Source organism: Streptomyces sp. NPDC058000 (genome assembly GCF_042886435.1).
Lineage (GTDB): Bacteria > Actinomycetota > Actinomycetes > Streptomycetales > Streptomycetaceae > Streptomyces.
Genome location: NZ_JBHVQS010000020.1, coordinates 1 through 57,671, shown reverse-complemented (window position 1 = coordinate 57,671; position 57,671 = coordinate 1). Strand labels below are relative to the sequence as shown.

Sequence of the window (57,671 nt, the reverse complement as noted above, 5' to 3'; positions counted from 1 at the left end):
AGCGGGACGCCATGCGTTCCCCGTACGACGCTCCGCAGCGCGCGCTGGCCCTGGCGTACGTCACCGGCATGGCAGCGCTGCCCGACCGCCCCGGCGTCAGCTTCAACGTCATCCCCGGCGTGGGTGAGTACTTCACCATGCCCAGCCTCACCACCAGCGGCCCCTGCGACATCATGTTCTTCGAGGGCATCCCGGGCGGCCCGCTCGACTGCTTCGACGGGCTCGCCCCCGACCAGCAACTGGCGAAGTTCCAGGAGCTGCTGCGGACGTACGTTCCGTGGGAGGCCGAGCGCTGCACCGATGTCACGCTCACCGACTGGAACGGCACCCTCGCGGGCCGCTTCGCGCCGACCGTCCGCAAGCCCGTCGCCACACTGCCCTCCGGCGCGCAGGTGCTCGGCCTCGCCGACGTCGTCGTCCTCAACGACCCGATCACCGGCCAGGGGTCCAACAACGCCTCGAAGTGCGCGGCCTCCTACCTCGCCACCATCCTGGACCACGGCGAGCGCCGGTACGACGCCGCGTTCATGGAGCTGGCCTTCGGCCGCTTCTGGGACAACGCGCAGTCCGCCACGGCCTGGACCAACGCGATGCTGGGCGCCCCGCCGCAGCACGTCCTGGAGATCTTCGGTGCGGCGAGCGCCAACTCCCGTATCGCCGCCCGCTTCGTCAACGCCTTCGACGACCCGCGCGACTTGCTCCACTGGTTCATGGACCCGGTCGCCGCGAAGAACTACCTGACCGAGCTAGGTGCCTGATTGGCCGTCAGGTGAGCGGCAAGGCAAACTGACGTCACGTCAGTAATAGAGGGCAACGAGAGCGGGACAGCAGGGCATGAGAAGGATCGCGGTGGTCGGAGCCGGGCAGGCGGGTGCCCAACTCGCCCTGGGACTCCAGGCGCACGGCTATGACGTCACCTTGGTCACCGACCGCGGCCCCGACGAGATACGTCGCGGCCCGGTCATGTCCAGCCAGTGCATGTTCGACACCGCGCTGCAGAGCGAGCGCGAACTCGACCTGCACCACTGGGAGGACCAGGCCCCGGACATCTCCGGCATCGCGTTCTCTCTCGTCGGTCCGCACGGTACTCCGAACGTCTCCTGGCGCGCGCCACTGGAGGGCCCCGCCCACTCCGTCGACCAGCGGGTCAAGTGTGCCGCCTGGATCGAGCAGTTCGCGGACGGTGGTCGCGGCGAGATCGTGCTGCACGAGGCGGGCGTCGACGATCTCGAATGGTATGCCCGTACGCACGATCTCGTCGTGGTCTCCACAGGCAAGGGCGAGCTGAGCCACCTCTTCCCGCGCAACTCCGAACTCTCCCCGTACGACCGGCCGCGCCGTGCGCTGGCCCTGACGTACGTCACGGGAACGGCACCGCGGGAGGGGGAGGGCGCCGTCCACTACCGCCTGGTCCCCGGCGTCGGCGAATGCTTCTCCTTCCCGGCCCTCACCACCACCGGACCCTGCGACATCATGGTCTTCGAAGGCGTCCCCGGCGGCCCGATGGACTGCTGGGACGACATCCGCACGCCCGAAGGCCACCTCGCCCGCTCACTGGAAATCCTCCACCGGTTCTTCCCCGACGAATACGAGCGCTACCGGCACGCCCAACTCACCGACAACGGCGGCGTGTTGCGCGGCAGGCTCACTCCGACCGTCCGGCACCCCGTCGCCCGCCTGGCCTCCGGCCGGCACGTCCTCGGCATGGCCGACGCCGTCGTCCTCAACGATCCGATCACCGGCCAGGGTTCGAACAACGCGGCCCAGGCCGCGACCCACTACCTCGACAGCATCCTCCGCCACGGCACCGCCGAATTCACCCCGCAGTGGATGCAGCGCACCTTCGACAACTTCTGGCGCGGCTGGGCTCAATGGGCCGTCGGCTGGACCAACTCCCTCCTGACCGAGCTGAGTCCCCACCACCGCGACCTCTTGACAGCGGCGGCCGACATCCCCTCGGTCGCCGGCGCCCTCGCCGCCGGATTCGACGACCCGCGCACCCTCTACCGCTGGTGGTTCGAGGAGGCCGAGGCACACCGCTTCCTCGCCGAGAAGCGTGCCCAGCACGCCGCCCGCTTCGACGGCCGCGAACTGCGCCGCGCGCTGGGCCAGTACGCCACCGGCGTGACCGTGGTGACGGCCCGCGCCCCCGACGGCCGCAACGTCGGCATGACCGCGAACTCCTTCACTTCCGTCTCGTTGAACCCGCCCCTTGTCCTGTGGTGCCCCGGCAAAAACAGCCCGAGCCTCCCGGACTTCACCGACGCCTCACACTTCGCCGTCCACATACTGGCCGCCGACCAGCACCACCTCTCCCGCCAGTTCGCCACCCCGGCCGACGACAAATTCCGCGGTACCCCCACCACTCCCGGCATCGCCGGCACCCCCCTCCTGGACGGCACGGTCGCCCGCTTCCAATGCCGCACCGTCCAACGCCTCGACGCCGGCGACCACATCGTCTTCCTCGGCGAGGTCGAACAGTACGAGGCCGACGGCGGCACCCCTCTGGTGTTCCACTCGGGGTACTACCACGTGGCGACGAAGCATCCAGATCTGTGAACGAGCATGCGGACCCGCGCCGTTGTTCTGCGCGAGGGAGAGGATTTCCCGAGGGTGTTGTCCTACGACACCGGACTTCCCCCATAGACGCCCCGGGTGCGACGGTCTCCGTCTGAGCCCGGGGCGTGGCCATGCGATTCGTCGCGAGCAAGGTGAGCTCGCAACCGTTCGAGAGCCCGGCAGACGCTGAGACATTGTTCTTCTCCTTGCGAGTCTTCGTCGGCTTGGTGAGGTTCGTGGAGCTTGCTGAGTCGTGTGGGGCCTGATCAGGCCGCGCGGACGCGGCTGATCGAGGGGCGCAGTTTGTCGGGATCGCAGTTGTGGGATCTGAGCGGCAGCTGCATTCCCGGATGTCGGGATTTCGGCGGCCGGCTGCCGCCTGGGGAGTGGGGATTGTGCGCCACCGGCGCGGCGTCGGCTCGCGGGGTCAGTAGTCCGAAGCCCTGTCGGGCTCACCTCGACGGGGCGAAAGCCGTCGATGAAACGGGGCGAATCGGTGCATGTCGGGGCGGCTTTGGTATCAGGTGAGGGCGGCGACCAGCAGGGTGAAGGCGGCGGTGATGACGGCGACGCGGGCCTGAACCGGGCCAAGGGACGGGTGGATGCCCAGACCGAAGCCCTGTTCCGCGTCGTGCACGCCCACACCCTGGCCAAGAGCGGCAAGCACCGCGCGGCCCTCGCCGAGGCCGAACACGCCCGCACCCTCCTGACCGGTGCGCCCGGAGACAAGGTGCCGTTCTGGGCGCTGGCCTGGGGCCCACCGGCCGCGTCGGTGTACTCCCGCACCGCCAAGGTCCACGAGACCATAGGAGACCACCGAGCCGCCGCTGAGCAGTACACGCTGGCCGCCACGGCCCGCCCGGCAGACACCTACGCGCGGATCGTCGCCCCGGCACCGGCGAATGCTCGCGGGCGGAACACCTCACTCACGTGGCGACGACCTCCAGTCCTGGAACCGCCAGTCGAAGGGCATCAGGTCCCTCTCCCAGCCGAGCGATCCGGCCAGTGCGTCGGCGGCCTCGGGCGTGCGCAGGAGACAGCGGTGGCGCAACAGCTCGCGCCGGCCGCCGGGCGTCAGGAGCCTCTCCTCGGGCTGAGATTCTCCGGGTGGTCGGGGTGCAAGTCGGTGCTGCCGTCGATCGGGCGGTTCCCCGCCACGTTGAGCCGATCGCCGGCCGGAGTCCGGTAGTCGAGGCGGAAGTCGGTGCGCCACTGGGAATTGCTGCCCCAGCCCTGGGACAGATCGACCGTCGGCCGGTGGCGACGCCGGAAGGTCCAGTACAGCGGCGAACGGTCCGCGACGCCGCGCTGCGCGTGCTCGACGCCGGCGCGGATCCGCACGCCGGCCCGGTTGAACAGCAGCTGGCCCAGCATCAGGCCGGGCCAGAGGACCCCGGTGATCTCGATCGGCGCGTGCGGGTCCTCGGCCTGTTCGACCTCGACGATCTCGTGGAGGAACGGGTCGAATGCGTCGCCACCTTCGAACGGCGTCATGCCGAGCGAGGTGAACACGTCGGCGTACTCGCGTTCCGAGAGCAAGGGCTGCGGGTCCTGGGAGCTGGGATCGTCGGAGGGAGGCTGGAAGGTGAGCAGCAGCTGGTCGCTGACCCGGTGCAGGGCGTAGAGCTCCCACACGAGTTCCTGCCCGTCGGGCTCCCTTCCCTTCTCGGCCCGCCATGAGCCGTCTTCGGCCGCCGTGGCCAGCCAGGCGCGGTAGCCGCGCTGGGCCCGATCGAGCCACGGCACGACGATCGTCTCGTACGGCTCCACCCCCTCATACCACGCCAGAGCCTCGTACAGTTCCCGCGCGTCCACCCCGTAAGGCATGCCAGGAGCCTACGGGAGGCGCCGGGGCGACCGGAGGCCTCACCCACCCACCCGCGACGACGGCCCAAACGCTCCGGTAGACACCGCCGCGGAGTGGACCACCCTGGTGGTCACCGCCCGGGACCACCACCAGGTCACGGCGTACCGCAAGCGCGCGTACGCGCTGCTGCTCCTCTATACCTGCTGCCTGCGCATCGACTCCCTACTACTCCACGCCCGGGTCGAGGACCTCGGATACGACAAGGCGCACCGTGTGCTGCACCTGGAGAAGACGAAGGGCGGCGGCCGGAACAAGAAGCCGATCCCGCCGGTGACCTGGGACGCGCTGCAGGAGTACCTCGACGGCCGGGAGACGGGGTGGCTGTTCTGCACGGCCAGCGGCGGCCAGCTCGACGAACCGGCTGTGTGGCGACTGTGTGCCTCGCTGGCCAAGCGCGCCGGCCTGCCCATGCGCGGCCCGCACGGCACCAAGGGCGACGCCGTCACACACGCCTTGGCGAAGAAGGACGCGCGCCCGGACAAGGTGCAGCGCTGGGCTGACCACACGGACCAGCGCACTTGCGGGGCTAACCCCTCGCCGATCCAAGGTCGGAGCACCTATCCTTCCGATGTGCCATCGCACGTGAAACGAAGGTTCTCGATGTCCGTCAACGCCCATGACAATCCGGTCGCCCCGCAGTCCCAGCAGCCGCCCCGGACTTCGGCGGCGCCGCCTGCCCGCGGCCAGCGCGCCTGGCTCTGGGCCCGGCGTCTGCTGTGGCCGGCCTGCATCCTCGGCGGTCTGGTGGTCGGCATGACCGGTCACGACACCCTGGGCGTGGCCCTGATCGCTGCCGCCCCGGCGGGCAGCAGTCTCCTGGCCTGGAGGTCCTACAACCGCCGCTAAGAAGCTGTGAGGTCTGCATGGCAAGCCAGTCGCACGGTTGTGGTTCCGTCGTGCTGTGGTGAGTCGTGTCAGGCCGCGGAGCGGGGAAGGTCGATGGACCGGCTTTCCTCTATGACTTGGTAGCCAGCGCTCGTGTACAGGTTCATCGCCACCTCGTTGCCGCCCCACACGGTGAACATCAGCGTGGAGTCGCCGGCTGCGAGCGTTGCCTGTTCGCCGGCCGCCATCGCGGCCCGCCCGTACCCCTTGCCGCGGTGCTGGTCCTGGACGTAAAGCGAGTAGCCGTAGGTGACCTCCGGGAGGTGACCGTGCTTCAGCCAGCCGGTGCCGATCTGCTCGCCTGCCGCTTCGAGGACCAGGAACGTGTTGCCGGGCGTCGCCAGGCCCTCGGGAATCAGCTTCGCGAAGTCCTGGTCGGACTTGCGTACGGCCTCCTCGGGGCTCAGGGCTCCCGCCCGGACGATGTCGCCGACGTAGGCGGCCTTCTCGGAGGTGAGCCAGTCGGGATATTCGGCGGGTGTCATCGGCCGTGCGGTAACGCCGTCGAGGGGTTCCGGCGGGGAACTCACGTGCCGTGCCCTGAGCTGGCCCCGGACGCCGTACCCGTTGAACAGTTCACCGGCGGGCTCGGTGAGCCGTATGTCCAGTCGGCGTGCGCCGCGCTGCGCGCACCATGCCTCGGCCCAGTCCCGGGTGGCCTGTTCGTGTCCCTGGCCTGCGTGGAGCGCGTCGATGCGGAGGTCGCCGATGCGGCCCGCGAGTGCGCCGTTGTTGTCGGTCACGATCACGGCGACGTATCCCACCCGGGTCCCGGCGTCTGTGATCTCGGCGACGGTCCAGTCGCCGATGCCGGCGCGTGCATCCTCAAGCATGCGCTCCACGGTGGCCTCACCGAGCCCGGCCACCGTGTACGAGGTGCGTAGCCGCCGCTCGAAGTCCTTCTGCCATTCCATGCTGTCATCAAGGATGCTGAATTCTGTCACCTGATCACACTAGTGGCGTTGTCGTGGACCCGGCCCGGAAATTTCGGTGTCCTACGCCAGCGCTCGGCTACTTCCTGCGGGGCTACCGGCAACTGGCCGTTCTCGACAGGGCGGCATGCTCCTGGCGGTGCCCCGTATCACTGCCATCACAGGTCGAAGATTCGTGCAGTGGCCGTGGGGAGTCCCTGCCGGCTGCTTCTGCTTCGTACGGTGGAGGATGAGCATCCGTACCGTCCTGGGCGACATCCAGGCGCGGGAGCTGGGACGCACTGACCACCACGAGCACCTCTTCCAGGTCACGCCGCTGCTCCCCGTGGACGAGCTGGACGACGAGAACCTCAGCGGCCAGGAGGCGGCTTCCCTGCGGAAGGCCGGTATCGACGCCATGGTCGAGGCCACCCCGATCGGCCTGGGGCGCAACCCGTCCGCAGTGGCCCGGATCGCCGCCCGCACCGGTCTGCACATCGTGCTCACCACCGGCGCCCACCGCGAAGCGCACTACCCCGAAGGCCATGTGCTGCTCGACGCAACCGAACAGCGCATGGCAGACCGCTTCGTCACCGACCTCACGGCCGGCGCGGACGACACCTTCGCCGCACCGGACGGCAGCAACGCCGCGCCTGGCTCGGGCATCCGTGCCGGGCTCCTCAAGGCCGGCATCGGATACTGGTCCATCTCCGCCTTCGAACAACGCGTACTCGCCGCCGTCGCCACCGCCCACCGCAGCACGGGCGCATCGGTGATGGTCCACCTTGAGCACGGCAGCGCCGCTTTCGAGGTACTTGATGCGCTGACCGGTGCCGGAGTCCGCGCCGACCGGATCGCCCTGGCCCACATCGACCGCAATCCGGACCCCGTCCTGCACGCCGAACTCGCCGACGCAGGATGCTATTTGGGATACGACGACATGGCCCGACACCGCGAATGGCCCGACTCCGCACTGCTGGAATGCCTAGCCCGGGTGGCCGGCTCCGGCGGAGCGGAACGCATCCTCCTCGGCGGCGATGTCACCCGCCGCACCCGCTACCGCGCCTATGGTGGCATTCCGGGCCTGACCTATCTCCCCACGCGCTTCGTCCCCCGACTCCAGCGCGAACTCGGCGCCGAGCACAGCCACCGGATCCTCGTCGACAACCCGGCGCGGTGGCTGGACCGGGCGCCGTGAGGCGAAGCCGGGAGCTCCGTTCTCCGATGCGGTCGCAGCGATGAGGATGCGGCTCGGGTTGAGGCCGATCTCGAGCAGTTCGAGCCCTGGTCCGTCCGGGACGTTGTTGGCTGGTTCCTGGCAGCGGTCGAAGGCGACCTGGTAGGTGGCTGCGGAGCGCAGTCCGATGATGTTCCAGCGCTTGAGGACGCTGACACCAGGGTGGTGCGCGGAATCACGACGGCCAGCTGTGCCAGCGGCCTGTTCCTGTCGCGGGCGATGACGAGGAGGTGGTCGGCGATCCGGCGTTGGTGGAGAACATCTTCTCGCCGGACAGTTCCGGGTAGTCGCCGCAAGGGGTGGCGGTGGTGGTCACGCTGACGGGTTCGTTGCCGGCGACGCGCTCACTGCCGAGGGGGCCAGGGAGCAGCCGGAGGCGCTGACGCGTTCCTGTACTGTCCACAGAGCCGCGACGGCCTGTTCCCCATCGTGGGTGATCGTGTCGGGTGCGGCTCTCCTCAGGGAGCTTCCAAGCACTGCGCCGGCCTCGCTACACTCCGGCGGCATGGCCGATCGCTCTTCGACGCCGTCGAGCGAGCACAGCTCAGTGACCTGTTCGGCGAACTCGGTTCCCAGGCACCGACTCTCCTCGCAGCGTGGACGACCCGCGATCTTGCCGCACACCTGGTCCTCCGCGAGCGCGACTACCTCGCCGGCCCCGGGCTGGTCCTGCCCGGTACGTGGGGACGCTTCGCTGAACGACGACGAAGAGCGCTCGCGCTGACGGACTTTGCAGAGCTCATCGCGACGATCCGATCGGGGCCGCCACCAGGCTTCTTCCGCCTCCCTCACCCCGCAGCGCGACCGGTCGTGGAAATCGGCAGGTTTTGCGAATTCGATGATTGTCCAGCATCGCGATTTGTCAGCAGTGATGGCTACCCTCTCGAGGCATGATGCACAGAACTGAATCCCCACCGGAACCAGCGGTGACTCTCAACAGTCCAATGCAGCTTCTGACGGAGTATCTCGACTTCTATCGAGACGCTGTGCTTCGCAAGTTGGCGGGCCTGTCCGAGGAAGAACTGCGGCACAGCCCACTCCCTTCGGGCTGGATGCCTCTGGCTCTCCTGAAACATCTGGCCTACGTGGAGCTGAGGTGGCTTCAGTGGGGATTCGCCGGCGAACACGTCGAAACGCCATGGGGTGATCAGGAATCTCGTGGCGAGCCCTGGCACCTCGAAGCAAACGAGACGCTGGCGGACGTCACGGCGTTCTTCGAGCAGCAGTGCGCGCGTTCCCGCGAGATCGTGGCAGGGGCACGTCCGGAGGACCGCGCCGCCACGCTAGGGGGCCGTATCCCCGCAGACGAACATCGCCCGACCCTCATCTGGATCTTGTTCCACCTGCTGCAGGAGTACGCGCGCCATGTCGGGCACCTCGACATCGTGCGTGAGCTGCTCGACAACACCGTTGGCGAGTAGGCCGGGGTGACATGCCGCGCGCGAAGCGGCCGCCCGCGGCTTTTAGTGCAGTCGAAGGACCCAGAGTGCCAAGCGGCCGCAGCGCCACCGCCCGGCGGTTCCGCCTTTTAGCGCCACTCTCAGAAGAGGACAGGGTCCCTCCACTCGCCCTCCGCCGTAGACCGAAAAACGGAACACGAACGGCGCGATGTTTTCGTGCGCGCAGCCAAGACCGAAGCGCTCTCCTGAGCGAGGCCGAAGCGGCCCGCGCCCTGCCGCGACATGACTGCTGCGGCGCGGGCAGAACTGCGGTCCGAACCGGATGAGCGGGTGAAACGTCACGTCGGCAGAGCGAAGTGGCTTGAGGCAGCTGGTCTGGTTTGTGCCCCTGCCTCCCGTGTGTTGTACGAGGAGAGGAGTTGGAATTCTGAGCAGAATGCGCCGCCGGCACCATCGCGTACCGCCCCGGCTGTGGTTGTGGCGGGTCGTCCTGCCTGGCGTGTTGACGGCCTGTGCGGGTGGCGCTGGCCCACACGGCGCGTCAGCGCCATCGGACTCCTCGATGAGACCGTCAGGAACACCGGCTGTCTCAGCCGGCACCGGGCAGCCGTCCGCTGGTCCGAGCAGCTCTTCCGTACCGTCTCTGACTGTGACGCATCGGCCGCAGGACTCCGCCGTTCGGCGGGTGCGCCTACGGGCCGGCGGGGCCGTGACCGTAGTGCTTCTGCCTTCTCCGGATCGGCCGTGGTCGAAGCCGCGCAGCAGCAGTCCGATGGTGGCCACCATCACGTCGGCCGTCACCGAGTCGGACGGGACCGCGCGGATCACCATTCGGGGTGCGCGGACGGGTGTTGCCACCGTGAGCTGGGGTGATGCCTTCACCTTGCGGCTGGACGTCGCGGCCTATCAGGTGCAGTGATGCAGAAGCCGGACCAAACGTAAGGCGGCCGGTGTGCCTCCTCGGAGGAGAGGCACACCGGCCGCCACTGGTGGTCCGGGCCGACGCTTCAGTCCTTGCGGGCCTTGAGGCTGCGTGGGTTGAAGGACCAGATGCCGCGGCCGTGTGTGGCGGCGTAAAGGTTGCCGTCCGGGCCGGGGCGGAGCTGGAGCGCGGCCGTGGTGGGCAGGCCGTCGCCGAGGACCTGCCACTGGTGGACGCCGGGGGCGCGGTAGAAGACCGCGAGGTCGGTGCCCAGGGCCAGGCCCCCGTTCGGCAGCAGCTTCACCGTGTCGGCGGGGACGTCGGGGAGGTTCGCCGAGATGTCCTTCCAGTCGACTCCGCCGTTGGTGGACTCGAAGACGTGGCCGGTGCCGGCGCCGGGGCCCTCGGTCCACTTGCGGGAGAAGCCGTTGACGGCGACGAAGACGTGGTCAGGGTGGTTCGGGTCGATCTCGAAGGCGGAGATGTAGCGGTTGGGGACGGTGCCGTCGACGGGAAGGTCGAGCTGGTGCCAGCCGGTGCCTCCCCCAGACTCCGTCCGGGAGGTGCCCCCAGCCTTGCCGACGGCGATGCCGCGGGTGAAGCCCTGACTGTCGCAGGGGCCGCACCATCCGGCGTAGACGGTGCCGCCGGAGGAGGCGACGGCGGTGGCCACGTGCCCTTCTCCGAGGTCGAAGGCGCTGGTCCACTCCTTGCCGCTGCGGATGCCGAAGCCCTTGGTCTGCACCCACACATGGCGGCCACCGGCGATCCAGGTGGCGGCGTTCTTGGCGTCCGCGGCGATGGGGGCGATGAAGCGGGCGCCCTTGCCGCCCTGGTCCTTGTCGGGCGGTGCGACCTCGTACTCGGTGGCCTTGGTGGGATCGGTGGTCCAAGCGCCGTTGTTCACGCCGCAGTTCTGGGTGACCCACATGTCGAGGTAGACGTATTCCTGGGCGATGTTGCAGCCATCGGCGGGATCAACGATGGTGTCGGCGCCGTCGCCGCCGAAGTTCGATCCCATGACTGTGTCCCGGCCGCGCAGGATCGACTGTCCGTTGTCCTGCAGACCGCCGCTCACCGAGACCCCGCCGTACTGGCGGTCCCTGCCCACGCCCACGGAGTAGTACTGGAGGGTGTCGATGGTGCCGTCGTTGAGCGACTGCCAGTCCTTGGCATGGCCAGCGGAGTCAACCGCTCCGGCCAGTGGGCGGCGGTAGATGCCGCCGTCGTTGCCGGCGTACATCCAGGGCTTGCCGTGGTACGAGCCGATGGCCACGGCGTGTTGGTCGGAGTGGGTGGTCGGGAAGCAGTCGCCGGTCTGCTTGGCCGGGTCGATGTTCCAGCAGGGGAAGGGGAAGTTCCAGTACGGGCCGGGGGTGACCCAGCTGGTGCCCCCGTTCTTGGTCTCGAAGACCTCCTCCAGACCCAGGTAGACGTGGTCGGCGTTGGCGGGGTCGACCTGGAGGAACTGGTTGTACCAGGACTGGATGCCCGGCTGGTAGCCCGCACTCTGGAGCGCGGAACCGGACGCCTTGAGCTTGCTGTAGTCCGCGATCTGCGTCCACGGTCCGAACGGCGAGCCGTTCTTGGAGACGTAGACGCCCTTCAGCCCGCTGTCCGGGTTGCTGCTCAGCTGCTTCGGGGACTGGTCGATGGCGTAGAGGCGGGAGCCGTCGGCCGCGGCGGCGAAGGTCACATTGCCGACGTCGTCGCTGCTGGTGGGCAGGTCGCCCAGTGCGCCGGCCCGTTGCCAGCGGCCGTCCTGCTCGGCGTACAGGCCGTTGTACTCGTCGCCGCCGCGCCAGCCCACCGCGAGCAGGACCCGGCTGGGGTCCTTCGGGTCCACCGCGATGTCGTTGGCGATGTTCTTGTACGGCGCGCTCGGGTCGTCGGCCTTGGAACCGCCTGGTAGATAGTCCGGGTTCGGGGCGAACTCCAGCTTCCACGGCCCGGAGAGTTTGGTGATGGAGTGGGACCACACACCGCGGCTGGTGGCGGCCCATACGCGGTCGCCCGTGAAGCGCAGCGCGTGGATGACGGTGCTTTCCAGCTCCGCACCGCCGACCCGGTCGCCGGGCCGGAACGTGCCGCGGTGCGGGTCGCTCAGTACGTAGACGCCTGTGCCGACGAAGGCGGTGGCGCCGGTGTTGGACTCACCGGTGGCGTACCAGAGTCGCTTGGAACCGTCCAGTGCGAGCGTGCCCGTGGAGAGCGAGGGCAGCTTGTCGGCGATCGGCTGCCAGTGTCCGCCGCCGGTACGGGACCGGAACACACCGCCGTTGGCGCCGCCGGCGTAGACGTAGCCCTGGTCGTCGGCGGCGATACCCGTGATCCGCCCGGTGATCTTTCCCGCACCGCCACTCGAATTGGAGTTGATGTCGCGGTATCGCGGGTCGTCCGCGTTGTAAGGCCGCTTGGTGACGTGGCTCCACCCACCGGGCGTGTGGCGCATGGACTGCAACTGCTGCCAGGCGGCTCCGTATGCACCGGGCGCGATCACACCAGGCGCCGTACGGGCCTCGGTGAACTGGGCGGTGGCCTCGGCCGAGTTCTCGGCCTCGTCGCCCTCGTCTGCCCCGCCCCCTGCGGTGAGACCGGGCCCGAGCAGGCCGTTGAACTGCCCTGAGTGCACGAGTTTCGCGTGCCGATGGCCTATCTCGGCTTGATGGCGCACGTTCCAGGGCTTGGGCTTGCTGTTTCCTGCTGTGGTTCCTGTTGCCGCGAAGGACTGGGTTCCGGCCAGTCCGAGTGCGGCGGCTACGACGATGCAGGTTACGAACCGTCTGCGATACCGATGCCGATGGGGCATCATGCGCTCTCCTCCCCGTCACGGGCGCCGGTGTGCCCGATAACTGGGGGAGATCTTGGCGTGCTCGCGTCAGCGTCGGATATGGGGCGTTAGCAAATATGGTCTGAAGTTTGCGATTGGCTTGGTTTTGGGGTGCGCTGGACCATGGGTCGGTCAGGCTGACATGCCCGCTGGTCGGTGCCGGCCCGACTGGGATCGAGGCCGTGCCGGCACCGCTTCGGCTCGCACATCAGCGCGCGGTGCGCAGGGGAACACGTCCCGCGCCGACGCCCGGGTTGGGCGCCGAGTCGTGCGCGGCCTGCTGCGCCCTTACCGGGCCGCCGTTGACGGCGAGGCCGCCCGCGGTGTGCATGGCCTCGTCGAATGCCTGGCCGCCTGTCGGAGCCTTGCCAACGGCGAAGACGGAAACCGCCTTGCCGCCGATGACGGAGGTGGAGAGGTAGTCGCCGACCATGCTGCCCTGGGTGGTGCCGGCTATCTGGTTCAGGGACATCGGTGCGGCGATGGTCTGGGCCGTGTTCCAGGTGGAGCCGCCGTTGGCGGGGGAGAGGTGGCCGACCTCCAACTGGCAGGTGGAGGCTGAGCAGTTGGCCTTCGGGTAGAAGTAGTAGTAGAGGCCGATCTTGGCCGTGTTGCCGGATGAGGTGACGTCGACCTCGATGTAGCAGCTGCCGTAGTGGGGGCTGCCGGTCGAGTTGTCGCAGACGATCCATTCCTTGTCGTAGCCCTGGCCGTCATTGCCCACCGCCATGACCGGTTTATGCCAGTTCGTGCCGTTCGGAGAGCGGCTGACGGTGACGCCCGCGCCGTTGACGTTGGTGTCGATGACCAGGCCGGTCACCATCCAGGTGCCGTGCCTGGCGTCGTAGGCGACCGAGAGGTCGGAGGCCCGGGCCCAACTGCCGCCGCCTTCATAGGTGGTGATGCCTGGGAGCATGCCGTGCTGCCACGTCGCGCCGCCGTCGGTCGAGGCGTTCCAGCCGATGTCGGACGCGCCCCCATCCGTGAACCGGCCGACCTGCGACGAGCTCACGATCGTGTTGCCGTGGGCGAACGTGTCGGGCTCCAGCTCGGTGGCGTGCTGGCTGGAGGAGTTGGTGAAGGGGTCGCTGCTGACCTGTGCCAACGCCGCCTGGGGAGAGGGCCTGTGAGAGATCGCGGTGGCGGAGGTGATCCCGGCGGCTGGTTGGGCGGCGATCAGGGTTCCGGTGAGCGCGAAGGTCGCGGCCGCCGTGGCGAGGGCGGCGAGCCGTCGCCTGCCGATTGCGCGTGATCTGAGGGGTATGCGTGAGCTGTTTGGCATGGAGGTTCCCCTGTCGTCGGCGGGAGGTCACGTGGGGCGTACGTGCGGCGTGCGGGGAAGTGCAGGGGGATTGCATGAGCGTGGGCGTCGGGGCGTGCCGGGGAGCGGGTCGTCGGCGCGGTCGCGTGCGCTGCCGACGGCGCACGGAACGCACCCGTTCCCCTCCGTTCACTGCCCGCCCGCTACTGGCGGGTGGTCGCCGCCCTGACCCTTTTCGCCCTGGTCAACTTCCCCGACGCACTCCTGCTCCTGCGCGCCCATCAACTCGGCCTCTCCACCGCCGCCGTCATCGCCGCCTACGCCCTCTACAACCTCACCTACGCCGCTGCCTCCTACCCCGCCGGAGCCCTCTCCGACCGGCTGCCCCGCCGCACCGTCTACGCTCTCGGCCTGCTCTTCTTCGCCGCCGGCTACCTCGGACTGGCCTATGCCCACCAGAACTGGCAGGTCTTCACCGTCCTGGCCCTGTACGGCGGCTTCAACGCCTGCACCGACGGAGTCGGCAAAGCCTGGATCTCCACCCTCGTCCCCGACCACGCCCAAGGCACCGCCCAGGGCCTGTCCCAGGCACTCACCGGCATCGGCGTCCTGGCCGCCGGCATCTGGGCCGGCCTGGCCTGGAACGACAACGGCCGCACTCCGCTTGCGACGTTCGGTGACCAGGCCCGCAGCCCGCCACCTCATCCGGCGATTCAGCTCGCTACGGATCGTCGAACACCATCCCGTCAGCACCAACGCGGCCTTCGCGACCATCCAGGTGCTGCTGGGACTCGGCATCGCCTGGCGCCCTACCGTCAAGCCCGCGCTCGCCGCCTCGATCGCCTGGTCGCTCGGGGTCTGGTGGTTCGGTGAAGGCGTCGGCGGGGTGCTGACCGGCACCGCCAGCCCAGTCTCCGGCGCCCCTGGAGCCGTCATCCTCTACGCGCTTCTGGCCGTCCTACTGTGGCCCACCCGCAGCGAAGCCGAACCTCGGGAGCGGTCATGGTTCGTGGCCGAGCGCCCCGTCGGCATGACCACGGCGCGGCTGCTGTGGCTGGTGCTGTGGGGCAGCCTGGCGTACTTCGCCGTTCAGGCAGGCAACCGCAGTGGCGAGCGGCTCCACGACACGATCTCCCAGACGGCCTCTGGCCAGCCCGGCTGGCTCGTGTTCTGCGAGAGTTCGCCGAATTTCAGATTGAGTTGGTCTCTGGGTTGGCTGGTGCTGCCTTGGCGAGTTGAACAGCTCGGGTTCGGACTCGGTGAGGATGCCGCGGGTCGCCAGGCGTTTCAGCCTGGCGCGGGAGTTTTCGGTGTGCTGGGCCTCGGTGCCGCGGCCGAGTGCCCGGCAGACCTCCTTGGCGCGGAGTCCTTCTCCGGTCTCCCCTGGCACTTGGCAGCGCTTCGCCGCACCGACGGCGGCTGGACCCTCATGCCCCGGGCGAAGGCCGCTGAGCTGGGCCGCCTGATCGAGTGCGACGGACGGCCCAGCCACCAGGGCTGGCAGGACTGACAGCGGCCAGGCGGAATGGTTCTGATCCACTTCTTGTGGGCCGGTGACGCGGCATCACGATCCCCTGGTGTTCGCCGTCATTCAATCGGGCGTTTGACAGCGGACCCAGTCGTTCAGGCTTCCTTGTCAGCGAACCTGGTCGCTCTTCGGCCCGATGCCTTTGATCCTGGTCGGAGTTCCCTCCGGGGCGAACGAGTGGTGGAAGGCGAAGGCGTGCGGCGCGGAGCCGTGGTCGTGGAGGTGTTCCAGCCTGGAAACCCCGTCCCGCCAGGTGGGTATCACGCCGTCGGAGACCCACCAGCACACGTAACTCGGGTGTCCTGTCCTCTCGAACCAGTCGTAACGCCTGTTCAGCGCCTCACGGTGCAGACCGGTGTAGATGGCGTCGAAGGCGGGGCGCAGGTCGGTCCAGAGTGAGAGGGCCGCGTCCAGGGCGGTGGTTTCCACCGTACGGCCCTTGCCGTACCAGGTCGGTACGGCGAACTCTCCCCAGGCACCCCAGTCCAAGTCGAAGTGTGAGCCCCGGTTGCCGTCTGCCGCTACAGCACGCGCGAGGTATCCGGGGTGCTGGCTGATCTTCCGGTAGATGGCCGCGCCGCTGTCGTGGAGCTCGCGCGTGAGAGGTGCGGGATCGGCGAGAGATGACTTCAGGACGCCGAATGTGTACAGAGCAAGATGGGGCATGCGTCTCTCCCTGGTTGGGGGTGCCTGGTGTGGACCCGGTTCGGTGGCTTGGGCATGAGGGCGAGGATTCGTGGGCGTGACCAGCTCATCCCGTCGCGGGTGGCTCAGCCTGAAGGAACTCCTGTGCGACCGTGGGCGATCGCCGAAGACCAGGTGAAGGTAGCTGCCTCTGCGGGCCATGTCGAAGTTGCGTTTTCCCTGTCCAAGTGGCCTCTTGCACCGGTCATTGTGGGAGCTGGGGCGGTGTCGCTGCCTGCCGTCGTGGAAGTCCTCATCGGCCCGGCAACTGCGGAGATGCAGCATCGACAGCTCCGCTCAAGCTGGTGTGCCGGGGCGATGCCAGCGGCGTCGACTGGGTTGGATGACGCAGCGACTGGGTTCGCTGTCAAAGGACACCTGGAAGGATCGCCGTCCGTGTGATTGCAGCGTGCTCTTGACGGGCTTCTCCCAGCTGGTGCCCGTGGTGGTCGAGCAGGTCATGGTGGACGATGACGTGGTGTCCTTCGCGGCGCGGACGGTGACCCGGGAGGCGGCCTGCCTGGGTGCGGTGCGGTGTCTGGCCGCGTCCACGGCGGATACCGGCGGCGCTTGGCTGACCTCGCGGTTGCTGGGAGGAAGATCGTGATTGACCTGGCAGTGCGGCGGTTCCTGTGCCCGGTGGCGGAGTGCGGTCGCCGTACGTTTGTCGAGCAGGTGGACGGTCTCACTGAGCGGTTCGCGCGACGCACTTCGTCCCTACGCCGCGCGCCGGAGAAGATCGCGCTGGCCTTGGCTGGGCGCCCGGCGGCCCGTTTGGCTGCGCACCTGTCCGTCCCGACCGGCGCGAACTCCCTGCTCAGACTGGTGCGCAGGCTTCCTGACAAGCACGTCGGCGCTGCACCGCGGGTCCTGGTTGTGGACGATTTCGCTCTGAAGAAGGGCCACGCCTACGGGACGATCATCTTGGACGTGGAGACCGGGGAGCGAGCGGACGTCCTCCCCGACCGCACTGCGGACACCCTCGCCGCCTGGCTACGGGCGCACCCCGCAGCGGAGATCGTCTGCAGGGACCGGGCCAGCGCCTACGCCGAGGCCGTGCGCACCGCCTGCCCCGACGCGATACAAGTGGCGGACCGCTTCCATCTGTGGAAGAACCTGATCGAAGCGGTCGAGAAATGCGTTGCCGCACACCGCAGTTGCCTGGCCGAGCCTACCGGCGAGCCGGCACCACCGAGCGCCGTGGCAGCGAGTTCGAGAGCTGGCTCGCCCGCGCCGAGAACGCCGGGATGAAGCCGCTGCAGAGCCTGGTCCGTGGCCTGCGCCAGGACTTCGATGCTGTCATCGTCGGGCGAACCTTGGAGTGGAGCTCGGGCAAGGTCGAGGGCAATGTAAATGGGGTGAAACGGATCAAGGGGGACGGGTATGGTCGCGCCGGATTCGACCTTCTCCGCCCGCAGATACTCCTCGCTCACTGAGCATCATGACGCTCCGCAACCGCCCCACAAGAAGTGGATCAGAACCATCTCGACTGGCCACCAACACAGGACTGATCGGTTCGGCTGAACCACGACGCGGTATGCCGCCGCGGAGCCCGGTCGTCGGTGGCAGCGTCCAGTGCGCGTGCGCCGACGGGATCGGCGGGCGGGCGGCAATGATCAAGCTGGCGTTGATCGTTTGGACACGCCTGGTCGGCATTCGGCCACCCCCTGTCCGAAAGTGTCTGAGCCCCTTGGCATGATGTCGGCGCCATGCCTGTCACCGCTGCTGTGCGATATGTCCGGGCCGCGGTTTTCGCCGCGGTCTGCGTCGTGCTGTCCGCGGCAGGGCATGCCGTGATGTCCGGTCCGGCGATACCGGGGTGGGCGTTGGCGGCGGCCGCGGTGGCGGTGTTCGTGTGCGCCGGGCTGGCCGCCGGCCGTGAGCGGTCCCTGCCGGTCATCGCCGGCGGGGTGCTCGCCTGCCAGGGCGGCCTGCACGTGTTCTTCTCCTGGGCGCAGGGGATCGCGGCACCTGCCCAAGCGCCCGGCAAGGCCGCGGCCTGGGCCGATCTGCTGCTGTGCGGCCACCCGGGCCCGGCGGGATCGACACCCTTCCTTGACCGGTCGATGCGGCAGGTCGTGCGGGCTGCGGGCATGGACTGGGACAGTCCGCCCGTGCGCCAGCCCGCCGGGGGAGTGGCTCGCGGCGGTTCCCCGGCCGACGCCATGGACTCCATGGCCGGCATGCGCACCATGGCGGGCATGCACCCCATGCCTGCCATGCATCACGCCGGCTTCGGCATGCTGGCGGCGCACCTGTTGGCGGGCCTGGTGTGTGCCTGGTGGCTGCACCGCGGTGAGCGTGCGCTGTTCGCGCTGCTCGCTGCGTTGGCCGCCGCTGCCGACCGGCCGCTGTACCGGCTGCTGCGGCTGCTCCTCGCGGGCGTGACGGTGCCCGTCGCGCACGTCGGACCCCGGCGGGTCCGGCCCCGGGCCGCGGCCGCGCAACCGCATTTGGCGGTTGTCCGGCACGCCGTCATTCGCCGCGGCCCTCCGTTGTCCTTCTCGTACTGATCCCGCGTGGTGTGCGGGCTCCGCCAGCCGGGGCCTGTGCTTCGCCGTGCCCTGCGCGGCGCACACGCGGCATCCCGGACGGCGTCCCGGTACGCCCGTCCGTCGCCCGGCGGCCGTGTCTGTACTCGCGGCTGCCCGGATTCCTGCTGCGATCACCTGCGGTCGGCGCTGCCCGACCGCGGGGTACGACGAAAGACGACTTGCGATGACGCACGCCCCGAGCGTGTCCGAAGACAGGCCGGACACCATGCCGGACACCCCTGCGGAGACCGAACCGGACCGCGGCACCGACCGCGCACGGCCCTCCCGTAACCAGCTGTACAAGACCCTGTGGCGCTGGCACTTCTACGCCGGCCTGCTGGTCACCCCACTGCTGGTACTGCTCGCCGTCACCGGCGGCATCTACCTGTTCAAGCCCGCCTACGAGAACTGGGTCTACAAGGACCTGCGCACCGTCCACGCCGCGCAGAGCGCCAAGCCGGTGCCGCTGGCCGCGCAGGTGGACGCCGTGCGCAAGGCGAAGCCCGAGGCGACCGTCCAGTCCGTGACGCCGCCGAGCGATCGTGCGCACAGCACGATGGTCACCCTCGCCGCCGACGGCGGCGGCCCCTGGGCGCCGACCGTTTCGGTGTACGTGAACCCCTGCGACGGCAAGGTGCTGGGGACGGTCGACAACGCCAGGACCTTCATGCAGAAGGTCCGCGACCTCCACGGCAACCTGCTCAGCGGGACGATCGGCGACCGCCTCGTGGAACTGGCCGCGTCCTGGGCCGCGATCCTGACCTTTACCGGCCTTTACCTGTGGTGGCGGGCCCGCGCACGTCGCGGCCGGACCGGGCGGCGCGGGCTGCGCCGCTGGCACGCCACCGTCGGCGCGGCCGTCTCCGTCTTCCTGCTGCTGCTCATCGCCACCGGCCTGCCGTGGACGGGCTTGTGGGGCCAGCAGTTGCAGAAGGTCATCACCGCGACGAAGCAGGGCGCCCCGAGCGCGGAGGACTACAAGGTCTCCTCGAAGATCCCGGCGACCACCGCCGACCGCCTCACCTCCAACCCCGACACCTCCGTGCCCTGGGCGGCGGAGAAGGTCCAGGTCCCGACCTCGCAGGCCGGTGGCCAACACGAGGGGCACGAACGGCACGCCGCTCGCATGGGGGGTCAGGGCGGAAGCGGTGCCGCGCCGGGCAGCCTGTCCATCGAGCAGGCCGTCGCCGTCGCGCACCGTGAGCGCGTGCCCGGCACCTTCACCGTGACCCTGCCGCAGGGCCCGAGGGGCGTCTACACGATCTCCGGCAAGTCCGAGGCGGACCCCGCCAAGCAGCGCACTCTCTTCCTCGACCAGTACTCCGGCAAGGTGCTCGCCTCCTACGGCTGGCCCCAGTACGGCCTGCTGTCCAAGCTCGTCGAAGAAGGCATCGCCCTCCACCAGGGCGAGCGCTTCGGCCTGCCCAACCTCTTGGTCGCACTAGGCACCTGCCTCGCCGTCATCGGCATGGCCGTCAGCGGTGTCGTGATGTGGTGGCGCCGCCGCCCGACGGGCAAGGGCCTGGGCGCACCCCGCCGCGCCCAGGACGTCCGGGCCACCCGTGGCGTCGCGCTGATCATGCTGGTTCTCGGGGTGGCCATGCCCCTAGCTGGGATCTCCATGCTGGTCGTCCTCACCCTGGACTGGCTGGTGATCCGCCGGATCGCCCCGCTGCGTCGCTTCTTCGGCTGAGCAACGAGCCGGCATCTGGCCAACAAGCCGGGAGGGGAGCACGCTTCACCCAGGTGGCGCGTGCTCCTCGCCCGGCGCGGACGCGAAACCAAGGTTTGCGAAACGAAGGTCTGCGCATGAGGACGAAGGACCGCTACGCGCTCCGGCCTGAAGGGGAAGGCACGGCCGTCGCGTATGCCTCCCCGGCGCTGCGGATCCTGCGCGCCACGGTGTTCGCCGTGGTGTGCCTGACGCTGTCCGCCGCAGGTCACCAACTCGCGGTGGGCTCGGCGCCACCGGTGTGGGCGGACGGGACCGGGTTCCTCGCCGTCCTCGTTCCGGGCTATCTGCTGAGCGCCCGGGAGCAGTCACTGCCGCGGATCGGCGGCGCCATGCTCACCACCCAGGGCGGCCTGCACCTGGCCTTCGACGCCGCCCAGTCCCCGGCCCGGCGCCTGACTGCCACCGGTACGCCGACGGTCATGCACGCCACGCGGATGATGGCGCACGCCCACTCGATGAGTGCCCATGCCGCCGCGGCACACACGGCGGCGGCCCTGCTCGCGTCCTGGTGGCTACGGCGGGGCGAAGCAGCTCTGTGGTCCCTGCTGCGCAGGGCCATGACGCTGGTGCCGGGGCTGCTGGCGTGGAGGGGTGCCCGTGTGGGCCGGCTGCCCACTCTCGCGTACACGGTCATCCCCGTCGGGCGAGCAGCCGGGCAACGGACCTTACGCCAAGTCCTACTGCGCCACGCCGTGTCACGCCGCGGCCCACCACTTCCGGGCCCGTACCGAGTTCTGCCCGAGTGAGCCGTCCAGCCGTTCCCCGCAACGGCGGCCTGCCCACCCACACCCCTCGGCGGCCGATCACCGCCGCCGGACGACCATCAGTACGGAGTCCCCATGTCCCCGAAGCACACCACCCTCCGGCGCGCTCTGCGCCGTACCACCCTCGTCACCACCCTCGCCGCAGCAGGGCTGCTCACCGCCGCGGGCTCGGCCTTCGCGCATGTGACGGTCCACCCCGACAGCTACCCGAAGGGCGCCACCGACGGCACCCTCACCTTCCGGGTCCCGAACGAGGAGGACAACGCCGACACCACACAGGTCCAGGTCCTGCTGCCCACCGACCACCCCATCCCCTCGGTGCTCGTCACTCCTGAGCCCGGCTGGACCGCGCAGGTGAAAACCACCAAGCTGAAGAACCCGATCAAGACGGACGACGGCACCATCAACGAAGCCGTCTCGGAGATCACCTGGACCAAGGGCAAGATCGAGCCCGGCCAGTACCAGGACTTCAGCGTCGCCTTCGGTCAACTTCCTGACAACACCGACCAGTTGGCCTTCAAGGCGCTCCAGACCTACTCCGACGGCAAGGTCGTGCGCTGGATCGAAGTGCCGAAGTCCGGTCAGGCAGAGCCGGAGAACCCGGCGCCGGTGGTGAAGCTCACCAAGGCCGCAGACGAAGCCTCCTCCTCCGCCTCCGCGGCTCCCAAGGCTTCCACCGCCGCCGCGAGCGACTCGACCACCCGGGCCCTGGGCATCGCGGGCCTGATCGCGGGAGTCCTGGGCGTAGGAACGGCCGCTGTCGCCCTCTACCGCAGCCGCCTCGCCCGCCCGCAGCGCCCGTAGCCAACCGGGACACCGGGCACGCCCTGGGGGGCGGACGCAGTGTTGCTACCACCCCCCAGGGCTTCCACGAGAGATCACTCGGGCTTGGAGATGTACCTTGCCCTCACCCTCCCAAGTCGGCGGGGCGGCTGGCACGATGTCCAACATGACTGCCGGGTCGGTTTCACGCGCCGTGCGCGCCGCGATCTTCGCGGTGGTGTGCGTGACGACCGCGGCTTTGGGCCATGCGTTGATGTCCGCGCAGCCCTTGCCCTGGTGGGCTCTGGTCGCCGCGCTCGGTACTACGGGCTGGGCGGCCTGGTGGCTGGCGGGGCGGGAGCGCGGCGCGTTCGCGGTGACCGGTTCCACCGTCGTGGCTCAGCTCGGTCTGCACTCCCTGTTCAGCTTGGCGCAGAGGTGCCAGGCCGGTACGACTGTCGCGGTCGCGCCCGAAAGGCAAGGCGCGGTAAGGCTGTTGCGCGGTGCGTCGGGTGCCGGTCCTGTGCTCGACGTGCAGGCGTCGGCGGCCCGGATACTGCACCAGGGCGACTTCGGCCCGGGGACCACCCACCCGCCCCCACCGACGCCGATGGACGCCATGCCCGGGATGAGGGGCCTGGCGGGCACGGTCGACATGCCTGCCACCTCTGCCGCACACATGGGCCATATGGACCAAATGGCCACCATGCACGGCGATATGAGTATGAGTCAGATGCATCCGATGCATGCCGGCCACGGGGCGCCCGGCATGTTCCTCGCCCACGCGCTGGCCGCGCTGGCGTGCGGGCTGTGGATGTGGCGCGGCGAGGCGGCCGCGTTCCGGCTCGCCCGCAGCATGGCCGCGGTGTTGTTCGCGCCGTTGCTGCTGGTCCTGACGACGCTGGGGTGGATCGGCCGGAAGCCGTCCATGTGCCCGGTGACCGCCGTGGGGCACGTCGTACGCCTGCGTGGGGTGTTCCTGCAATACGCCGTCTCCCGCAGGGGCCCGCCCGGGCACTCCATCTGCTGCTGACCGCTCGTCCTGGAACTTTCCCGGCACCGCCCGGGATTCCGCAATGCCGTCATCGACGCCATCGACGCCCTCGATGTCGTTGATGCCGTCGATGTGAATGTCGTCGATGACGCCGCGATGCTGTTGATGTTGTCTGGGATCCCCCACTCCCCTTTTCTGTAGGGGGCATTGCTTCGGTGGCGGGCGGAGTACCGGCGTGTCCGCGCGGCTGCCTGTGACATCCGTGAGAACTGTTGCCCCGCACGCCGGCCTTGGCCCTGCGGTGCTCCGGCCTGCCCGTAGACGCACGCCCGTCGGCCGTCGTCCCTCGACGTCGTCGCCGCCCTTCGTACGGGGTGCTCGGGGGCTCGGAGTGCCGCTCAGCGACGGGCTGTGCCATGCCTCGGTACGGCCCGCACCTCGAAGGACACATGGCGATGATTCCTGCCCTTGTCGGTCCGGCCCGTGGCAAGCCGACCGCAGTAGACAACGAGCAACTGACCAGCTTGGCGCTGGCCGCGCGGGACGGTGACCCGGTCGCCGTCGAGCGCTTCGTCCGCGCCTCCCACCATGATGTGTGGAGGTTCGTAGCGCGCCTGAGCGGCGACCCGAACAGCGCCGACGACCTCGCCCAGGAGACGTTTCTGCGCGCCCTCACCGGCCTGCCGCGGTTCGCCGGACGCTCCGGAGCCCGCACCTGGCTGCTCTCGATCGCCCGCCGCGCGGTGATCGACCGCTACCGGACCGCCGCCGCCCGTCCGCGCATCGCCGCCGTCGAGGACTGGCAGGCGGTCGCCGAAGCCCGGCAGCCCAGCGGACTGCCGGGCTTCGACGACGGACTGGCGCTGACCGAGCTGATCGACGCGCTGGACGGCGAGCGGCGCCAGGCGTTCGTGCTCACCCAGCTGGTCGGGATGCCGTACGCGGATGCCGCGGCGGTCGTGGGCTGTCCGATCGGCACGGTGCGCTCCCGGGTGGCCCGCGCCCGCGCCGACCTCATCGGCTGGTTGACGGCTGCCGAGACCTGTGGGGGAGTCCCCCAGGTGGTCGCGGTGTGAGCGGCCCCGGTTCCGGGTGACCACGGTGTTGCCGGTACGCCGCCCCATAAGGCGGACAGCACCCGCCCGGGCTGGCTACCGGCAACCTGCTGGCGCACTGCCGCCGGCCTCTGACGGCCCGCACTGGGAGAAGACCAGTACGACCTCCACGCTCACCGAGATCGTCGTCGAGGGTGAGGCGGGTGGCCTGGGTGCCCAGACCGCGTCTGCGGGCTCCGGGGGCGAGCATGACGATGTACTCGGCGGTCCGGACTGCGTGGTCGGGTAGGAGGGTGGCGACGCCGGCGGGTACGGGTCCGCCGGAGGTGCGGTCGTAGACGGTGCAGGGGATGTTCTCGCCACGGAGTTGGTGGGCCATGCCCTCGGTGCGTGACTCCAGGGAAGGCCGTGCGGAGTAGCTCGTAGTTCACACCCTGAGAGCTCGCACGGCTGCCCTCATTTCATGCTCGGGTCCCCGGGATGTGTCCGGGTGGCTGCACAGGAAGAGCCCGGCGCTGAGCAGGACGAGGTTCTTGACGACGAATTCGCCGGTCATGGTCAGCTGCCAAGGGTTGGCGTGCTGGAAAGCGATTCCCGGGAGAAAGACCAGAACGCTGAAGGTACTGAGCATGTGGGCGGCGAACAGAGGCAGCAACCACTTGAGGCGACGTCCGGACAGGAACCAGAGACCTACGACGATTTCCAGGCTGCCCACCGCAGAGACGAACCAGGTCGGGGTGGTGAACGGCACGGCATCGCGAACGAGCTTGCCCACGGGGGTGCAGTCAGCTGCCTTGAGGGCCCCGAACCATACGTAGACGGCCCCGAGGGACAAACGCAGAGCAAGAAGTCCATGACGGTTGAGCTGGCGCAGAGCGAAGGTAAGTGACGGCATGTTTCTTCTCGATTTCGGCATCTAGCGATTCGCCTTCCAAGATCTCCACAGACGGTTTCGCCATGCGAGTCCCCCAAAGGAATCGCCATGGCGCGCAACCGGCGAATATTCCCGGCCTGAAGGTTCTGGGCTTCGGCTACCGCCGCCAACCCAGACTTGACGATCGAAACCGCAATGATGGTTCGACCCGACAGTGGTCTCGGCGCTGCCCCAGCTATCAGCTGGCATTGAGCCGGCGCGCGGACATCCGCGCACATCGGCAATCCGCCCATCGACCCGCGTGCGGGGACGAGCGGTCAGCAGCAGACCGGAAGTGCCGGCGGACCCCTGCGGAGGACGGCGTATCGCAGCGGCCACGCGCACAGCCGCCGAACGGGACCGTAAGCGGCCCCGGGACGTACAAGGGAGGTCGGGCCGACGTAGGCGAAGGACCGCCGAGCACGCCGCAGCGGCGCGAAGACCGAGGCGACCAACGACCGGCCCAGGCGGAATGTCGCCGCCTCACCGCACCACAGCCACAACCCGCAGATCAGCGCGGCCAGGCCATGCGCAAGCCCCATGCCGAGGGACCAGGAGTGTCCGGTGGCCGCCATGCCCACGGAGCCGGACATCCCGCCCATGCCGTCGTGCGCGGCCATCGGTGAAGACATTGCGGATGCCGTCGGCAACTGCGACAGGCTGAACACGGTGTGCAGCACGAACTGCGCAGCCACGGCGGAGCTGGTGACCACGAGCGCGCCGCGCTCCCGTCCGGTGAGCCACCACGCGCCCACCGTGGTCGCGGCGAACGCGTACGCCACCACCCATACGGGCGTGGTCTGACCGGACATCAGCGCGTGCCCCAGAGCAGATGCCACCACACACACCGCCGCGAAGACAGCAGCACGTGAGAGGCGGAGACCAGGCCCAGGGGTCACGGCCGCCAGCGTAGTACCAGCAGCCCAGGCAAATGGGATGCGAATGGCATGTTTCCGTATTTTTCGACATATCCGGGCAAGTGCGCACCGTCGTCGCGCTCACAGTCGTCGGCGGGTGACCTGCACGGGTGTCCAGAACATCCACCTCGCGTCATCACGTGCGCTATGAGTCACACCCTCGCACCGGAACTCGCACTCCCGGTTGCCTGCGCTCTCGACGGCGAGTGAACACAGCGCCTCGACGCCGTCGAGGCACAAGGCCCGCCTGCGGATCCCGTCTCTGCCTTCGCCGCCCCACTGGCATCCAAGGCCGCCGCCAACTTCTCGGTGTTCCCGCCGATGACCGGGCCATCTTCGAATCTCGACTCCGCCTGCTGTTCACCGGCACCCCGGAACGGAACAGGTCGTCACCGCACGCAGCGAACTGATGGACCACCTTGACGCCCTGCTCACCCGGAAGGAAGGGCACCAGGAGGAGGGTCTGCTTGACGACCTCGTGCGGTATGGCGGCGGCGAGGGTGGCCTGGACCGTTTCACGCTCGTGCGGATGGCCGTGATTCAGCTGACGGCCGGTCAGGAGACCAACGCCAACATGATCTCGATCGGCACCTGCGCCCTCCTCCGCACCCCCAACGCCTCGTTGGCGAGGAAAGCGAGCACGGCGCCGTGGTTCGAGGTGAAGACATCCGGCAGGCCGCCGATCGAGGTGGTTGAGAGGCTGGGGAGGGGAGGAGGCGCAGGGGGCGGCGAACCCGATTGTTGGCTAGGGTGACAACTAGAGGACGATCCCGATGCAGTTGACCAAGGCCATGGCCAGGCTGGCGAGTTCGGGACTGCACAGACTGTGGTGGCCGTGACGATGCCGTTTCCGACCTGCCCACGGGAGCCGAGGTATGACGGGACACATAGGCCGTGGCGTGCCCGGACTTACGGGCACCGGCGTCGTCCGGAAACAACGCCCCGCCGTCGTCGGGCGCGGGCAGTGGCTCCGCCAACGCGGTCGGCGTCTTGTTGCGGTCCCGGGGCGCCAGCAGGGCGGCGACGCAATCCCACAACGCCCGACGCTGCGCACGGCAGACAAGAAGGTCACTAACGCAGGTCGACCGGACGCGGTGGGCGTGTGACCGGCCGGCCGGTGCCCGAGGTGCTGCCCCCGTCGCTGCGCGCGCGGCTCGGACTGATTGCGGCCCTAGCCGCGCTGGTGGTCGTCGTGCTCGGGGTCCTGTATGCCGACGACCGCAAGCCCGGCATGGTGGATGCGCGGATCTGGGCGGCGATGGACGGTGTGGGGCCGTCGTGGCGGTACGTCGCTCTGTCCATGGACTTCTTGGGGGAGCCCGCCGGATCGGCGACGCTGGTCGTGGCCACCGTGACGGGCTGCCTGCTGCTTCGGCGTCCTCGCGCAGCGGTGTTCGTGGTTGCCGGGGTCGGCATGACCGTGGGGACGGCGACGCTGATCAAGTCCCTGGTGGGACGCACCATCCACGGCGACAATCTGTCCTACCCGAGCGGGCACACCGCCTTCTTCACCGCGCTCTCCGTCGTGGTGGCGCTGCTCGTGACCGGCCGGCTCGGCCTCGGCAGGGCGGTCGGCACACTGCTCGTGCTCGCCGTGGCGCTGGTGGCCGGCGCCGCGATGGGATGGGCGCAGGTCGCCCTGGGTGCGCACTACCCGACCGATGTCCTTGGGGGCTGGTGCACCGCGCTGGCAGTGACATCGGCGACCGCGTGGCTGGTCGACCGGGTGGCCGACCGGCTGGTCGACCGGATGGCCGACGCCGGTCGGTGGGAGCGTCGCTGACGTCACGTCACGTCATGCCGAACGGCGGAATACGGGCTTCACCGGGCGCCCACCCATCCACGGCGTGGGGTCGGCGGCGTCCAGTGCCTTCCGGTACACCGCACATGCCTGGGCCACCACCTCGACGGTGCGATCGATGTCGGCGTCGTCGAGCGCGCTGCTCACCACGAACGACGGGGCCAGCACTCCGCCCGCGAGGAGCCGGCGCAGGAACAGGGTGCGGTACTGCTGCGACGGCTGCCGGTTCTCGTCGAGGGTGGCGAAGACCAGGTTGCTGGCCCGGCCCCGGACGGCGATGTGGTCGCCGACGCCCATGCTCGCCGCGGCGTCACGGACACCGGCGGTCAACCGCTCGCCGAGGGCGTGCAGTTGCGCGGTGACGCCCTCCTCGACGTAGGTGGTCTGCACGGCCATCGCGGCGGCCAGGGAGTGCGTTTCCGCACCGTGCGTGGTGGACAGCAGGAACACCCGGTCGCGCGAGTGACGCAGCCCGCCCCGCTCCATCAGGTCGCGACGCCCGGCCAGCGCGGAGACGGCGAACCCGTTGCCCAGCGCCTTGCCGAACGTGGAGAGGTCGGGGACGACGCCGTACAGGCCCTGGGCGCCTGCCTCGGACCAGCGGAAGCCGGTGATCATCTCGTCGAAGATCAGTACGCAGCCGTGCCGGTCGGCCAGCTCGCGCAGGCCGGCGAGGTACCCGGGAGTGGGGTCTCCACTGCTCCGGGGGCTCCTCCCGGCCGAAGGCTGGGGGAGGGGTTGAGAGTTCGGGGAAGGCTCGGTGTGGGTGGCAGGTTCGAGGATCAGGCAGGCGATCTCGCCCTGATGGCGGGTCAGCAACTCCTCCGTGGCGGTCAGGTCCCCGTAAGGGAATGACACGGTGAGCTCGGTGGTCGCGGCCGGAATACCAGCCGACATCGGCGTGGTGCCGATGAACCAGTCGTCGACGGAGAAGAACGGATGGTCGCCGCAGATGGCCACCCGCGGGCGCCCGGTGGCGGCGCGGGCGAGGCGCACCGCGGCGGTGGTGGCGTCGGAGCCGTTCTTCGCGAACTTCACCATCTCGGCGGTGGGCACCGTGGCCAGGAAGCGTTCCGCGGCCTCGACCTCCACGATGGACGGCCGGACGAAGTTGCTGCCGCGGTCGAGTTCCCGCCGCACCGCCTCGATCACGCGTGGGTGGCCGTGGCCGAGGCTGACCGACCGCAGGCCGGAGCCGTACTCGATGTAGCGGTTGCCGTCGATGTCCCATACGTGGGCACCGCGGCCGTGGCTGATGACCGGTGCCAGGTCCTCGGGGTACTGGTCGTCGCCTTTGGCGTAGGTGTGCGCGCCCCCGGGGATCATGTCGTGCAGCCGCTCGTTCGCCTGCCGCGACCGGGGCAGACGGAACTCTTCGGTGTCTTCGGTCTCTTCGGTGGCCACGCCTACCTCAACTCTCCATTTGCTGAAGGACCTCGGCGAGGCTCGGCGCCTGCCGGTCCCGCTGGGACATCGATGTGGCCGGCAGCGGCCAGGGGATGGCGAGCTCCGGGTCGTCGAAGGCGATCGTCACGTCATCGGCCGGATCGTGCGGGCGGTCGATCCGGTACGAGGTGTCGGCGGTTTCGGTCAGCGCCTGGAAGCCGTGCGCACACCCCGCTGGGATGTACAGGGCCGTCTGCGTCTCGCCGGACAGCTCGAAGGAGGCCACGTTGCGGTAGGTCGGCGAGTCCGTCCGCAGATCCACGACGACGTCGAAGATCCTCCCGTACGAGCACCGGACCAATTTGGCCTCGCCGGCGCCGGAGCGCAGGTGCAGGCCGCGCAGCACGCCCCGGACCGAGCGGGAAACGCTGTCCTGGACAAAGGCGTCCGGGTCGAGGCCCACCGAGCGGACCACGTCGGCGTCGAAGGTGCGGCAGAAGAAGCCGCGCTCGTCGGCGTACGGCGTCGGTTGGAAGAGGTAAGCGCCGGCTATCGCCGGGACTTCGGTCGCTTGCATGGAGCCTCCCGCGTGGCGTGGGCGTAGGTGTGGTCGGCCGCCGAGAACAGCGCGGTGGTCAAGTCGGTGAACTGGCAGTCGAGTTGCCGGGCGGCGGTCAGGTTCTTCTCGGTGAGCGTCTGCCGTAGCTCCGCCGATCGCTTCTCCAGCGCCCGGAACTGTTCGAGCAGCCGGTCGGCGTCGACCTCGCGAGCCGAGTGGCAGTATGCGCCGAGCCCCATCCGGTCCATGAGCGCGTCGCTCTTCGCCGCATAGCTGAGTGCGAGCACCGGCGTGCCGGTCTTCAGCGCGCAGATCAGGTTGTGGTAGCGGATCGCCACCGCGGTGTCGGCGGCGGCCATCTCCTTCATCAGGTCGGCCAGCGAGGCCGCCTCGGCGGCGGTGACCAGCGGCGAGTCCACCGCGTCGAGGATCGCGGCGACCACCGGCGCATCGCACCCGTCGCCCGTCAGGAGCCGGACCGGCCTGCCGTCCTCGACGAGCGCGCGCACGAAGCGCGTTGTGCCGTCCAGGTAGCGGCGGTGGATCTCCTCGGCTCGGGCACGGTCGTCGTTGCCGCCGCGGAAGTCCATGACGCCGACGCAGACCGGGCTCGGCGCGTCCGAGGCGGCGCTCGCCTCCGGCGTCGGCAGGGCGAATGCCAGGTCCGGGTAGACCGCGTCGCGCGCGGTGTCCACGCCCATCGCCCGCATCGCGTCGCGGGACTGGGCGTCCCGGTACGAGCGGTACGTGGCGAGCCGCGCCGACCAGCGCACCAGGGCCCGGGTCGGCCGGTTGCCGATTGCGGCGGCGCCGACGCTGACCAGCGCGACCCGGGTGCCGAACAGCCGGCCGCTCGCACAGAGCAGGAACAGCGAGTACGGGAAGCCCCACGGCCGCAGCGGCAGCGTGGCCTCCAGGACGCCCATGCCCGGCACGATCACCACGTCGTGCCGGCGCACCCAGGCAGCGGTGCGGAGGACGTCGACGAGTTTGCCCAGACCCTTCCCCGCGACCGCGCCCGCACGTGACGCGGTCCGGTACTCCCCGCGGTACCAGTGCAGCCGCGTCGCGGGAATCCCGTACCGCGCCGAGACGACCTCGGGCCCGCCGCACAGGGCGTCCACAGCTGCGTCCGGGTGCTCGGCGCGGAGGTAGCCGAGCACGGCCTCCAGCGATCCGTCGTTGCCGAGGTTGCCGGAGCCGAGCAGGCCGAACACCCCCACGCGCACGGGAGTTTCCCTGTCAGACGTCATGCCTGCCTTCCCTCACGTCCGGCGACGAGGGCGTCGACGGAGACGGTGAGCAGGGCCGGGTCGACCGGGGCGCGGTCCTCGACCCGCTCGCCGGCGCCCGGCCGGACCCGGCTGGTCATCCACGCGGTCAGGTGGCGGTAGCATTCGCGCCGGTCGGCCCGGGACAACGGCGCCCGCCGGATCAACGCGGCGAAGCCCCACAGGTACTCGGCGAGCAGCCGGGGCGTCGGGTGCAGCGGGCCCGCCCGGCGCGGGTCCAGGTTGACGCACCGGGCGCGCTTGCCCGGGTTCGCCCGCTCGGCGCGGGTGGGGTGGTCGCGGCGGAAGTACAGCAGCTCCGGCACCTGGTGGAAGGGCCCGCGCAGGACGATCTCGGCGACGAACGTGCGGTCCGCGTGGTGGTAGCTGTCGTGCGGCTTCACCCGGCGCAGCACCTCGGCCCGCATCACCCCGTAGAAGTCGTCGCCACCGGGCTCGAACAGGAAACTGCGGAAGCGCTCCGGCGGGTGCGGCGAGTCGGTGGCGATCCCGTACTCGTACGGGACCTTCACCTGGCCGTCGCCGTCGATGACCGCCTGGCCGGAGTGCGCGAGGACGACGTCCGGACGCTCGTCCAGCGCCGCCACGCAGCGCTTCAGCAAGTCCCGGGCGTAGAGGTCGTCGTGCGAGGCCCACTTGAACAGCTCGCCGCGGCACTCGGTGAACACGTAGTTGTGGTTCGGCGCGGCGCCGATGTTCCGGGGCAGCCGGAGGTACCGGATGCGTGAGTCCCGTGCGGCGTACTTGCGGCAGATGTCCTGAGTCCCGTCAGTCGAGGCGTTGTCGGAGACGACCAGCTCGAAGTCCTCGTAGGTCTGGCCGAGCAGGGCGTCGAGCGACTCGGCCAGGTACTCCTCGCCGTTGTAGACGGGCAGGCCGATGCTCAGCCTGGGGTGGGCGGTCATGAAGTCCTCACTTCGGGGGTGGGGTTGTGGTGGTGCTCGCGCAGGGCGGACCGCAGTTGCAGCCACCACACGGCCGAGCCGCTGACGGTCGCGGCGGCGACGCCCCAGGCCGAGCCGACGGTGCCGGCGACGGCCGCCCCGCCGAGCCCGCCGCTGACGTAACAGGCCGAGGCGAACAGCTGGCAGCGCAGGCTGCGCCGGGCGGCGGCGAGTGCGCGCAGCCCGGCTGCCGCGCCGGTGCCGAGGCCGGCGCCCGCGACGGCGAACGTGACCGGGACGATGAGCTGCGAGGCGGAGGGCCATACGCCGCCGAGCACGAGCTCGCCGAGCCGGTCCGGCATCAGCAGCAGCGCCCCGCCCCAGAGCAGCGCGGCGGCGGCCTGCCCGCCGCCCAGCAGGAGGCAGAACGCGCCGAGGCGGTGCGGGGCCCGCCGCAGCACCCGTGCCGCCTCCGGGACGGTGACCAGTGAAAGCCCCATCAGCACCGCGAGGAACGGGCCGAGCAGGAGCTCGGCGCCCCGGACCGCACCCACCGCGCCGACCCCGACCATCGCGCCGAGCCCGTACGCCCGGAGCTGGCTCGCGCCGCTGAGGGCGACGTTCTCGACCAGGTACCGGTAGCCGAGGTCGCGCTGCTCGCGCAGCCAGCCGCGCGCTCGCGACACCCGGGGCCGGATGCCTGACTGGAGGCAGCCGTACCCGGCGGCGACCGCGGCGGACCCGCCCCAGGCGAGCACGAAGGCGGCCACGCTGCCCACACGGGCTGCCACCACCATGGCCGGGACGAGCGCGACGCCCCACACCAGGTCGTTGACGAACGCCTTCCGCCCGGTGCCGGCGGCGAAGAACGCGAACCGCCAGGCGTCCTGCAGCAGCAGCGCCGGCAGCACGACGCCGAGGCAGGCGAACGCGGGCCCCACGGGGCCGCCGAGAGCAAGCCCGACCAACAGGCACGCCGCGCCGAGGGCGGAACCGAGGCCGAGCGCGGTACCCGACGACCGGGCCACCGCGGCGCGCCAGGACGCGGCCGGCACGCCGCTGAAGCGCACCACGAGCGGGTCGGTGGCAAGGCCGCGGGAGACGTTGAGCACCACGCCGTAGGTCACCCAGGCCAGGCTGAAGACGCCGAACGCGGCCACCCCCAGCGAGCGGGCCACGTAGACCCCCACCACGAAGTTGGACAAGCTGGAGGCCGCCTGGTCGGCCAGCCCCCAGGACAGCCTGCCGGCTACGGCCCGCCGGGCGGACCGGGCCGGTGGCGCCATGGTCTGCGGATTCTCGCCCTCGATGGTCATCGGCGTCATGCCTTGATCAGCCCGGCGCCGTACAGGGCGTCGGCCGCGGCGGCGACGGTGTCGAACGGCAGCGCGGACCGTTCGGCGACGTCCAGCAGACTGTGCTCACCGTCGGAGAGGTTGAGCACCCAGAGCATGGCCATCTGGGCCTGCTTGGTGTCGCTGCGGCCGCCGAGCGCGTCGTACAGCCCGCGTCGGCCCAACTGCGGCTCGCCGTAGGGGCTGAGGTTGAGGTACCGCCGGTTGCGGTCCAGGACGGCGAACGCCTCACGGCAGACGGCGAGCGTGTCCGCCATCGCCTCCGGGGAGACGAAGTCCGGATTGTCCGCCGAGGTGTGGTACTCGGGGTAGCCGGCGTACGGGGTCCGGCTGAGCGAGCCCACGCCGAGATCGAACCCGGGCGAACAGTACTGCCGCTCGTCGTAGCCGTAGGGAGTGAACTCGGCGACGTGGTGCGGGCGTTCGGTCGTGGTCAGCACGTGCCGCATCACCCGGTCGATCTCCGCGTCGCCGCGCCTGCTCTGCTTGTACGTCAGCCGGCCCGGGTCGCCGGCGCAGGCCAGCACCAGGCCGTGCTTGACCCGGTCGATATGCTCCGCGTTGCGGGCCAGCCAGGTGATCGCCCCGATGGTGCCGGGCGCGTAGATGAACCGGTAGGTGTAGTACGGCGTCCGCTCCGCCAGCGCCCGGGCCAGGAACGTCGCCACCGCGATGCCGGCCAGGTTGTCGTTGGCCAGCGACGGATGGCAGACGTGGCAGGAGACGATCACCTCGTCCGGGACCTGCCCGGGGACCACGTGCTCGGCATAGGTGAGGTGGCCGTCCGCGAGTGTGGAGTCGATGCGGACCTCGTACTCGCCGTCCGGCAGCGCGTCCAAGGTCTCCTGGGCCAGGCAGAACCCCCATTCCGGCTGGTAGTAGCTGGTGCGGTACGGCACCCAGGCCGGGTGGTCCGGCAGGGTGTGCAGGTGCGCGCGAAGCTCGGCCAGCGGCATGGTCGCCGACACCGGGACGCTGTAGCCGAGCACGTGCAGGCTGGACGCGGCGAAGTCGACGACGCGGCTGCCGGTGGTGTCGGCGATGTACGCGTCCCGGATGTTCCACTCCTGCGGCACCGTCCAGTCGAGCACCTGCGTCCCGGTCGGCACCTCGTGCACCTGCAGCGGGACGTACTCACCGACGATGTCCAGGGTGGCGCGCACACCGTCGCCGGTGATGCTCCGGCACAGCGGGTACAGCCGCTGCACCAGCGCGTGCATCTCTTCGCCGAGCTCGGTCATCGGCGCCGCCGCAGGGTGTCGTCGACGGCACCGGCGTCGGACGCCGCGCGCAGCACGGCCAGCCGGGTGAAGCGTCGCTCGAAGTCCTCCTTTGTAAGCCCGTACTTCCGGTAGGCGTCGGCGAGTTCGAGCGCGCCCTGCTCCACCGTCCACTCGCAGTCGAAGCCGGGGATCGCCGTGCGGAACCGGGAGAAGTCCACCCGGTACGAGCGCGGATCCGCGCCGTTCTCCCCGGTGATCTTCACCTGCGCGCCGGACACCGCCTCGGCGACCTGCTCGGCGATCTCGGCGACCGTGACGTTGTTGGTCTCGCTGCCGATGTTGAACGCCCGGTCGTGCACCGCTTCGCGCGGTGCGACTAGCGCGGCCGCGAAGGCCCGGGCGATATCGGCGGCGTGCACCAGCGGGCGCCAGGGGGTGCCGTCGGAGAGCACCAGTACCTCGCCGGACAGGAGCGCGTGGCCCACCAGGTTGTTCAGCACGATGTCGGCGCGCAGCCGGGGTGAGAAGCCGAAGGCGGTGGCGTTGCGCATGTACACCGGGCTGAAGTCGCCGTCGGACAGCGCGTGCAAGTCGTCCTCCACCCGCACCTTGGACTCCGCGTACGGCGTCACCGGGCGCAGCGGGGCGTCCTCGGTGACCAAGTTCGCCGAGCCGCTGCCGCCGGCGGCGCCGTAGACCGAGCAGGTCGACGCGTACAGGAAGCGCCGCACTCCGGCGTCGCGGGCCAGTCGGGCAAGGCGTACGGACGCGTGGTGGTTGATGTCGTAGGTGAGCTCCGGCGCCAGCGATCCCAACGGGTCGTTGGACAGTGCGGCCAGGTGGATCACGGCGTCCACCCCGGCCACGTGTTCGGTCGTGGTGTCGCGCAGGTCCACCCGGTGCCCCTGCGGGTCCGCGGGCGTCGGGCCAAGGACGCAGTCGGCGAACAGGCCGGCGTCAAGGCCGACGACTTCGTGCCCGGCGGCCGTGAGGACCGGGGCCATTACGGTGCCCAGGTAGCCCTGGTGTCCGGTCAGCAGTACGCGCAAGGTTCATTCCCCCAGGTCGAGAGTGAGTTTGGTGACGGCGAACGCCTCGGCGTAGCGCGCGTGGCATTCGATGCCGCGGATGCGGGCGAGGCCCAGGAATGCCTCCCGGTCGTACCAGGGCCGGTGCCGCTGCGAGGGGTAGTGCTCCTGGAGCAGCCGCACCTTCTGTTCGGCGGTCTCGGGCGACAGTGGCTGGTACGCCGTCGGACGGCCGAGATCGCCGTCCCACTTGACGATCTCGTAGCCGAGCACCAGGTGGTCGCGGAACGCGGTGGGCACCAGCTGCGCCAGGCCGCGGTGGTCCTGGTGCGCGTCATCGGTGCGCGGGGCCAGCACGAGATCCGGTTCGGTCCCCGCGCGCAGCTCCTCGACCGCGGCCTTGGCCTCGTCCCAGTGCACGGGCAGTCGGCCGTCCGGCAACTTGTCCACGGTCAGGTGCAGTTCGGCGCCCGGGCAGAAGGCGGCGAGCGCGGCCTGCTCCTCGTGCTCCCGCTCGCTGCCACCGCCGGAGAGCACCAGCGCGTCGATGCGGATACCCGGCCGCGCGAGGCACATCGTGAGCAGCGTGCCGCCGGCGCCGATGGCGATGTCGTCGCAGTGCGCGCCCACCGCGACGATCCGCTCCAGGCGCTCGGCCCCGAGCCGGATCACGCCCTCGCTCCGGCGCAGTCCCTGCTGCCGGTCGCGCTCGCCCCAGCGCCGCCCCGTTCCCACACGGCCCACGGGCGGTCGCCCCGGGCGTAGGCGGCGTCGAGCGCGGCCCGCTCCTTCACGGTGTCGGTCGGCTTCCAGAAGCCGCGGTGCTGGTGTGCCACCAACCGTCCGCGCTTGGCGAGTTGGGCGCATCCGTCAGCGACCAGGTCCCCGTTCTCCGGTATGTGGTCGAAGACCTCCTGGCGGAGCACGAAGTAGCCGCCGTTCTCCCACAGCGGCAGTTCGCTCACCGCGGTGATGCCCCCTACCAGGCCGTCCTCGCCCAGGTCCACGCAGTGGAACGAGGACTGCGGCGGCACCACCATCATCGACGCACCGGCGTCGCGCCGGGCGAAGGAGTCGATCATCTCCGGCAGGGGAGCGTCGGTGAGCACGTCGGCGTAGTTGGCGAGGAACATCTCGTCGCCGTCCAGATGGTGCCGCACCCGGCGCAGCCGTTCCCCGATCGGCGACTCGACGCCGGTCTGCGCGAACGTGATCGTCCAGGAGGCGATGTCGGTGGACAGCAGCTCGGTCCGCCCGCCCCGCAGCACGAAGTCGTTGGACGTCGTCTCCTCGTAGTTGAGGAAGAAGTTCTTGATGTGGTGCGCCCCGTACCCGAGGCACAGGATGAACTCCGTGTGCCCGAAGTACGCGTAGTAGCGCATGACGTGCCAGATCAGTGGCCGCGGGCCGACCATCGCCATCGGCTTGGGCATGTCGTCGGCGGCTCCGCTGCGCATACGCAGCCCGTAACCGCCGCAGAACAGAACGACCTTCATGCTGTGACCTCTTTCAAGACGCGACCTCGACAATGCTCAGTTCCGGGATGGGAAAGACCAGTCGGCCGCCCCAGTCGTGCACGAAGGACAGTTGCTCGACCAGCTCGGCCCGCAGGTTCCACGGGAGGACGAGGACGTAGTCCGGTTTGTCGGCGGCCATCTGCTCGGGCGGCAGGATCGGGATGCGGGTGCCCGGGGTGAACCTGCCGTGCTTGTAGGGGTTGCGGTCGACGGTGTACGGGAGCAGGTCGGGCCGGATGCCGCAGTGGTTGAGCAGGGTGTTGCCCTTGCCCGGGGCGCCGTAGCCGACGACCGTCTCGCCGCGCTCGGCCGCCTCGACGAGGAACCGCAGGAGGTCCCGGCGCACCTTGGCCACCCGGGCGGAGAACTCGGTGTACCCGGACAGCTCCTGCAGCCCGGCGGCCTTCTCCCGGGCCAGCACGTCGGCCACCTTTCCCCAAGCTCTCGGCTTCGCTTGAGCAGGGGATACCCCATTCGTCGGTTCCCCGGCCACCTCGGCCGGCCGGGCCCACAGCCGGATGGAGCCGCCGTGCGTGGGCAGCAACTCGACGTCCACGAGCGCGAGTCCACCGCTCGCCAGCGCCCGGGTCGCGGACGCGACCGTGTAGTACTGGAAGTGCTCGTGGTAGATCGTGTCGTACTGGTTCTCCTCGATCAGCGTCAGCAGGTGCTGTACCTCGATGGAGACCCAGCCGTCGTCGGCGACCAGGGCGCGCAGCCCCTGGGTGAACCCGACCACGTCGGGGATGTGCGCGTAGACGTTGTTGGCCACGACCAGGTCCGCCGGGCCGTGCTCGGCGCGGACGGCCGAGCCGGTGTCCGGGGCCAGGAACTCCGTGAGCGTGGGCACGCCCGCGTCCCGCGCCGCGGCGCCGACGTTCACCGACGGCTCGATGCCCAGGCAGCGGATCCCCCGGTCCACCAAGTGCCTCAGCAGATAACCGTCGTTGCTCGCGACCTCGACCACGAAGGCTTCCTTCTCCACGGAGTCGAGAGCGAGGCGCTGCACGGCGTCGGCGACGAACGTGCGCGCGTGCTCCACCCAGGACGTCGAGTAGGAGGAGAAGTACGCGTACTGAGTGAACGTCTCCTCCGGCGTGATCAGCGGAGGGATCTGCGCCAGCCAGCAGTCGGTGCAGACCCGCAGGTGCAGCGGGTACGCCGGCTCCGCCTCGTCCAGTTGGTCCGCGGCGAGAAAGCTCTCACATGGTGGCGTCGCCCCAAGATCGACGACGCTCGCCATCGCTTCCGAGCCGCAGAGTCGGCATCGTGTCATCTACATCCCCCCATTGATTCCGCCCGCCCCGCGATCGCGGTGCGGTACGCATCCACCAGGCGTTCAAGGCCGACGGCCGGGCTGAAACCCCGCTCGTAACGGCGCCGGGCCGCCCGGCCCATCTCCCGGTTGCGAGCCGGCTCGGCCGCGATCCGGCGTATGCAGGACGCGAGCGCGGCGGGCTCGCCCGGCCGGTGCAGCAGCCCGGTCACCCCGTCCTCGACGAGTTCGACGAAGGCGCCGTGACCGGCGGCGACGGTCGGGACCCCCGCCGCCATCGCCTCGACGACCACCAGGCCGAACGCCTCCAGCCACGTCGAGGGAGCCACCACGGCGACCGAGCGCGCGATGGCCTGGCGGCACTGAGCCGTGTCGTACAGGCCGACGTACCGCACGTCGTCCCGGGCCTCCGCCCAGGCGGTCACCTCTCGCTCCAGCGGCCCCGTGCCGGCGATCACGAGTGGCACGCCCACCCCGCCGCTCGCCGCGATCTCGTCCCACGCGGCCATGAGCAGCCGCACGCCCTTGGCCTCCGCGAGCCGGCCGAGATAGAGCAGATGCTCGCCGGCGCCCGATCGGCGGACGTCCGGTTCGGGCACGAAGTTGTGCTTCACCGCCAGCCGCTCGGCCGGCATGCCGGCCCGCACCAGGACGTCGCGCTGCGCCGCGGAGATGCAGAAGAACCGCTCCACGCCGGACCACCACCGTCGCCGGTTGACCGACAGGCTGACCGCGAGCGGCACCGTCGCAAGGCGGGAGCCCCGGTAGCAGCCGTGCCGGACGGCGGGCAGCGGCGCCGACCCGACGCACTCGGTGCACGGTCGGCCGTCCCGCTGCAGCGTGCCGGGCGGGCAGACCTGGGTGTAGTTGTGCAGCGTGGCGACGGCGGGCACGTCGGCGTCGGCGCAGGCGGCCAGCACCGCCGGCGACAGGAGCGGGAAGACGTTGTGGACGTGCACCACGTCCGGCCGCTCGGCACGGAGCCGGGCGGCGAGTTCCGCGCGGACCGCCGGGTTCCACGGCACCAGCAGCGGCACCGCGGCCTTGCCCAGCAGGGACCGGGCGGCGATGTCGTCGCTGCGCCGCTCGAACACCTCGACCCGGTGGCCGGCCGCGCGCAACAGCTCCACCTCCTGGTCGACGACCTTGTTCTCCCCGCTCGGCTGCGCCGAGGCGTAGCGGTTGTGCACCACGAGGACGTGCATGTTCAGGCCACCTCCGATCTCTGGGCCCATCGCGGGATGCGTCGGCGAGGAACTTCGGGCATCGGGACGTGCGTGACCGCGGCAGGTGCCGCAAGCAGCGAGGCGGCGACCGCCAGATGCAGCAGATACGGCGAGGCGTCGCCCAGCCCGGCCTCGGTGTACGACGCGATCGCGCAGTAGCTGATCAGGAAGATCGCGCAGGCCCTCGGCAGCGACGGTGGCCGCAGCAACGCGACGCCGCCCAGCACGAGGATGATCGCCGCCACGAGGGCGATGCCGATCAGACCCTGCTCGTTGTAGACGGCCAGCCAGCTGTTGTCGATCGGCAGCCCGCCGAACGACTTGTCGCCCAGGCCCACGCCGAACATCTGCTCCGAGGTCGTCCGGGGCGCTGCCAGCAGGGCGTCCCAGACCTTGGCCCGACCGGTGAGATTGGAGAAGTTCTCCTGGCTCTGCCCGCGCAGGAACCACGTCTGCAGCGCGGAGTTGAACGCCAGCGCGGCCACCGCGGCGCACAGCACCGCCCAGGTGAAGAACCGGCGGGCGGCGGCGCTGGTCAGGATGAGCGAGCCGATCGCCAACGCCAACCCGATGAACAGGCCGAGCGTGGCCGTCCGGGTATGGGTCAACGCGAGCAGGACGAGTGACGGCACGATGACGACCGCCGCCCCGGCCCGGTCGGTCCGGCGACCCAGTACGAGCAGCACGGTGAGCCCGATGATCACCGCGGCGTACTGTCCGATCTGCGGCGGGGTGAGCGGCCACAGCGCGCCGACCAGGCGCCCGCCGTAGAGGTCGGGCATGGCCGCACCCGGTGAGGCGACCAGGCCGGCGGCCACCGACCCGAGCACCGCGAAGTACATCCGGATGTGGTGCCGGACGAACGTCGGGCCGCCGTCCCACCAGCGGCCGAGCAGCCACAGCGTGCCGACGAAGAGAGCCAGCCGGGCGCAGCGGAACAGCGCGCCGAACCCGGACTCCAGGCGCGCACTGGAGATCACGCTCGACACCAGCAGCAGGGTGAGCAGGAACAAGAAGGCGCTGGGTCGGATGCGCAGCCGGACATTGAGCGCGAGCGCCAGCGCGAACGCGGCGACCAGCGCGCCCATGGTGACCAACTGGATGAGGGAGCGGGGCAGCGGAACAATGGTCTGCGCTCCGGCGGAGCCGAGCGTGTTGAGGACCAGCAACCCCCAGACGATCCCGACGGTCTTCGGCGTGCCGGCAGGGCGCGGTGCTGCGCCGGGCTGCGTTCCCGCAGTGTTCGTGCCAGAGGTGCCCGATCCGCCCGGCAGCCCGTCGCGCGTCAGGTCCCCGCCCATCTCAACCACCGGCCTGTGGGTCGAGGGTGCTGCCCGCGTCCTGCTGGTACGGCGTGCTCTGCCACTGCCCGGAGTCGAGCACCTGGCTGGGATCGTGGGCGACGAATTTCCACGGTCCGAGGTAGACGTTGTCGTGCCAGCGGTTGTGCTGCTTGCTGGTGATCGCCTCGGCCACCCGTTCGCCCTTGTACGGGGACCAGTCCGGATAGGTGCCGTAGTTGGCCAGCACCGCCATGCGGTCGCATTTCGCCGTGCACTTGACGACGGACTTGTCCAGCACGAAGCGGTTGCCGTGGATGTCCACCCGCTGGGTCTTCCACCGGCAGTCGGCGTAGAGCGGGGCGCTGGCGATCGCCGGCTTCGCGCAGCGGTCGGTGTCCCGCACCAGCAAGGTGCAGACACCGGAGGAGGTGTTGGCCGGGCTGTTGCAGAACCGGTCGGCGTTTTCCCACAGGGTGATCCCGGACCAGTTGTTCTCCAGCACGTTCCGGTAGATCTCGATCTTGTCGGTGCGGGCTCGGATCCGTGGTTCGCCACCGGACTCGGACAGGTAGACGGTCGCGAACGGGAAGTTGTCGCCGCGGTCGGCCGCCTTGCGGCCCTCGACCCAGTTGTTCCGCCGGATCGTGTTGTTCCGGATGACCGCGTTGTAGCTGGTCTCGTAGATCAGGGCGGCGCCGTCGTTGGCCTCGATCACGTTGTTCTCGATGCGGAAGTCATTGTTGTTGGTGTCCGCCCACAACCCTGTTCCGCGGTTGTCGTGCACCCAGTTGCCGCGTACGTCGGCGCCGTTGACGGCCCAGAACTTCACGCCTCCGGTGCAGCCGCAGCCCGGCCGCCGCCGCTCCCAGTCGCCGGTGTTGTTGCCCACGATCTCGTTGCCCTCGACCACCAGGTCGCTGACCCGGCCGCCGTTCGTGTAGGCGTTCATGCCGTACTGCCCGTTGTCGCGCAGGCAGTTGGCGCGGACCCGCTGGTGGGCACCGGCCATCAGCCCGGCCCCGGAGTTGTTCCGGATCGTCGCGTGCTCGATCACCCACCCGTCGGCCGAGTCATGGTTGACCACGCCCTCGTTCTGCGGCGCGACGAAACGCTGCACGGTCAGGTAGCGGATGGTGACGTTGCGGGCGGTACCGCCGAACGCGTACTGGTTCTTCTCCCGGCCGTCGAGCACCGCGCCCGGCGCACCGAGGTAGTGGTCCCCCTCCTTGGGGACGACCTGGGCGTAGCGATCCGGGTCGAGCCTGTGCTTGCCCGGTCGAAGCCAGAACGTGGTGTTCGGGGGGTTGATCTTGGTCTTCGCTGCCAGGTCACCGACCGCCGCGGGGTCGACCGGCACCGCGCCCGCCGGTGCCTTCGTCGGCCCGGCCGCGGGCTCGGCGCACACCCGAGCCACGGCCGTGGACAGCGCCCCGGACGTGGTTGGCGCAGCGGTCGGCTCTGCCCGGGCGCCTTGCGTGCTCTCACAGCCGGTCGCCGCCAGCAGGGCCAGCGCCAGCGGTGCCGCCGCCGACGCCCAGTGCCGCCTGTTGATCCCCACGCGCCCCCCTAGCCGCGGAACCTGAGCACGGTGGTGAACTCCCCCGACGGCGCAGTGCCGTCGGCGAAGCCGGTGCCGACCAACGTGGTGGTGGGTTCCTTGCGCCCGAAGCCGGCGGAGTACCAGCCCAGCGGCGGGTCACTCTCGCCCCGATGCGCCCGCCAGCTCAGCTGCCCGGGCAGGTCGAGCACCGCGGAGCGCCCCTCGCCGTCGAGGGTCCAGGTGAGCACCGCCCGGTTGTCCGCCAGGTCCGCGGCGATCGCCGGGCCGAGATGGAACGCCAGGTGCACGGCCCGGCGCGGGCCGCGCACCTCGTCGAGCACCTTCAACTCCTGTCTTTCGGGCGTCAGTTCCACCCGGCGGCGGTGCACGGAGCCCTGGTAGCCGTCGTGCTCGCCGCACCAGCGGGCCGTCCCCCCGTTGGAGGCGTCGGATGCGTCCGCGGCCAGGACGCGGCTCCTGGCCTGCCGGGTCCACAGGAACGGGCCGCCGGAGACGGACTGGTCGGTGCCGTCCAGTTGCAGCGTGTTGTGGCCGAGGGTCGACCGGAAGTACTGCCGCCACTCGGGCTGCCCGTGGTAGCAGAACGTCCCCGGGTCGGCGAGCACGTCGACCCCGTCGTGCCGGACCTCCACGGACAGCGCGTCCGCGTGGGCATGCGCGGCGATGGACAGGAAGCCGTGCGGACCACCGTCGCAGCGGCACCAGATCTCCGCCGGACCGCGCAGGATGGTCATCCCCGCGTCGGCGAAATGGGCCGGTCGGCGCGTCGGGCGGGTCACGTCCCTTACGTCAGATCTGATCAGCGCGGCCAGCAGCGGGGTGCGCACATCGGTGCCGGTCACCGTCGGCCACCAGGCGAGCCGACCGAACACGGCGTCCCCGGTGGCCAGCAGCGAGGCCCAGCGGTCGGTGCCCGCGCCGTCCACGACCAGACCGTGCCCGTCGTCCGCGTCCCCCTGGCGCGGCGGCCGTAACCGGCTGTCCACGACGGCCGCGAGCGCGTCGGTCATCCGCAGCAGCACCAGCCGGATCGACGCGGGGACCGGCCTGCTCGCGGCATCGGCCTCGGCCACCGCGGCCAGGCCGAGCTCCAGCACGAGTCCGTGGTACTCGGTCGCCAGTTCGCGGTTGAGGCCGGAGGCGAAGGTGTTGCTGCGCAGGTGCCGCTCCAGCGACCGCAGTGCGCCTGCCTGCCAACGCGCCGAGGAGGGGAACCATCCGAACGCGCAGGCCGCGGCGAACTGCCCGGCGGCCTCGGCGATGACGTGGTTGTTCGCCGAAGACCCCCGGCTGGGGAAGGCGGCCAGCCAGCGCTGGTGGTGCCAGATCTGGTTCAGCGCCACCGGGTTGCCCTCGAACAGCCCGACCGCGCCCGGCCAGCCGTCGAGCAGCCGGCGGATCCACACCCAGGACAGCAGCCGGATGCCCAGCTCGATGCCGCTGATCCAGTGCACGCCGCGCAGCGGTGGGTTCGCCGCCCACCACGACCGCAGGTGCTCGGCCACCCGCTCGGCGTACCGCTCGTTCCCGGTGATCGCGTAGGCGGCGGCGAGCACGGTGAGGTGCTGATGCCGGGACAGTTCCCAGATCTGCTTGATGTCCCCGACCGCGTCCTCGTTCCGGTACGGCACGTCGAAGGCGTAGCCGCACGGAGCCCGGCGCCCGGTCTTCGGGTCGTACCACCAGTCCGGGTCGGCCAGGTCGTCGCGGTCCACCCCGAAGTACTCGGCGTGCCCGTACATCAGCCGGTCCGCTTCGGCGACGAGACGTTTCGCGGCGTCCGGTGGTATCGCGGCGATCGTCCCGGCGGGCAGTACCGCGGTGAACCGGGCGCCGGTGACGCTCGGACAGTGGGGCCGCGCCGACCGCCACCGCCGCCTGCGCACCGCGTCGCCCACCCGGCCGCCGACCTCCGCCGGTCCCATCCGGGACAGCCGCCGCAGGTACCAGCCCGCACTCCCCGAGCTCACAGTCATCGCGCCCTCGCCAACGTCACCGGCGCGCCGCCGGCCAGGCCGGCCTGCACGGCGAGGGTGGCCGCCGTGGTGGCGACCAGCGACTCCAGCGGTACCGGCATCGGCTCGCCGGTCCGCACGGCCTTGATGAACGCGGCCAGTTCGGCGGACTGGCCCTTGTCCCGGGCCTTGGGCAGCCGCGAACTGACCCACCGCTTGCCGGTGTACACCGAGGCACGGACGAAGTCGTCGAGCCGCAGCACCTTGCCGTCCGCGACCAGGTCGAGGGTCTCCTTGGGGAAGCCGGGCGCGCCGGTGGTGACGTAGCTGATGGTGGCCGTGGACTCGTCCGGGTAGCGCAGCACAGCCTGGATGTCACTGCCGCCCTCGTTGCCGGACGTGGCGACCGCGTACACCGAGACCGGGTCGGCCGCGAGCAGCCAGCTCGCCGTGTCGACGAAGTGCCCGCCCTCGCCGGCGAACCGCGAGCCCTCGGTGCCCTGTTGGAGGTACCAGCTGCCGTGCTGCAGCCGGCCCGCGTTGACCAGGTAGCGGAGGCTCGCCGGACCGGAACGGGCGCCGAACCGCTTCCTGGCCTCGTTCAGCAGCGGCGCGAACCGGCGGTTGAACCCCACCTGCAGCCGGTCGTTGCCGGACTCCTCCACCGCCGCGAGCACGCCGGCCAGCTCGTCCTCGGTGAGCGCCAACGGCTTCTCCACGAACACCGCCTTGCCGGCCAGCAGCGCTCTCCGGGTCAGTTCGGCGTGCGAGCTGTGGCGGGTGACCACGAACACCGCGTCGACGGACTTGTCGCCGAGCACGGCGTCGAGGTCGGTGGTCGCCTCGGCGAAGCCGAACTTCCGCTGCGCGTTGGCCGCGGACAGCGCCGTCGTGGTGACGACGGTCGACAACTCGACGCCGTCGCGCTGTGCCAGGTGCGGCAGCAGCATCGACGTCGCGTAGTTTCCCGCGCCGACGAACGCAAGGCGCACCGGTGTCCTGGCAGCCCGGGCCGGACTCCGCTTCACGTTCACCGCGGGCACGGCCACCGCCGGAGCCTCCGCTTCCGCCGCGTGTCCGGAGTACCGGAACAGCACAGCCACGGCCTTCAGGTCGCCGTCCTTCAGCCGCTGGTACGTCTCGACGGCGTCATCGAAGTCGGCCACGTGGGAGACCAGGGGCTCCACGTCGACGCGGCCGCGGGCGACGAGATCGAGGAAGCACGCCAGGTTGCGGCGCTCGGTCCAGCGCACGTAGCCGATCGGATAGTCCCGCCCCTCCAGCTCGTACTCCGGGTCGTAGCGCCCGGGGCCGTAACTGCGGGAGAACCGGACGTCGAGCTCCTTCTCGTAGTACGCGTTCCACGGCAGGTCCAGGCGGCACTTGCCGATGTCGACGACCCGGCCGCGGTCCCGGCAGAGCCGGGCGGCCAGCTCGACGGGTTGGTTGCTGCCGCCGCCGGCGGCCAGGTACACCTGGTCCACGCCGTGGCCGCCGGTCAGCTCGGCGACTGCGGCTTCCACGGCCGTGGACGCGGGATCGCCGCAGGCCGCGGCCCCCAGGCGCTCGGCCAGCTCGCAGCGCGCCGGGTCGGGGTCGACGCCGACGACGCGGACTCCCGAGGCGCCGAGGAGTTGCACCACCAACTGGCCGATCAGGCCGAGGCCGATGACCAGCGCCACGTCGCCGAGCTGCGGCTCGCCGCGGCGGACGCCCTGCATCGCGATCGACCCGACGGTGCCGAAGGCCGCGTGCCGTGGCGCGAGGCCGTCCGGCACCCGGGCGTAGAGGTTCCTCGGCACCCAGTTCAGCTCGGCGTGCAACGCGTGCTCGTTGCCGGCGCAGGCCACGAGGTCGCCGACCTTCACCTCGTCGATCCCGGTGCCGACCTGCTCGACCACCCCGCACAGCGAGTAGCCCAGCGGCGTGTAGGAGTCCAGCTTGCCCATCACCTTGCGGTAGGTGGCGGGCACCCCGTTGGTGGCCACGCTCTGCATGACCTTGGCCACCTGGTCCGGCCGGGAGCGGGCCTTGCCCAGCATCGACATGCCGGCCTCGGACACCTTCATGAGCTCGGTCCCGGTGGATATCAGCGAGTAGGCGCTGCGGACCAGCACACCGCCCGGCTTGCACCCCGGCACCGGCACGTCGAGCACCGCCAGCTCGCCGCTCTTGTAGTTCTGCACAACCTGTTTCACCCGAAGTCCCCTTGATTCTCATCCGTCTTCTACGCCGTCGAGCGAGTGCTCCGGCCGGACCCGGAGGTCGCGCCGCGATACCAGTACTCAAGAGTCAGCACATGCCACAGATGCTTGGAGAAGTCCCGCTGCCCGGCGGCGTCCTCGGCGACCATGCGCACCAGGGCATCGCGGCGCAGGAGCCCGGAGTTGACGAGCACGCCGTCGTGCACCACCTCGCGCACCAGCGGTGCCAGATCCCGGCTCATCCAGGCCCGCAGCGGGGCGCTGAACAGGCCCTTGGGCCGGTAGACGATCTCCCGGGGCAGGATCGAGGTGGCCGCCTCCTTGAGGACGGCCTTGCCCTGCCGCCCGACGATCTTGCGATCGCCGGGCACGGCGAACGCCGCCTTGACCACCTCGACGTCCACGTACGGCACCCGCACCTCCATCGACGCGGCCATGCTCGACCGGTCCGTGTACGCGAGGTTCAGGCCCGGCAGGAACATCCGGGCGTCGCCCAGGCACATGCGGTTGACGAAGTCGTCGAGGTCGTTGTCCTGATAGATGTCCGCATGCTCGGTGAGCACGTCCTCGACCGTCCCGGCCAGGTCCGGATCGAGCAGGGCGAGCAGCTCGTCCTGGTCGTACATCGTGTAGCTGCGCCGGAACGCGGTCTCCTCGGGCAGATCGGCGAAGGAGAGGAACCGCTTCGCGAAGCGCACCGACCGGTACCCCCGGCGGGCCGTGGCGACCGGCAGTCGGTCCACGGCCCGGGACAGGCCGTGCCGCAGCGGTCGCGGGACGCGCTGGTAGCGCAGTGCGATCAGGTTGGCCAGGTGCTTGCGGTACCCGGCGAACAGCTCGTCGGCGCCCATCCCCGAGAGCATCACCTTGACCCCGGCCTCCCGGGCGGCCGAGCAGATCAGGAACGTGTTGATCGCGGCGGGGTCGCCGATCGGCTCGTCCAGGTGGTACGTCATCTGCGGCAGCAGGTCGAGCACGTTCGGAGCGATCTCGATCTCGTGCAGGTCGACGCCGAACCGCTCGGCCACCTGCCGGGCGTAGCGCAGGTCGTCCGGCATCGCCTCGAACTTGGCGTCCTCGGCGCGGAATCCGATCGTGTACGCGGAGATCCCGGGTCGGTCGCGGGCTGCCAGCGCGGTCAGGTAGCTGGAGTCGAGGCCGCCGGAGAGGAAGGTCGCCACGGGTACGTCGGAGAGCAGGTGGCGCCGGGTCGACTCCTCGACGACGGCAGCGACATCCGGCCGCTCGCCGGATCGGGCCCGCTCCCGGCCCTCGGCGGCGACGTCCCGAAGGTGCCAGAACCGGCCGCGCTCCACCCGGCCGTCGGGCCGGCACCTCAGCCAGCTCCCCGGCGGCAGCTTCTCCGCTTCGCGGAACGCGCACCGTGAGTCCGGCACCCAGTAGTACAGCAGCGAGGCCACCAGCGCCGCATGGTCCACCTGCAGCGACCCGCCGGTCGCGGCGGCGAGCGCCTTGAGCTCGGAGGCGAACGCCAGGCCCGCACCGCGCCGGAGCAGGAACAGCGGCTTGATGCCCAACTGGTCGCGGGCGAGCACCAGTTCACCTGTCCGCTCGTCGAAGATCCCGAACGCGAACATGCCGCGCAGCCGGGGCAGGCAGTCCGTGCCCCAGCGCCGCCACGCCTCAAGGACCACCTCGGTGTCGGAGGTACCGCGGAAGCGCACCCCGGCGGCTGCCAGCTCGGCACGCAGTTCGGGCGCGTTGTACAGCTCGCCGTTGTACGTCAGGGCGAGGCCGCCCGAGACCATCGGCTGGGCGCCGGTCCCGGACAGGTCGAGGACGGCCAACCGGCGGTGCCCGAGGTGCACTTCGCCGTCACCGACGGCGTGGCTGTACCGGCCCGCCCCGTCCGGACCGCGGTGGGCGAGGGTATCGGTGAGCCGGTCGGTCACGACCTTCCCGTCCGGCCATCGGTAAGTCCCTGCGATGCCACACATGTCCTACCGAGCCTCCTGGTCGTTGTCCGGTACCTGCGCGGCCCACAACGGTTGCCGCTCCGTCCGCCGCCGGCCCTCCCCCACTGCCTTGACGGCGTGGGAGGTACCCCCATCGTTCTGCCGGGCCGGCCGCTCGTTCCGGCCGCGCAGCGCGGTCTGCAGCCCGTCCCACAGCGTGCCGTCGGTCCGGTCCCGCGGATCGGGGTCGATCAGCACCACACCGATCACCGCAATGCGCTGGTCCGCGAGCTGTCGCGCCACGGTGTGCAACCATGCGGCGCTGCCGTGCCCGGCACGCACGACAAGCACGGTCCGAGCGCCGAGGTACTGGAGGTCGGTCCACGCGGTGCCGGGCGCGACCGAGCCGACGCCGAACCGGCGCTCCTCATGCGACGCGGCCGCGGCACGCTCGCCGCTGACCACGGTCGGGCCTCCTGGCTTCTGGCGGCGTCCCGCGAGCTGCACGCCGGGCAGACCATCGATGATCACCACTGGCCCGTCCGGTGCCAGGGCCCCGGCGAGGTCCAGAGCGATCACCTTCGTGCTGGGCGCACAGCCCAGTTCCAGCAGCGACACCGGTTCCGCGGAGCCGCGCACGGTGCGGGCCAGGGACACGATGAGCCGTTCGCGGGCGGCCCGGATCCGTCGGCGCTGCCACAGCCGGCCCGGTCGGCGGGGCAGCTCCGCGATGACCGAGGCCCCCAGGTTCGCCGCGATGTCCCGGCGCAACACGGGGCGGTCCGCCACCACCACGCCGACAGCGGCCAGCGCGAGCCCCAGTACGAGTCCGAGGACGAGCCCGATCGCGGCGTTGGTGACAGCGGCCTTGGGCAGGGAGCATTGCACCGCGCGCGGGGCGTCCACGATCTGCGTGCCGGCGATGACCCGGGGCGTGCCGGTGCGCGCCTCCTCGGCGCGCTGGTCGAAATCGGCGATCCGCGAGTTGAGCTCGGCCCGGCGGGCGAAGCGCGACTCGATGCTCGCGGACTCCTTCGGATCGCTGTTCGGCGATCGGTCTCCGATCGCCTTGTTGACCTGGGCGAGCTCGTCCCGCAAGCGGTCGCGCTGGTCGTCCAGGGCCTTGGCCTCGGCCTTCGCGGCATCCCACATCCGCCGCACATGGTCCGCGACGAATGCATCGGCCAGCGCCTTGGCGCGGGCCACCGCTTCCGCGTCGCTGCCGCCTGTCACGTCGATCTGCAGCAGGTTGTTGGTCAAGCCGGTACCCCGGTAGTCCCGCATGAAGTCCGCCGGTTTTTCCGGGGACTTCAGGGACTGCAGGGCCTTGTCGGCGATCTGGGTGGTCCCCAGCAGCGCGACGTCGGTGCGGATCAGCGTTCCGGGATCGTTCGGCTGGTCCTCCTGATGCGCCACCAGCACCTTGGTCACCGCGGTCGGCGGCGTCGGCAGCAGGACCGCCACCGCCGTGCCGACGAGCAGCCCCAGCAGCGCCATGGAGCACCAGAGGCGGCGCCGCCTCCGCACCGCCACCACCAGCGCCTGCACGTCCAGCAGCGGAGCTGAGGCCGACGACTCCGATGTCGCACTCGTCGTCACGCGGAACCTCCCGTCGCGTGGCCGCGGACCGCGAGCGCCAGAGTGGCGTCATCCGGTGGGCGGCCGGGAGACCGTGCCGGACCGGCCCGGACCGTGTCAGCGACAACGATGCCGACGACCTCGTGCCTGGCGTCCGCACACGCCTCGGCGATGCCGGTGAGCTCCCCTGCGGTCCAGCTGCCCGCGCTGAGGACGACCAGGGCACCGGACTCGTTGTCGCGGTCCGGCACCATCGGCCGGTCCACCGAAACTCCCACCACCCGCAGCATGGGGTCTCCGCTGCTCGACGAGCTTGCGGAAGGATCGCTCTCGGCCTCGGCGACGAGCTGCCCGGCGGCTCGGCGGGCGATCTCGTCGTCGTCCGGGACGACGACCAACAGCCGCCGGGGGGCCGGTAGTTGGTCCCGGAGGCGGGCGCACACCCGCCGGTAGCGGAGCTGCCTGCCGGTCTCGTCGCCGGACGTCTGCGGGGTGGGTATGTCCCACCGGACGTCGATGCCCAGGAGCCGGCGGATCCGGGCCCGCGGGCCACGGCCTTCCAGCCGGTGCGCGGGCCGTTCATCAGGTACGTCGACGGTACCCAGCAGCGCCGAGCCCAGCGCCGCGGCGATCTCCGGTTCGGCGCGCAGCCGGCGACTCATCCGTGCGGCGGCGAGATGGCCGATGACCGCGAGCAGGAAGAACAGCAGCGCCCCGGCGACGATGAGCTGCGTTCTCGTCGGCGGTGCCTCGCCGGCCGGCCGGGCCGCCGGCCCCATGACCACCATGTTGGCCTTGTTGGCGGCCGGGGCGGCCTGGTCCAGCTTGTTGACGGCCTCCTGCAGCGCGGTGCGCAGCTTCGCGAGCTCGGTGCGGGTCTGCACGCTCTCCACGGTCCGCCCCGGATCGGCCGCATCAGCCAGCTCGGTGATGCGGCGACTGGTCTGCACCACCATCTGCCGCAGTGCCTCGGGCCGGGCCGCCGCTTCGGGGTCGGTGTTGTCGCCTACGATCCGTGCGGCGAATGTGACGAACTGCTGAACCATCCGGTCGGAGAGTTGCTGTGCGCGCTCCGGGGTGTCGGCCGTGCCCGAGATCGTGATGATGTTCCCGTCGGCGGCCTTGGCGCTCACCCGGTCCCGCAGCTCGCGGCCGCTGACCCCGGGCCAGCCGAGCGTGGCAGCCGCGCGGTCGACCACCGTCGAACTGGTCGCGATATCCACCTGGGTCAGCAACTCGCGCTCCTCCCACTGCCCCGGCAGCAGTACCGATGCCGACGCCGTGTAACTCGGCGGAAAAAGCAGCGAGGTGCCGTAGCCGACGAGCGCACCCACCACGGCGAGGACGGTGAGAAGCCGCCAGCGCCGACGGATGATCCGCCCGATCGTGACCAGGCGTATCGTGTCATCGCTCAACGGCGGGACCTCTTCCCTGCCCGGTACGGGGCGCCCGCCGACACCGGAGTGTCACGGCAGGCAGCGGCGTAGGCGGCGAGCAGCGACGCCTGCGAGTGCCGCCAGGAGAGCTGCCCGCTGATCCGCTCCTGGCCGATCTCGCCCATCCGGGCCCGCTTCTCCGGGTCGTCCAGCAGTAGCGCGATGAGCTCGGCGAATGCGGCCTCGTCGTTGGCGGGCGCGTAGACGGCGGCGTCACCGGCGGAGACGCGCGCCTCCCGGAGGTCGAACGAGACGATGGGCCGGCCCATCGCCATGTACTCCAGGACCTTGTTCATGGTCGACACGTCGTTGAGCGGATTGCGCGGGTCGGGGGAGAGGCACACGTCCGCGGTGGACAGGTAGCGCACCAGGTCGGCGTCCGGAATGCGCCCGGTGAACTCCACCTGCTCGAAGAGCCCGAGCCGCCGGGACAGTTCCCCCATCGCGTCGAAGGCATCGCCGCCGCCGACGAACACCGCGTGCCAGTCGGTCCGCCCGAGCTCGTCGCGCAGCTTCGCGAGGGCCCGCAAGGCGTAGTCGACGCCGTCCTGCGGGCCCATGACGCCCAGGTAGCACAGCAGATGAGGCTTGCCGCGCTTCAACTCCGGCTCGGGTGGCACCGGTTGGAACCGGTCGACGGCAGGCGCGCTGCGCACGACGAAGACGTCCGCCGGCCGCTTGCCGCCACGGCGCACCGCGACGTCCCGGTAGCTCTCGTTCGTGGCGAGCACGACGTCCGCGGCCCGGTAGGTCAGCCGTTCCAGCGCGCACACGGCGCGGTAGAGCAGATCTTCGCCGCGGTCGAACCGGGAGAGGTACAGCTCGGGTACCAGGTCGTGCTGGTCGAAGACGAACCGCGCGCCGCGCCGCTTCAGCCACCGTGCCGGCAGGAACAGCAGGTCGGGCGGGTTGCAGGCGTGGACCACGTCGACCGGGCCGACCTTGTGGGCCAGCCGGGCCGTATGCCACAACGCCGATCCGTACTCCCGCAGGTAGCCGGCCGGTCCTCCGGTGGCCGCGCGCAACGGGTAGCGGTGGATCCGCACCCCGTCGATCTCCGCCTCCCGCTCCGTGTCCCGCTTCTCCCCGCGGGGACAGACGACGTGGACCTCCCAGCCCGCATCACGCAGCGTCGTGCACTCCTGCCACACCCGCCGGTCGAACGGCACCGACAGGTTCTCCACCAGGATCAGCGCGCGCCGGGCCGCCCCGTCGCCACTGGCCGTGTCACCGAACGATGTGTCACCAAGCAAGGCCCATGTACCCCGGTTCGGCCCGGCGCGCCTCGGCGTCGGGAAGGCGGATGAGGTCGACGATCACCGGGCCGCCGCCATGGGGCAGCGCCGACAGCACGGCCGGATCCCTGGTCCCGACCAGGCACACCTCGGCGTGTTCGAGCACCTCGTCGACGGAGTCCGCGAGCAGCTGCGCGAGGTGCGGCAGCCGGGTCTCGATGTACTCGCGGTTCGCGCCGAGCAGCCGGGAGAGGCTCACGTTGGCGTCGTGGATCCGCAGGTCGTAACCCTTGCCGAAGAGCATCTCCGCCAGTTCGACGAGCGGGCTCTCGCGGAGGTCGTCGGTGCCGGGTTTGAAGGACAGCCCGAACAGGCCCACCCGGCGCTTGCCGGTGCGCTCGACCAGGTCCACCGCGCGCTGCAGATGGTCGGAGTTGGAGGGCAGCACGTGGGCGAGGATGGGAACCGAGACGTCGGCCCGCTGTGCCGCGTGGACCAGGCTGCGCAAGTCCTTGGGCAGGCAGGAGCCACCGAAGGCGAAGCCGGGCCGCAGGTAGGCGGGGCTGATGTTCAGCTTGCGATCGGCCAGGAACACGTCCATCACCTGGTGCGAGTCCACCCCGAGTGCCTGGCACACCGCGCCCAGCTCGTTCGCAAAGCCGATCTTGAGGCCGTGGAACGCGTTGTCCGCGTATTTGATCGCCTCGGCCGTCGGGATCGGCACCCGGAACACCTCGCCGGGCAAACCGTCGTACAGCGCGGTCACCGCATCGCCGCTTGCCGGGTCGAGCTCGCCGATGACGGTCTTGGGCGGGTCGAAGAAGTCCCGCACGCTCGTGCCCTCGCGCAGGAACTCCGGGTTGACCGCGACCCCGATGTCCACCCCGGCCGTGCCGCCGACGTACTTCTCCAGGATCGGTACCAGTAGGTTCAGGCAGGTGCCCGGGAGCATGGTGCTGCGGAACACGACGGTGTGCCGCCCGCTGCGATCCGCCAGCGCGGCGCCGATCTGCTCGGTGACCCGCTCCAAGTACGTGGTGCACAGACTGCCGTTGGGCTCCGACGGCGTGCCCACGCAGACCAGCGACACCTCGCTGCCCATGATCGCCTCGCGGACGTCGCCGGTGGCGCGCAACGCTCCGGTCCGCACGACCTCGGCGACGAGCTCGCCGATCCGCTCCTCGACCACCGGGGCCTTGCCGTCGTTGACCAGGTCGACCTTCACCTGGTTCACGTCCACCCCGATGACCTCGTGACCCATGCTGGCCAGGCACGCGGCCGACACGCAGCCCACGTAGCCGAGCCCCAAGACGCTTATTCGCATGACTCGTTCCTCCCCCCAGGCAGGCCCCTTCGGCCTGCGGTCCGTACGCCGGCCGTACGACGTCGCCGCCCCCCGCGCATCAGTAGGCCCCCTGCCCTTGGAGCACCGCACGCAGCGTCTTCCACAAGATCACTGTGTCGAGGGCGAGCGACCAGTCCTCCACGTACCGCAGGTCCAGGCGGACGGCCTCCTCCCACGGCAGGTCGCTGCGCCCGCTGATCTGCCACAGGCCGGTGAGCCCAGGCTTGACCAGCAGCCGCCGCCGGATGTCCGGGCCGTACGCGGCGGACTCCTCCGGCAGCGGAGGCCGCGGACCGACGAGCGACATCGATCCGGTCAACACGTTGAAGAGTTGCGGGAGTTCGTCGATCGAGTACCGGCGCAGCACCGTTCCCACCCGGGTCACCCGCGGATCCCGGCGGACCTTGAACAGCAGGCCGGCGCCCTCGTTGAGGGCGGCCAGCTCGGCACGTGCCCGGTGCGCCCCGGCGACCATGGTGCGGAACTTGAGAATGGTGAACTCGCGGCCGTCCTTGCCGACCCTGCGCTGGCGGTAGAACGCCCCGCCCCGACTGTCCACCAGTACGAGCAGTCCGACGAGCACCATCAGTGGCGCGAACAGCATCAGCAGAATCGCCGCGCCCATCCGATCGACGACCTCCTTGACTGCCCGGCGCCCCCCGGTGAAGGTCGGCATGCTGACCCGCAACAGCGGGATCCCGAGCACCGCGTCGACGTGCAGCCTTGGGCCGGCCACTTCCATCAGCACGGGGGCCACGACCATCTCGGCATCGCTGCCTTCGAGGTTCCAGGCCAGCCGCTGCAGCCGGTCCGGTGACCAGTGCGGGTCCGGTGTGACCGCGACGACACGGTAGCCGTCGCGGTGGACGTGGCCCGCGACGTCCGCCAGTCTGCCGACGACCGGCACTCCGTCCAGCTGGTCGCCGTCGAGCCCGAGACCGTCCGTCGTGCACACCGCATCCACCCGCCAGCCGAGGTGCGGGAACTTGCGGGTTCGGGTGATCAGGTCGCGCACGGTGGCCAGGCTCCCGGCAGCGAGCACCGGTCGCAGGCACCGTCCTTCCTTCCGCTGTCTGTGCAGCCAGAGGCGCAGCAGATACCGCGCGGTCATGGTGATGAACGCGATCGCGGGGATCGCGACGAATATCCAGAGCTTGATGTTGCGCGAGGCGAGGGCGATCCCGCCGAGCGCCAGTACGACGGTCGCCGTGAACAGTGAGCGGCCGAGCCGGCGGAATTCCTCGGCGCCCTGGCCGAGCACGGCCGGAGCCCACGACCGGCTCACCGCAAGCGCCCCCAGCACCAGCAACTCGGTGCAGAATGCGAGAATTCCCCACTTCTCATGCCAGTTGGCCGCGTCCCGGGCCCCGAAGAACTCGCCGATCGCCGCCACCACGAAGGCGGTGGCCACGGTATCGCTGGTGATCACGGTACGGCGGTACCGCTGCTCCCAGTCAGTTGCGGGCTGGCTGATTGCCCCGTTCATCGGACGCCCGCGCGCCGATAGCAACGGGCTGACCAATTCCCCCTGCTGCACAGACCCCCCCAGGTCGTCAGTGGGCTCGACGTATTCGCTCCACACGGTTCCTCCCCCCGGGAGGCCCCCGCCCCCCGCGCATGACATCCCGCCTGTTGCAGCGCTACTTGAACACCCCGCCCAGGCGGCCGCGGACTCGCATGTCTTGCCAGGCTTTCGAGGTGCGCGGGAACCCGCCGAAACCTCGGGCTCCCCACACCCAAGGCCCCCCTCTCGGGTTCCAAGAACTGATCACCCCCACGTCTGGCGCCGGGGACGCGACTGCTGGCTGCCCGTAGCGCCGGACCTAAAGATCACGATTTGTCGCCTCGTGTCATGTGAAGCAGGGTCAATGTAGACCATCGGAGCCCGCCTGAAGAGGGGAATGTGTGCAACTTGTGCTCAAACTTTGGAGCTGAATCCATCAAGTGATCACCACCTGCGGTGCCTTGACGACGAAGACGTACCTTGTGACCTGTGATGACGGGAGTTCTCCGGGCGCCGGCACCGGCAACCCCGAGGCGTCCCGGAACTGCCAACTGGGCCGCGCCTATTGGTGCTTCGGCAGGATCCGACTCGGGTGAGGTTCCGGCCACCGGTCGTGCAGGTGCCGGTCCGGCACCGCAGCAGGCCCTGCGGGGCATCGAGGACTTGGTAGAGGGCCAGGCCGGTGTACAGGCATTCGGATCAAGCCTGTGGATGGCGGGAAAGGCATGGACGAGAGTGACGTGGTGGTGCCAGCCGCGCCAACTGAGGCCCTCGAAGTGGCCCAGGCCCACGCTCTGTTTCAGCTCCCGACAGTCGTGCTCGATGCTGTCCTCGCGCCAGGAGATCTCGACGAACTCTGCCTCGAACACGCGGAGTTCGGCCAGCGCCCGGTGCCGGCCGCGACAGTGCGGCAGGGTGGACGGCCCCAGGCCGCCGTACTCCGGCAGGTGGGGCGCCGCGCCGACGGGCTGGGCGGTCCCCTTGGGCTCGACCGCCACCGGGTAGGACAGCCCCGCACCTCCCCTCGGAGTTGAACGCCTTGGCGATGCTGTACGTGGATTCGCCGGCCAGGAAGTCCTGGAAGGTACGGGTGCCGAGGTCGGCCTCATCGGGAATCAGCTGCCCCTTGCGCTCTCCCTTACGCACCCATCCGTAGGCGATCCGACCCTGGACCTGACCGTTCTGGGCAGCGGAGAGGTGTTGGCGGGCAACGCGGCGTGCGGTGTCCTCGGAGGACTTGAGCGCCATCACGCACATCGTGCGGGCCATGCGACGGACGCTGTCGTTGATCAGGTTCATCCGCCCGCCGGTGACTCCGGTCACCGGACGCTTGACGTACTCGACGATGGCGATGAGGTCTTCGAGGTCCTGTGGCTGACGCACGAGACGGTCGAGGTCGTAGAAGATCACGCCGAGAGCCAGGTCGGCGAGCAACTGACGGAACTCGGGCCGCAGAACGACCTAGTCGATCGTGCCGTCGGGCCTGGTGATCTTGCGCTTCTTGGACGCGGAGGTGTCGTTCTCCCGGTAGACCTTGACTGTGAGCGTTCACGTAATTCCCCACGATCACCGGGTTGACGTGGTCCGCCTGCGTCCGTGGGACGACGAGATCGCCGTCACCGCCGGACAGGCCCGGGAGGTCGTCCAGCGCCTGCTGGCGGCTGGGCAGTGGCAGACCGGTGACCTGTCAGTCCTGATCGTCGTCGATGCCGGCTACGACGTGACCCGCCTGGCTCTTCTCCTCGCCGATCTGCCAGTTGAACTGCTGGGCCGGATGCGTTCGGACCGCGTCCTGTACTTCCCGCCCCCGCCGCAGCCGGCAGGCAAGCGAGGGCGCAAGCCCAAGTACGGGGAGGAGTTCAAGTTCGAGGACCCCAACACCTGGCCCGCCCCGGCCCCCGACACCACGCACTATGGACAGGCCGAAGCCTCTGCCTGGGACCGGCTGCACCCGCTGCTGGTCCGGCGCTCGGCCTGGACCGAATACCCCGAAGCCCGGCTGCCAGTCATCGAAGGCACAGTCATCCGTCTTCGCGTTGAACACCTGCGCGGAGACCACAACCCCAGGCCGGTCTGGCTGTGGTGGTCCGGCACCAGCGCAACGGCCAGGGATGTCGATCGACTCTGGCAAGGGTTCCTGCGCAGATTCGATCTTGAACATGCCTTCAGGATGATCAAGCAGACACTGGGCTGGACTGTTCCCAAACTCCGCGAGCCCGCAGCCGCCGATCGCTGGACATGGCTTGTCGTCGCTCAATGCCACGAAGTTAAGCGGCCGTTGGCGGTGTCAAGCGGTTCGGGGAAGTTGATGTAGAAGAGCGGGGCCCCGCGTAGGACGGATGTCGACCA

At 70.2% G+C, this 57,671-nt stretch carries 50 protein-coding genes and 2 pseudogenes (1 of these 52 running past the window's edge); 21 read left to right on the top strand and 31 right to left on the bottom strand.

All coding sequences use genetic code 11. The features are described from left to right. The 3 genes and pseudogenes from ACFVT2_RS20740 to ACFVT2_RS20730 form a co-directional block, all read left to right on the top strand. Positions 1-758, top strand: the 3' portion of a protein-coding gene (locus ACFVT2_RS20740; RefSeq protein ID WP_390019794.1) for a styrene monooxygenase/indole monooxygenase family protein. 463 nt of this gene lie to the left of the window's left edge; only the last 758 of its 1,221 coding nucleotides appear in the window; its start codon lies beyond the left edge, outside the window; its stop codon occupies positions 756-758. 76 nt (positions 759-834) lie between these two features. Beyond that, positions 835-2,049: pseudogene (locus ACFVT2_RS20735) on the top strand (styrene monooxygenase/indole monooxygenase family protein); the annotation flags it as partial. 42 nt (positions 2,050-2,091) lie between these two features. Further along, positions 2,092-2,559 (top strand): flavin reductase family protein, encoded by a 468-nt coding sequence (locus tag ACFVT2_RS20730; protein WP_390019964.1) that lies wholly within the window; start codon positions 2,092-2,094, stop codon positions 2,557-2,559. A 520-nt stretch (positions 2,560-3,079) separates the two neighbouring features. Here ACFVT2_RS20730 and ACFVT2_RS20725 read toward each other — a convergent pair. Both ACFVT2_RS20725 and ACFVT2_RS20720 read right to left on the bottom strand, forming a co-directional pair. Beyond that, on the bottom strand, positions 3,080-3,253 hold the full coding sequence (locus ACFVT2_RS20725; RefSeq protein WP_390019792.1) for a hypothetical protein: 174 nt from the start codon (positions 3,251-3,253) through the stop codon (positions 3,080-3,082). Positions 3,254-3,633: 380 nt separating this feature from the next. Then, positions 3,634-4,386, bottom strand: coding sequence for a hypothetical protein (locus tag ACFVT2_RS20720; RefSeq protein WP_390019789.1), 753 nt, complete (start codon positions 4,384-4,386; stop codon positions 3,634-3,636). A 106-nt stretch (positions 4,387-4,492) separates the two neighbouring features. Between ACFVT2_RS20720 and ACFVT2_RS20715 the strand changes: the two genes are divergently transcribed. After that, positions 4,493-5,272 (top strand): tyrosine-type recombinase/integrase, encoded by a 780-nt coding sequence (locus tag ACFVT2_RS20715; RefSeq protein ID WP_390019787.1) that lies wholly within the window; start codon positions 4,493-4,495, stop codon positions 5,270-5,272. Between the two features lie 68 nt (positions 5,273-5,340). Here ACFVT2_RS20715 and ACFVT2_RS20710 read toward each other — a convergent pair whose 3' ends face one another. Beyond that, positions 5,341-6,255 (bottom strand): GNAT family N-acetyltransferase, encoded by a 915-nt coding sequence (locus ACFVT2_RS20710; protein WP_390019785.1) that lies wholly within the window; start codon positions 6,253-6,255, stop codon positions 5,341-5,343. A 217-nt stretch (positions 6,256-6,472) separates the two neighbouring features. Here ACFVT2_RS20710 and ACFVT2_RS20705 point away from each other — a divergent pair, with 217 nt between their 5' ends. Then, a complete protein-coding gene (locus ACFVT2_RS20705) occupies positions 6,473-7,420 on the top strand; it encodes a phosphotriesterase (RefSeq protein WP_390019782.1) in 948 nt (315 codons plus the stop codon). 214 nt (positions 7,421-7,634) lie between these two features. Here the strand turns inward: ACFVT2_RS20705 and ACFVT2_RS20700 are convergent, their stop codons facing one another. Further along, on the bottom strand, positions 7,635-7,775 hold the full coding sequence (locus ACFVT2_RS20700) for a hypothetical protein (RefSeq protein ID WP_390019780.1): 141 nt from the start codon (positions 7,773-7,775) through the stop codon (positions 7,635-7,637). 574 nt (positions 7,776-8,349) lie between these two features. On the opposite strand from ACFVT2_RS20700, the gene ACFVT2_RS20695 reads away from it, so the two are divergent. Continuing rightward, the gene (locus ACFVT2_RS20695) at positions 8,350-8,880 is read left to right on the top strand and encodes a DinB family protein (RefSeq protein ID WP_390019777.1); all 531 of its coding nucleotides are present in this window, start codon (positions 8,350-8,352) and stop codon (positions 8,878-8,880) included. Between the two features lie 751 nt (positions 8,881-9,631). After that, on the top strand, positions 9,632-9,778 hold the full coding sequence (locus tag ACFVT2_RS20690) for a hypothetical protein (RefSeq protein ID WP_390019774.1): 147 nt from the start codon (positions 9,632-9,634) through the stop codon (positions 9,776-9,778). An 88-nt stretch (positions 9,779-9,866) separates the two neighbouring features. Here ACFVT2_RS20690 and ACFVT2_RS20685 read toward each other — a convergent pair whose 3' ends face one another. Then, positions 9,867-12,593 carry a glycosyl hydrolase gene (locus tag ACFVT2_RS20685; RefSeq protein WP_390019772.1) on the bottom strand — a complete coding sequence of 909 codons (2,727 nt, stop codon included), beginning with the start codon at positions 12,591-12,593 and terminating at the stop codon, positions 9,867-9,869. Between the two features lie 226 nt (positions 12,594-12,819). Continuing rightward, positions 12,820-13,893 carry a hypothetical protein gene (locus tag ACFVT2_RS20680; RefSeq protein ID WP_390019770.1) on the bottom strand — a complete coding sequence of 358 codons (1,074 nt, stop codon included), beginning with the start codon at positions 13,891-13,893 and terminating at the stop codon, positions 12,820-12,822. Between the two features lie 192 nt (positions 13,894-14,085). On the opposite strand from ACFVT2_RS20680, the gene ACFVT2_RS20675 reads away from it, so the two are divergent. Beyond that, positions 14,086-14,745 carry an MFS transporter gene (locus ACFVT2_RS20675; protein ID WP_390019768.1) on the top strand — a complete coding sequence of 220 codons (660 nt, stop codon included), beginning with the start codon at positions 14,086-14,088 and terminating at the stop codon, positions 14,743-14,745. Next, the gene (locus ACFVT2_RS20670) at positions 14,651-15,382 is read left to right on the top strand and encodes a hypothetical protein (protein ID WP_390019765.1); all 732 of its coding nucleotides are present in this window, start codon (positions 14,651-14,653) and stop codon (positions 15,380-15,382) included. Before ACFVT2_RS20675 ends, ACFVT2_RS20670 begins: the two co-directional genes overlap by 95 nt. Positions 15,383-15,508: 126 nt before the next feature. Here ACFVT2_RS20670 and ACFVT2_RS20665 read toward each other — a convergent pair whose 3' ends face one another. Beyond that, positions 15,509-16,066: a DUF3291 domain-containing protein gene (locus tag ACFVT2_RS20665; protein WP_390019763.1), complete on the bottom strand. Its 558-nt coding sequence runs from the start codon at positions 16,064-16,066 to the stop codon at positions 15,509-15,511. 427 nt (positions 16,067-16,493) lie between these two features. Between ACFVT2_RS20665 and ACFVT2_RS20660 the strand changes: the two genes are divergently transcribed. The 9 genes from ACFVT2_RS20660 to ACFVT2_RS20620 all read left to right on the top strand — a co-directional run bounded on the left by ACFVT2_RS20660 (position 16,494) and on the right by ACFVT2_RS20620 (position 23,949). Then, positions 16,494-16,691, top strand: a complete 198-nt coding sequence (locus ACFVT2_RS20660) for a hypothetical protein (RefSeq protein WP_390019761.1) — start codon at positions 16,494-16,496, stop codon at positions 16,689-16,691. Beyond that, positions 16,655-17,335, top strand: a complete 681-nt coding sequence (locus ACFVT2_RS20655; protein WP_390019759.1) for an ISL3 family transposase — start codon at positions 16,655-16,657, stop codon at positions 17,333-17,335. The genes ACFVT2_RS20660 and ACFVT2_RS20655 overlap by 37 nt, the downstream gene beginning before the upstream one ends. After that, the gene (locus tag ACFVT2_RS20650; protein ID WP_390019757.1) at positions 17,221-17,520 is read left to right on the top strand and encodes a transposase; all 300 of its coding nucleotides are present in this window, start codon (positions 17,221-17,223) and stop codon (positions 17,518-17,520) included. The genes ACFVT2_RS20655 and ACFVT2_RS20650 overlap by 115 nt, the downstream gene beginning before the upstream one ends. A 273-nt stretch (positions 17,521-17,793) precedes the next feature. Continuing rightward, positions 17,794-18,597, top strand: a complete 804-nt coding sequence (locus ACFVT2_RS20645; protein ID WP_390019755.1) for a hypothetical protein — start codon at positions 17,794-17,796, stop codon at positions 18,595-18,597. A gap of 223 nt (positions 18,598-18,820) precedes the next feature. Next, positions 18,821-20,311 (top strand): PepSY-associated TM helix domain-containing protein, encoded by a 1,491-nt coding sequence (locus ACFVT2_RS20640; protein WP_390019753.1) that lies wholly within the window; start codon positions 18,821-18,823, stop codon positions 20,309-20,311. 116 nt (positions 20,312-20,427) lie between these two features. Further along, entirely contained in the window at positions 20,428-21,099 is a 672-nt protein-coding gene (locus ACFVT2_RS20635; RefSeq protein WP_390019750.1) for a hypothetical protein, read from the top strand. A 93-nt stretch (positions 21,100-21,192) separates the two neighbouring features. Beyond that, the gene (locus tag ACFVT2_RS20630) at positions 21,193-21,921 is read left to right on the top strand and encodes a YcnI family protein (protein WP_390019748.1); all 729 of its coding nucleotides are present in this window, start codon (positions 21,193-21,195) and stop codon (positions 21,919-21,921) included. 145 nt (positions 21,922-22,066) lie between these two features. Continuing rightward, complete coding sequence (locus tag ACFVT2_RS20625) at positions 22,067-22,912, top strand: PE-PGRS family protein (protein ID WP_390019746.1); 846 nt, start codon at positions 22,067-22,069, stop codon at positions 22,910-22,912. A gap of 416 nt (positions 22,913-23,328) precedes the next feature. Beyond that, complete coding sequence (locus tag ACFVT2_RS20620) at positions 23,329-23,949, top strand: sigma-70 family RNA polymerase sigma factor (protein ID WP_390019742.1); 621 nt, start codon at positions 23,329-23,331, stop codon at positions 23,947-23,949. 406 nt (positions 23,950-24,355) lie between these two features. On the opposite strand, the gene ACFVT2_RS20615 is transcribed toward ACFVT2_RS20620, so the two are convergent. Both ACFVT2_RS20615 and ACFVT2_RS20610 read right to left on the bottom strand, forming a co-directional pair. Continuing rightward, positions 24,356-24,703 carry a hypothetical protein gene (locus ACFVT2_RS20615; RefSeq protein WP_390019740.1) on the bottom strand — a complete coding sequence of 116 codons (348 nt, stop codon included), beginning with the start codon at positions 24,701-24,703 and terminating at the stop codon, positions 24,356-24,358. Between the two features lie 416 nt (positions 24,704-25,119). Continuing rightward, positions 25,120-25,680 carry a hypothetical protein gene (locus ACFVT2_RS20610; RefSeq protein WP_390019737.1) on the bottom strand — a complete coding sequence of 187 codons (561 nt, stop codon included), beginning with the start codon at positions 25,678-25,680 and terminating at the stop codon, positions 25,120-25,122. Positions 25,681-26,167: 487 nt separating this feature from the next. Here ACFVT2_RS20610 and ACFVT2_RS20605 point away from each other — a divergent pair, with 487 nt between their 5' ends. Then, the gene (locus tag ACFVT2_RS20605) at positions 26,168-26,512 is read left to right on the top strand and encodes a hypothetical protein (protein WP_390019735.1); all 345 of its coding nucleotides are present in this window, start codon (positions 26,168-26,170) and stop codon (positions 26,510-26,512) included. Positions 26,513-26,860: 348 nt separating this feature from the next. Beyond that, positions 26,861-27,541 (top strand): phosphatase PAP2 family protein, encoded by a 681-nt coding sequence (locus tag ACFVT2_RS20600; RefSeq protein WP_390019733.1) that lies wholly within the window; start codon positions 26,861-26,863, stop codon positions 27,539-27,541. A gap of 12 nt (positions 27,542-27,553) precedes the next feature. On the opposite strand, the gene ACFVT2_RS20595 is transcribed toward ACFVT2_RS20600, so the two are convergent. The 22 genes from ACFVT2_RS20595 to ACFVT2_RS20490 all read right to left on the bottom strand — a co-directional run bounded on the left by ACFVT2_RS20595 (position 27,554) and on the right by ACFVT2_RS20490 (position 56,777). Then, complete coding sequence (locus ACFVT2_RS20595) at positions 27,554-28,885, bottom strand: glutamate-1-semialdehyde 2,1-aminomutase (RefSeq protein WP_390019962.1); 1,332 nt, start codon at positions 28,883-28,885, stop codon at positions 27,554-27,556. An 85-nt stretch (positions 28,886-28,970) separates the two neighbouring features. Then, positions 28,971-29,522, bottom strand: coding sequence for a dTDP-4-dehydrorhamnose 3,5-epimerase (rfbC, locus tag ACFVT2_RS20590; RefSeq protein WP_390019730.1), 552 nt, complete (start codon positions 29,520-29,522; stop codon positions 28,971-28,973). Next, positions 29,495-30,757, bottom strand: coding sequence for a polysaccharide pyruvyl transferase family protein (locus ACFVT2_RS20585; RefSeq protein ID WP_390019728.1), 1,263 nt, complete (start codon positions 30,755-30,757; stop codon positions 29,495-29,497). Before ACFVT2_RS20585 ends, rfbC begins: the two co-directional genes overlap by 28 nt. Continuing rightward, positions 30,754-31,701, bottom strand: coding sequence for a glycosyltransferase family 2 protein (locus ACFVT2_RS20580; RefSeq protein ID WP_390019726.1), 948 nt, complete (start codon positions 31,699-31,701; stop codon positions 30,754-30,756). Before ACFVT2_RS20580 ends, ACFVT2_RS20585 begins: the two co-directional genes overlap by 4 nt. Next, positions 31,698-32,996, bottom strand: coding sequence for a hypothetical protein (locus ACFVT2_RS20575; protein ID WP_390019960.1), 1,299 nt, complete (start codon positions 32,994-32,996; stop codon positions 31,698-31,700). Before ACFVT2_RS20575 ends, ACFVT2_RS20580 begins: the two co-directional genes overlap by 4 nt. A 5-nt stretch (positions 32,997-33,001) precedes the next feature. Next, positions 33,002-34,276 (bottom strand): DUF4910 domain-containing protein, encoded by a 1,275-nt coding sequence (locus ACFVT2_RS20570; RefSeq protein WP_390019724.1) that lies wholly within the window; start codon positions 34,274-34,276, stop codon positions 33,002-33,004. After that, complete coding sequence (locus ACFVT2_RS20565) at positions 34,273-35,307, bottom strand: NAD-dependent epimerase/dehydratase family protein (protein WP_390019721.1); 1,035 nt, start codon at positions 35,305-35,307, stop codon at positions 34,273-34,275. Before ACFVT2_RS20565 ends, ACFVT2_RS20570 begins: the two co-directional genes overlap by 4 nt. 3 nt (positions 35,308-35,310) lie before the next feature. Further along, positions 35,311-35,958: a PIG-L deacetylase family protein gene (locus tag ACFVT2_RS20560; RefSeq protein ID WP_390019719.1), complete on the bottom strand. Its 648-nt coding sequence runs from the start codon at positions 35,956-35,958 to the stop codon at positions 35,311-35,313. After that, positions 35,955-36,782 carry a glucose-1-phosphate cytidylyltransferase gene (locus ACFVT2_RS20555; protein ID WP_390019716.1) on the bottom strand — a complete coding sequence of 276 codons (828 nt, stop codon included), beginning with the start codon at positions 36,780-36,782 and terminating at the stop codon, positions 35,955-35,957. The genes ACFVT2_RS20560 and ACFVT2_RS20555 overlap by 4 nt, the downstream gene beginning before the upstream one ends. A gap of 13 nt (positions 36,783-36,795) precedes the next feature. Then, the gene (locus ACFVT2_RS20550; protein ID WP_390019713.1) at positions 36,796-38,079 is read right to left on the bottom strand and encodes a class I SAM-dependent methyltransferase; all 1,284 of its coding nucleotides are present in this window, start codon (positions 38,077-38,079) and stop codon (positions 36,796-36,798) included. Then, the gene (locus tag ACFVT2_RS20545; RefSeq protein ID WP_390019711.1) at positions 38,076-39,284 is read right to left on the bottom strand and encodes a glycosyltransferase; all 1,209 of its coding nucleotides are present in this window, start codon (positions 39,282-39,284) and stop codon (positions 38,076-38,078) included. Before ACFVT2_RS20545 ends, ACFVT2_RS20550 begins: the two co-directional genes overlap by 4 nt. A 2-nt stretch (positions 39,285-39,286) precedes the next feature. Then, positions 39,287-40,606, bottom strand: a complete 1,320-nt coding sequence (locus ACFVT2_RS20540; protein ID WP_390019708.1) for an O-antigen ligase domain-containing protein — start codon at positions 40,604-40,606, stop codon at positions 39,287-39,289. 1 nt (position 40,607) lies between these two features. Further along, a complete protein-coding gene (locus ACFVT2_RS20535; protein WP_390019706.1) occupies positions 40,608-42,146 on the bottom strand; it encodes a right-handed parallel beta-helix repeat-containing protein in 1,539 nt (512 codons plus the stop codon). A gap of 8 nt (positions 42,147-42,154) precedes the next feature. Beyond that, positions 42,155-44,125 carry an alginate lyase family protein gene (locus ACFVT2_RS20530; RefSeq protein WP_390019703.1) on the bottom strand — a complete coding sequence of 657 codons (1,971 nt, stop codon included), beginning with the start codon at positions 44,123-44,125 and terminating at the stop codon, positions 42,155-42,157. After that, entirely contained in the window at positions 44,122-46,302 is a 2,181-nt protein-coding gene (locus ACFVT2_RS20525) for a bi-domain-containing oxidoreductase (protein WP_390019701.1), read from the bottom strand. The genes ACFVT2_RS20530 and ACFVT2_RS20525 overlap by 4 nt, the downstream gene beginning before the upstream one ends. A gap of 29 nt (positions 46,303-46,331) precedes the next feature. After that, entirely contained in the window at positions 46,332-48,266 is a 1,935-nt protein-coding gene (gene asnB, locus ACFVT2_RS20520; protein WP_390019700.1) for an asparagine synthase (glutamine-hydrolyzing), read from the bottom strand. Positions 48,267-48,269: 3 nt separating this feature from the next. Further along, on the bottom strand, positions 48,270-49,823 hold the full coding sequence (locus ACFVT2_RS20515) for a Wzz/FepE/Etk N-terminal domain-containing protein (RefSeq protein WP_390019697.1): 1,554 nt from the start codon (positions 49,821-49,823) through the stop codon (positions 48,270-48,272). After that, a complete protein-coding gene (locus ACFVT2_RS20510) occupies positions 49,820-51,217 on the bottom strand; it encodes a Wzz/FepE/Etk N-terminal domain-containing protein (RefSeq protein WP_390019696.1) in 1,398 nt (465 codons plus the stop codon). Before ACFVT2_RS20510 ends, ACFVT2_RS20515 begins: the two co-directional genes overlap by 4 nt. Then, complete coding sequence (locus ACFVT2_RS20505; RefSeq protein WP_390019694.1) at positions 51,214-52,491, bottom strand: glycosyltransferase family 4 protein; 1,278 nt, start codon at positions 52,489-52,491, stop codon at positions 51,214-51,216. The genes ACFVT2_RS20510 and ACFVT2_RS20505 overlap by 4 nt, the downstream gene beginning before the upstream one ends. Continuing rightward, complete coding sequence (locus ACFVT2_RS20500) at positions 52,481-53,797, bottom strand: nucleotide sugar dehydrogenase (RefSeq protein WP_390019691.1); 1,317 nt, start codon at positions 53,795-53,797, stop codon at positions 52,481-52,483. The genes ACFVT2_RS20505 and ACFVT2_RS20500 overlap by 11 nt, the downstream gene beginning before the upstream one ends. 79 nt (positions 53,798-53,876) lie before the next feature. Next, positions 53,877-55,355: a sugar transferase gene (locus ACFVT2_RS20495; RefSeq protein ID WP_390019958.1), complete on the bottom strand. Its 1,479-nt coding sequence runs from the start codon at positions 55,353-55,355 to the stop codon at positions 53,877-53,879. Positions 55,356-56,021: 666 nt separating this feature from the next. Beyond that, entirely contained in the window at positions 56,022-56,777 is a 756-nt protein-coding gene (locus ACFVT2_RS20490) for a recombinase family protein (protein WP_390019956.1), read from the bottom strand. A 118-nt stretch (positions 56,778-56,895) separates the two neighbouring features. Between ACFVT2_RS20490 and ACFVT2_RS20485 the strand changes: the two are divergent. Further along, positions 56,896-57,606, top strand: a pseudogene (locus ACFVT2_RS20485) (transposase); the annotation flags it as partial. Positions 57,607-57,671: the final 65 nt, after the last annotated feature.

Excerpts from the sequence above, each read along its gene's own strand:
- ACFVT2_RS20720 (WP_390019789.1), bottom strand. The coding sequence starts at position 4,386 with ATGCCTTACGGGGTGGACGCGCGGGAACTGTACGAGGCTCTGGCGTGG.
- ACFVT2_RS20705 (WP_390019782.1), top strand. The coding sequence starts at position 6,473 with ATGAGCATCCGTACCGTCCTGGGCGACATCCAGGCGCGGGAGCTGGGA.
- ACFVT2_RS20695 (WP_390019777.1), top strand. The coding sequence starts at position 8,350 with ATGATGCACAGAACTGAATCCCCACCGGAACCAGCGGTGACTCTCAAC.
- ACFVT2_RS20690 (WP_390019774.1), top strand. The coding sequence starts at position 9,632 with ATGGTGGCCACCATCACGTCGGCCGTCACCGAGTCGGACGGGACCGCG.
- ACFVT2_RS20685 (WP_390019772.1), bottom strand. The coding sequence starts at position 12,593 with ATGATGCCCCATCGGCATCGGTATCGCAGACGGTTCGTAACCTGCATC.
- ACFVT2_RS20680 (WP_390019770.1), bottom strand. The coding sequence starts at position 13,893 with ATGCCAAACAGCTCACGCATACCCCTCAGATCACGCGCAATCGGCAGG.
- ACFVT2_RS20665 (WP_390019763.1), bottom strand. The coding sequence starts at position 16,066 with ATGCCCCATCTTGCTCTGTACACATTCGGCGTCCTGAAGTCATCTCTC.
- ACFVT2_RS20650 (WP_390019757.1), top strand. The coding sequence starts at position 17,221 with ATGCGTTGCCGCACACCGCAGTTGCCTGGCCGAGCCTACCGGCGAGCC.
- ACFVT2_RS20645 (WP_390019755.1), top strand. The coding sequence starts at position 17,794 with ATGCCTGTCACCGCTGCTGTGCGATATGTCCGGGCCGCGGTTTTCGCC.
- ACFVT2_RS20635 (WP_390019750.1), top strand. The coding sequence starts at position 20,428 with ATGAGGACGAAGGACCGCTACGCGCTCCGGCCTGAAGGGGAAGGCACG.
- ACFVT2_RS20630 (WP_390019748.1), top strand. The coding sequence starts at position 21,193 with ATGTCCCCGAAGCACACCACCCTCCGGCGCGCTCTGCGCCGTACCACC.
- ACFVT2_RS20625 (WP_390019746.1), top strand. The coding sequence starts at position 22,067 with ATGACTGCCGGGTCGGTTTCACGCGCCGTGCGCGCCGCGATCTTCGCG.
- ACFVT2_RS20620 (WP_390019742.1), top strand. The coding sequence starts at position 23,329 with ATGATTCCTGCCCTTGTCGGTCCGGCCCGTGGCAAGCCGACCGCAGTA.
- ACFVT2_RS20605 (WP_390019735.1), top strand. The coding sequence starts at position 26,168 with ATGGACCACCTTGACGCCCTGCTCACCCGGAAGGAAGGGCACCAGGAG.
- ACFVT2_RS20595 (WP_390019962.1), bottom strand. The coding sequence starts at position 28,885 with ATGATCCCCGGGGGCGCGCACACCTACGCCAAAGGCGACGACCAGTAC.
- rfbC (WP_390019730.1), bottom strand. The coding sequence starts at position 29,522 with ATGCAAGCGACCGAAGTCCCGGCGATAGCCGGCGCTTACCTCTTCCAA.
- ACFVT2_RS20585 (WP_390019728.1), bottom strand. The coding sequence starts at position 30,757 with ATGACGTCTGACAGGGAAACTCCCGTGCGCGTGGGGGTGTTCGGCCTG.
- ACFVT2_RS20580 (WP_390019726.1), bottom strand. The coding sequence starts at position 31,701 with ATGACCGCCCACCCCAGGCTGAGCATCGGCCTGCCCGTCTACAACGGC.
- ACFVT2_RS20575 (WP_390019960.1), bottom strand. The coding sequence starts at position 32,996 with ATGACCATCGAGGGCGAGAATCCGCAGACCATGGCGCCACCGGCCCGG.
- ACFVT2_RS20570 (WP_390019724.1), bottom strand. The coding sequence starts at position 34,276 with ATGACCGAGCTCGGCGAAGAGATGCACGCGCTGGTGCAGCGGCTGTAC.
- ACFVT2_RS20555 (WP_390019716.1), bottom strand. The coding sequence starts at position 36,782 with ATGAAGGTCGTTCTGTTCTGCGGCGGTTACGGGCTGCGTATGCGCAGC.
- ACFVT2_RS20550 (WP_390019713.1), bottom strand. The coding sequence starts at position 38,079 with ATGACACGATGCCGACTCTGCGGCTCGGAAGCGATGGCGAGCGTCGTC.
- ACFVT2_RS20545 (WP_390019711.1), bottom strand. The coding sequence starts at position 39,284 with ATGCACGTCCTCGTGGTGCACAACCGCTACGCCTCGGCGCAGCCGAGC.
- ACFVT2_RS20540 (WP_390019708.1), bottom strand. The coding sequence starts at position 40,606 with ATGGGCGGGGACCTGACGCGCGACGGGCTGCCGGGCGGATCGGGCACC.
- ACFVT2_RS20530 (WP_390019703.1), bottom strand. The coding sequence starts at position 44,125 with ATGACTGTGAGCTCGGGGAGTGCGGGCTGGTACCTGCGGCGGCTGTCC.
- asnB (WP_390019700.1), bottom strand. The coding sequence starts at position 48,266 with ATGTGTGGCATCGCAGGGACTTACCGATGGCCGGACGGGAAGGTCGTG.
- ACFVT2_RS20500 (WP_390019691.1), bottom strand. The coding sequence starts at position 53,797 with ATGCGAATAAGCGTCTTGGGGCTCGGCTACGTGGGCTGCGTGTCGGCC.